This is a genomic window from Sinorhizobium alkalisoli (genome assembly GCF_008932245.1).
Classification (GTDB): Bacteria; Pseudomonadota; Alphaproteobacteria; order Rhizobiales; family Rhizobiaceae; genus Sinorhizobium; species Sinorhizobium alkalisoli.
The window spans coordinates 739,677-795,139 of record NZ_CP034910.1 but is presented as its reverse complement, the minus strand read 5'-3'; the positions used below and the strand labels follow the sequence as shown (position 1 = coordinate 795,139).

Annotated in this window: 56 protein-coding genes, 2 pseudogenes and 1 riboswitch (1 of these 59 only partly in view); of the genes and pseudogenes, 18 read left to right on the top strand and 40 right to left on the bottom strand. The window is 62.7% G+C overall.

Annotation, left to right across the window (positions count from 1 at the left end):
* Window positions 1-130 precede the first annotated feature (130 nt).
* On the top strand, window positions 131-1,345 hold the full coding sequence (locus EKH55_RS21370) for an NnrS family protein (RefSeq protein ID WP_151613038.1): 1,215 nt from the start codon (window positions 131-133) through the stop codon (window positions 1,343-1,345).
* A gap of 156 nt (window positions 1,346-1,501) precedes the next feature.
* Here the strand turns inward: EKH55_RS21370 and EKH55_RS21365 are convergent, their stop codons facing one another.
* From EKH55_RS21365 to EKH55_RS21350, 4 genes are all read right to left on the bottom strand, one after another.
* Entirely contained in the window at window positions 1,502-1,795 is a 294-nt protein-coding gene (locus EKH55_RS21365; protein WP_151613037.1) for a metal-sulfur cluster assembly factor, read from the bottom strand.
* The gene (locus EKH55_RS21360; protein WP_151613036.1) at window positions 1,795-2,331 is read right to left on the bottom strand and encodes a DUF2249 domain-containing protein; all 537 of its coding nucleotides are present in this window, start codon (window positions 2,329-2,331) and stop codon (window positions 1,795-1,797) included. Before EKH55_RS21360 ends, EKH55_RS21365 begins: the two co-directional genes overlap by 1 nt.
* Complete coding sequence (locus tag EKH55_RS21355) at window positions 2,328-3,692, bottom strand: hypothetical protein (RefSeq protein WP_151613035.1); 1,365 nt, start codon at window positions 3,690-3,692, stop codon at window positions 2,328-2,330. The genes EKH55_RS21360 and EKH55_RS21355 overlap by 4 nt, the downstream gene beginning before the upstream one ends.
* Before the next feature lie 88 nt (window positions 3,693-3,780).
* Window positions 3,781-4,056 carry a DUF2249 domain-containing protein gene (locus tag EKH55_RS21350; protein ID WP_151613034.1) on the bottom strand — a complete coding sequence of 92 codons (276 nt, stop codon included), beginning with the start codon at window positions 4,054-4,056 and terminating at the stop codon, window positions 3,781-3,783.
* Window positions 4,057-4,278: 222 nt separating this feature from the next.
* On the opposite strand from EKH55_RS21350, the gene hemN reads away from it, so the two are divergent.
* A complete protein-coding gene (gene hemN / locus EKH55_RS21345; protein WP_151613033.1) occupies window positions 4,279-5,631 on the top strand; it encodes an oxygen-independent coproporphyrinogen III oxidase in 1,353 nt (450 codons plus the stop codon).
* 267 nt (window positions 5,632-5,898) lie between these two features.
* Complete coding sequence (locus tag EKH55_RS21340) at window positions 5,899-6,255, top strand: SPW repeat protein (protein ID WP_069459360.1); 357 nt, start codon at window positions 5,899-5,901, stop codon at window positions 6,253-6,255.
* Window positions 6,256-6,450: 195 nt separating this feature from the next.
* Here the strand turns inward: EKH55_RS21340 and EKH55_RS21335 are convergent, their stop codons facing one another.
* From EKH55_RS21335 to EKH55_RS21310, 6 genes and pseudogenes are all read right to left on the bottom strand, one after another.
* Complete coding sequence (locus tag EKH55_RS21335; protein ID WP_151613032.1) at window positions 6,451-7,494, bottom strand: Gfo/Idh/MocA family protein; 1,044 nt, start codon at window positions 7,492-7,494, stop codon at window positions 6,451-6,453.
* Window positions 7,495-7,504: 10 nt separating this feature from the next.
* Window positions 7,505-8,290 (bottom strand): ThuA domain-containing protein, encoded by a 786-nt coding sequence (locus tag EKH55_RS21330; RefSeq protein WP_151613031.1) that lies wholly within the window; start codon window positions 8,288-8,290, stop codon window positions 7,505-7,507.
* A gap of 191 nt (window positions 8,291-8,481) precedes the next feature.
* Window positions 8,482-9,509 (bottom strand): annotated as a pseudogene (locus tag EKH55_RS21325) (ABC transporter ATP-binding protein).
* A gap of 101 nt (window positions 9,510-9,610) precedes the next feature.
* Window positions 9,611-10,441 (bottom strand): carbohydrate ABC transporter permease, encoded by an 831-nt coding sequence (locus EKH55_RS21320; protein WP_151613030.1) that lies wholly within the window; start codon window positions 10,439-10,441, stop codon window positions 9,611-9,613.
* Window positions 10,441-11,424 carry a carbohydrate ABC transporter permease gene (locus EKH55_RS21315; protein WP_151613029.1) on the bottom strand — a complete coding sequence of 328 codons (984 nt, stop codon included), beginning with the start codon at window positions 11,422-11,424 and terminating at the stop codon, window positions 10,441-10,443. The genes EKH55_RS21320 and EKH55_RS21315 overlap by 1 nt, the downstream gene beginning before the upstream one ends.
* A 228-nt stretch (window positions 11,425-11,652) precedes the next feature.
* Window positions 11,653-12,909 (bottom strand): ABC transporter substrate-binding protein, encoded by a 1,257-nt coding sequence (locus EKH55_RS21310; RefSeq protein WP_427915870.1) that lies wholly within the window; start codon window positions 12,907-12,909, stop codon window positions 11,653-11,655.
* Between the two features lie 356 nt (window positions 12,910-13,265).
* Here EKH55_RS21310 and EKH55_RS21305 point away from each other — a divergent pair, with 356 nt between their 5' ends.
* Both EKH55_RS21305 and EKH55_RS21300 read left to right on the top strand, forming a co-directional pair.
* On the top strand, window positions 13,266-14,294 hold the full coding sequence (locus EKH55_RS21305) for a substrate-binding domain-containing protein (RefSeq protein WP_151613027.1): 1,029 nt from the start codon (window positions 13,266-13,268) through the stop codon (window positions 14,292-14,294).
* Window positions 14,295-14,305: 11 nt separating this feature from the next.
* Window positions 14,306-15,520, top strand: a complete 1,215-nt coding sequence (locus EKH55_RS21300; RefSeq protein WP_151613026.1) for a TIGR03862 family flavoprotein — start codon at window positions 14,306-14,308, stop codon at window positions 15,518-15,520.
* Between the two features lie 52 nt (window positions 15,521-15,572).
* On the opposite strand, the gene EKH55_RS21295 is transcribed toward EKH55_RS21300, so the two are convergent.
* From EKH55_RS21295 to EKH55_RS30075, 6 genes are all read right to left on the bottom strand, one after another.
* Complete coding sequence (locus tag EKH55_RS21295; protein WP_151613025.1) at window positions 15,573-16,310, bottom strand: rhomboid family intramembrane serine protease; 738 nt, start codon at window positions 16,308-16,310, stop codon at window positions 15,573-15,575.
* A gap of 261 nt (window positions 16,311-16,571) precedes the next feature.
* Window positions 16,572-16,859: a hypothetical protein gene (locus EKH55_RS21290; protein ID WP_151613024.1), complete on the bottom strand. Its 288-nt coding sequence runs from the start codon at window positions 16,857-16,859 to the stop codon at window positions 16,572-16,574.
* Between the two features lie 63 nt (window positions 16,860-16,922).
* Window positions 16,923-17,963 (bottom strand): fatty acid desaturase, encoded by a 1,041-nt coding sequence (locus EKH55_RS21285; protein ID WP_151613023.1) that lies wholly within the window; start codon window positions 17,961-17,963, stop codon window positions 16,923-16,925.
* Window positions 17,964-18,048: 85 nt separating this feature from the next.
* Window positions 18,049-18,429, bottom strand: a complete 381-nt coding sequence (locus EKH55_RS21280) for a DUF6481 family protein (RefSeq protein ID WP_069459351.1) — start codon at window positions 18,427-18,429, stop codon at window positions 18,049-18,051.
* 335 nt (window positions 18,430-18,764) lie between these two features.
* A complete protein-coding gene (locus EKH55_RS21275) occupies window positions 18,765-18,974 on the bottom strand; it encodes a cold-shock protein (RefSeq protein WP_069457508.1) in 210 nt (69 codons plus the stop codon).
* Between the two features lie 312 nt (window positions 18,975-19,286).
* A complete protein-coding gene (locus EKH55_RS30075) occupies window positions 19,287-19,409 on the bottom strand; it encodes a hypothetical protein (RefSeq protein WP_097527302.1) in 123 nt (40 codons plus the stop codon).
* A 696-nt stretch (window positions 19,410-20,105) separates the two neighbouring features.
* On the opposite strand from EKH55_RS30075, the gene EKH55_RS21265 reads away from it, so the two are divergent.
* Complete coding sequence (locus tag EKH55_RS21265; protein ID WP_151613022.1) at window positions 20,106-20,354, top strand: hypothetical protein; 249 nt, start codon at window positions 20,106-20,108, stop codon at window positions 20,352-20,354.
* 45 nt (window positions 20,355-20,399) lie between these two features.
* Here the strand turns inward: EKH55_RS21265 and EKH55_RS21260 are convergent, their stop codons facing one another.
* From EKH55_RS21260 to EKH55_RS21245, 5 genes and pseudogenes are all read right to left on the bottom strand, one after another.
* Window positions 20,400-20,633, bottom strand: a complete 234-nt coding sequence (locus EKH55_RS21260) for a hypothetical protein (RefSeq protein ID WP_069459350.1) — start codon at window positions 20,631-20,633, stop codon at window positions 20,400-20,402.
* Between the two features lie 332 nt (window positions 20,634-20,965).
* Window positions 20,966-21,769, bottom strand: a complete 804-nt coding sequence (locus EKH55_RS21255; protein WP_151613021.1) for an ABC transporter ATP-binding protein — start codon at window positions 21,767-21,769, stop codon at window positions 20,966-20,968.
* Complete coding sequence (locus EKH55_RS21250) at window positions 21,766-22,785, bottom strand: FecCD family ABC transporter permease (RefSeq protein ID WP_192803859.1); 1,020 nt, start codon at window positions 22,783-22,785, stop codon at window positions 21,766-21,768. Before EKH55_RS21250 ends, EKH55_RS21255 begins: the two co-directional genes overlap by 4 nt.
* A 5-nt stretch (window positions 22,786-22,790) precedes the next feature.
* Window positions 22,791-23,741, bottom strand: a pseudogene (locus EKH55_RS29475) (ABC transporter substrate-binding protein); the annotation flags it as partial.
* A gap of 262 nt (window positions 23,742-24,003) precedes the next feature.
* Window positions 24,004-24,236, bottom strand: a riboswitch (cobalamin riboswitch).
* 47 nt (window positions 24,237-24,283) lie between these two features.
* Window positions 24,284-25,189 (bottom strand): LysR family transcriptional regulator, encoded by a 906-nt coding sequence (locus EKH55_RS21245; protein WP_069459347.1) that lies wholly within the window; start codon window positions 25,187-25,189, stop codon window positions 24,284-24,286.
* 230 nt (window positions 25,190-25,419) lie between these two features.
* Between EKH55_RS21245 and EKH55_RS21240 the strand changes: the two genes are divergently transcribed.
* From EKH55_RS21240 to EKH55_RS21230, 3 genes are read left to right on the top strand one after another with little or no spacing between them, the layout of a single operon-like run.
* Window positions 25,420-26,535: an acyl-CoA dehydrogenase gene (locus EKH55_RS21240; RefSeq protein ID WP_225191250.1), complete on the top strand. Its 1,116-nt coding sequence runs from the start codon at window positions 25,420-25,422 to the stop codon at window positions 26,533-26,535.
* Complete coding sequence (locus tag EKH55_RS21235; RefSeq protein WP_151613018.1) at window positions 26,535-27,704, top strand: CaiB/BaiF CoA transferase family protein; 1,170 nt, start codon at window positions 26,535-26,537, stop codon at window positions 27,702-27,704. The genes EKH55_RS21240 and EKH55_RS21235 overlap by 1 nt, the downstream gene beginning before the upstream one ends.
* A 1-nt stretch (window position 27,705) precedes the next feature.
* Window positions 27,706-28,581: a 3-hydroxybutyryl-CoA dehydrogenase gene (locus EKH55_RS21230; RefSeq protein WP_151613017.1), complete on the top strand. Its 876-nt coding sequence runs from the start codon at window positions 27,706-27,708 to the stop codon at window positions 28,579-28,581.
* A gap of 64 nt (window positions 28,582-28,645) precedes the next feature.
* Here the strand turns inward: EKH55_RS21230 and EKH55_RS21225 are convergent, their stop codons facing one another.
* On the bottom strand, window positions 28,646-29,311 hold the full coding sequence (locus EKH55_RS21225; protein WP_069459343.1) for a GntR family transcriptional regulator: 666 nt from the start codon (window positions 29,309-29,311) through the stop codon (window positions 28,646-28,648).
* A gap of 123 nt (window positions 29,312-29,434) precedes the next feature.
* On the opposite strand from EKH55_RS21225, the gene EKH55_RS21220 reads away from it, so the two are divergent.
* The 5 genes from EKH55_RS21220 to EKH55_RS21200 all read left to right on the top strand — a co-directional run bounded on the left by EKH55_RS21220 (window position 29,435) and on the right by EKH55_RS21200 (window position 35,366).
* Entirely contained in the window at window positions 29,435-30,439 is a 1,005-nt protein-coding gene (locus tag EKH55_RS21220; protein WP_069459342.1) for a TRAP transporter substrate-binding protein, read from the top strand.
* 67 nt (window positions 30,440-30,506) lie between these two features.
* Window positions 30,507-31,076, top strand: coding sequence for a TRAP transporter small permease subunit (locus EKH55_RS21215; protein ID WP_151613016.1), 570 nt, complete (start codon window positions 30,507-30,509; stop codon window positions 31,074-31,076).
* Window positions 31,073-32,389: a TRAP transporter large permease gene (locus tag EKH55_RS21210; protein WP_151613015.1), complete on the top strand. Its 1,317-nt coding sequence runs from the start codon at window positions 31,073-31,075 to the stop codon at window positions 32,387-32,389. Before EKH55_RS21215 ends, EKH55_RS21210 begins: the two co-directional genes overlap by 4 nt.
* Window positions 32,386-33,825 (top strand): malonyl-CoA decarboxylase, encoded by a 1,440-nt coding sequence (locus EKH55_RS21205; RefSeq protein WP_151613014.1) that lies wholly within the window; start codon window positions 32,386-32,388, stop codon window positions 33,823-33,825. Before EKH55_RS21210 ends, EKH55_RS21205 begins: the two co-directional genes overlap by 4 nt.
* A complete protein-coding gene (locus tag EKH55_RS21200) occupies window positions 33,822-35,366 on the top strand; it encodes a malonate--CoA ligase (protein ID WP_151613013.1) in 1,545 nt (514 codons plus the stop codon). Before EKH55_RS21205 ends, EKH55_RS21200 begins: the two co-directional genes overlap by 4 nt.
* A gap of 76 nt (window positions 35,367-35,442) precedes the next feature.
* Here EKH55_RS21200 and EKH55_RS21195 read toward each other — a convergent pair whose 3' ends face one another.
* From EKH55_RS21195 to EKH55_RS21125, 15 genes are all read right to left on the bottom strand, one after another.
* A complete protein-coding gene (locus EKH55_RS21195; protein ID WP_151613012.1) occupies window positions 35,443-36,744 on the bottom strand; it encodes a DUF445 domain-containing protein in 1,302 nt (433 codons plus the stop codon).
* A gap of 296 nt (window positions 36,745-37,040) precedes the next feature.
* Window positions 37,041-37,766, bottom strand: a complete 726-nt coding sequence (arsH, locus tag EKH55_RS21190) for an arsenical resistance protein ArsH (RefSeq protein ID WP_192803858.1) — start codon at window positions 37,764-37,766, stop codon at window positions 37,041-37,043.
* The gene (gene arsC, locus EKH55_RS21185; protein WP_207544031.1) at window positions 37,741-38,166 is read right to left on the bottom strand and encodes an arsenate reductase (glutaredoxin); all 426 of its coding nucleotides are present in this window, start codon (window positions 38,164-38,166) and stop codon (window positions 37,741-37,743) included. The genes arsH and arsC overlap by 26 nt, the downstream gene beginning before the upstream one ends.
* Window positions 38,167-38,168: 2 nt before the next feature.
* Complete coding sequence (locus EKH55_RS21180; protein ID WP_151613010.1) at window positions 38,169-38,867, bottom strand: aquaporin; 699 nt, start codon at window positions 38,865-38,867, stop codon at window positions 38,169-38,171.
* Between the two features lie 3 nt (window positions 38,868-38,870).
* Entirely contained in the window at window positions 38,871-39,380 is a 510-nt protein-coding gene (locus EKH55_RS21175; RefSeq protein ID WP_151613009.1) for an arsenate reductase ArsC, read from the bottom strand.
* 19 nt (window positions 39,381-39,399) lie between these two features.
* Window positions 39,400-39,756, bottom strand: a complete 357-nt coding sequence (locus tag EKH55_RS21170; protein ID WP_069459332.1) for an ArsR/SmtB family transcription factor — start codon at window positions 39,754-39,756, stop codon at window positions 39,400-39,402.
* A gap of 35 nt (window positions 39,757-39,791) precedes the next feature.
* Window positions 39,792-40,622, bottom strand: coding sequence for a 3-oxoadipate enol-lactonase (gene pcaD / locus EKH55_RS21165; protein ID WP_151613008.1), 831 nt, complete (start codon window positions 40,620-40,622; stop codon window positions 39,792-39,794).
* Window positions 40,623-40,745: 123 nt separating this feature from the next.
* The gene (locus EKH55_RS21160; protein WP_151613007.1) at window positions 40,746-42,080 is read right to left on the bottom strand and encodes an MFS transporter; all 1,335 of its coding nucleotides are present in this window, start codon (window positions 42,078-42,080) and stop codon (window positions 40,746-40,748) included.
* Window positions 42,081-42,114: 34 nt separating this feature from the next.
* Entirely contained in the window at window positions 42,115-42,903 is a 789-nt protein-coding gene (gene benD / locus EKH55_RS21155; protein ID WP_151613006.1) for a benzoate diol dehydrogenase BenD, read from the bottom strand.
* On the bottom strand, window positions 42,900-43,925 hold the full coding sequence (gene benC, locus EKH55_RS21150; RefSeq protein WP_151613005.1) for a benzoate 1,2-dioxygenase electron transfer component BenC: 1,026 nt from the start codon (window positions 43,923-43,925) through the stop codon (window positions 42,900-42,902). Before benC ends, benD begins: the two co-directional genes overlap by 4 nt.
* Before the next feature lie 42 nt (window positions 43,926-43,967).
* Window positions 43,968-44,456 carry a benzoate 1,2-dioxygenase small subunit gene (benB, locus tag EKH55_RS21145; RefSeq protein WP_069456721.1) on the bottom strand — a complete coding sequence of 163 codons (489 nt, stop codon included), beginning with the start codon at window positions 44,454-44,456 and terminating at the stop codon, window positions 43,968-43,970.
* Window positions 44,453-45,811: a Rieske 2Fe-2S domain-containing protein gene (locus EKH55_RS21140; protein ID WP_151613004.1), complete on the bottom strand. Its 1,359-nt coding sequence runs from the start codon at window positions 45,809-45,811 to the stop codon at window positions 44,453-44,455. Before EKH55_RS21140 ends, benB begins: the two co-directional genes overlap by 4 nt.
* 110 nt (window positions 45,812-45,921) lie before the next feature.
* Complete coding sequence (gene catA, locus EKH55_RS21135) at window positions 45,922-46,860, bottom strand: catechol 1,2-dioxygenase (RefSeq protein WP_151613003.1); 939 nt, start codon at window positions 46,858-46,860, stop codon at window positions 45,922-45,924.
* A gap of 74 nt (window positions 46,861-46,934) precedes the next feature.
* A complete protein-coding gene (gene catC / locus EKH55_RS21130; protein WP_069456723.1) occupies window positions 46,935-47,225 on the bottom strand; it encodes a muconolactone Delta-isomerase in 291 nt (96 codons plus the stop codon).
* Window positions 47,226-47,229: 4 nt separating this feature from the next.
* Window positions 47,230-48,381 carry a muconate/chloromuconate family cycloisomerase gene (locus EKH55_RS21125; protein ID WP_151613002.1) on the bottom strand — a complete coding sequence of 384 codons (1,152 nt, stop codon included), beginning with the start codon at window positions 48,379-48,381 and terminating at the stop codon, window positions 47,230-47,232.
* A gap of 95 nt (window positions 48,382-48,476) precedes the next feature.
* Here EKH55_RS21125 and EKH55_RS21120 point away from each other — a divergent pair, with 95 nt between their 5' ends.
* The 4 genes from EKH55_RS21120 to EKH55_RS21105 all read left to right on the top strand — a co-directional run bounded on the left by EKH55_RS21120 (window position 48,477) and on the right by EKH55_RS21105 (window position 53,156).
* Window positions 48,477-49,409, top strand: a complete 933-nt coding sequence (locus tag EKH55_RS21120; protein ID WP_151613001.1) for a LysR family transcriptional regulator — start codon at window positions 48,477-48,479, stop codon at window positions 49,407-49,409.
* Window positions 49,410-49,921: 512 nt separating this feature from the next.
* A complete protein-coding gene (locus tag EKH55_RS21115) occupies window positions 49,922-51,439 on the top strand; it encodes a DUF4153 domain-containing protein (protein WP_151613000.1) in 1,518 nt (505 codons plus the stop codon).
* 14 nt (window positions 51,440-51,453) lie between these two features.
* Window positions 51,454-52,143, top strand: coding sequence for a response regulator (locus EKH55_RS21110; protein ID WP_151612999.1), 690 nt, complete (start codon window positions 51,454-51,456; stop codon window positions 52,141-52,143).
* On the top strand, window positions 52,140-53,156 hold the full coding sequence (locus tag EKH55_RS21105; protein WP_151612998.1) for a sensor histidine kinase: 1,017 nt from the start codon (window positions 52,140-52,142) through the stop codon (window positions 53,154-53,156). The genes EKH55_RS21110 and EKH55_RS21105 overlap by 4 nt, the downstream gene beginning before the upstream one ends.
* Window positions 53,157-53,207: 51 nt before the next feature.
* Here the strand turns inward: EKH55_RS21105 and EKH55_RS21100 are convergent, their stop codons facing one another.
* The 3 genes from EKH55_RS21100 to dctP form a co-directional block, all read right to left on the bottom strand.
* The gene (locus tag EKH55_RS21100; protein ID WP_151612997.1) at window positions 53,208-54,515 is read right to left on the bottom strand and encodes a TRAP transporter large permease; all 1,308 of its coding nucleotides are present in this window, start codon (window positions 54,513-54,515) and stop codon (window positions 53,208-53,210) included.
* A complete protein-coding gene (locus tag EKH55_RS21095) occupies window positions 54,512-55,090 on the bottom strand; it encodes a TRAP transporter small permease (protein WP_151612996.1) in 579 nt (192 codons plus the stop codon). The genes EKH55_RS21100 and EKH55_RS21095 overlap by 4 nt, the downstream gene beginning before the upstream one ends.
* A 70-nt stretch (window positions 55,091-55,160) precedes the next feature.
* Window positions 55,161-55,463 carry the 3' portion of a TRAP transporter substrate-binding protein DctP gene (dctP, locus tag EKH55_RS21090; protein ID WP_192803856.1) on the bottom strand. Its footprint extends 702 nt past the window's final position, so 303 of the gene's 1,005 nt are visible here — the last part of the coding sequence; its start codon lies off the right edge, out of view; its stop codon occupies window positions 55,161-55,163.

Here is a 55,463-nt window from a genome sequence, read left to right as displayed (position 1 = left end):
ATTTTGGCGAGCGAGAGCGACCAGATGGACGGCCGCAGTCCGCACGATCTGGCCGCGTATTTGCCAATTATCAAAGAAGCGCCTCGGTATCTCCGCTACCCAGTTTCCGACCAAACATCGGAGTGCAATCATGACTGGATCGAAACTGGCCGAGCGCGCAGGTCATGTGCCGCGGGGCCTTGCCCGCACCGGGCCGGTGCTTTTTTCCTACGGGTTCCGGCCGTTCTTTCTCGGCGCGGCGCTTTGGGCCGTCATCGCCATGGCCCTGTGGATCGCGGCCCTCACCGGCCGTGCCGATCTCGCCGGCACCTATGGCGCCCCTGCCTGGCACGCGCATGAGATGCTGTTCGGCTTCGCCTCCGCCGTGCTTGCGGGCTTCCTGTTGACCGCGGTGCCGAACTGGACGGGCCGGCTGCCGGTTTCCGGGTGGCCGCTCGCCGGCCTGTTCGCGCTGTGGCTCGCCGGACGCGCCGCCCTCATTTCGCCGGACACCATCGGCCTGCCCGCCGCCGCAGCGATCGACAGTCTCTTCCTGCCGACTCTCCTCTTCATCTGCGCGCGCGAGGTGATCGCCGGGCGGAAGTGGAAGGACCTGAAAGTGCTCGGCGGTCTGCTGGCGTTGTCGCTCGCCAATGCCTGCTTCCACGTGGCGGTCATCGAGAGCGATTACGACCTTCATCGAGCGATGCGCCTCGGCATTTCCGCCTATGTGGCGCTCATCACGATCGTCGGAGGCCGCATCCTGCCGAGCTTCACCCGCAATTGGCTGAACCGACTCGGGCGCACCGACTTCCCGGTCCCCTACAACCGCTTCGATACTGTTGCCATCCTCTCGGGCATTGCCGCACTCTCCCTTTGGACGCTTGTTCCGGATCATGCCGTCACGGCCGCCGTCGGTTTAATCGCAGCAACGCTGCACACGATCCGGCTGGCGCGCTGGAAAGGCTGGTCCACCTGGCCCGAAATGCTACTCGTCGTGCTGCACATCGCCTACGCCTTCGTTGCCTTGGGCTTCGCCGCGATCGCGCTCGGCGCGGCCGGCCACGTCCAGGAACATTCCGTCATGCATGTGCTCACCGTCGGCGCCATCGCCTCCATGATGCTCGCAGTAATGACGCGCGCCAGCCGCGGGCATACGGGACGTCCGCTGACCGCCTCGCGGCTCACCGTCGCTTCCTTCGCGGCTATCGTACTCGCAGGATTGCTGCGCCCGCTTGCGGAGACGTTCCCGGAAACCGCCAGCACGCTCTATGCCGCCTCCGGAGGGCTCTGGATCGCCGCATTCGGGCTCTTCTGCCTCGAATATGGACCGATGCTCCTGCGCGAGCGTCGGGTGCTGCGCTAGCGAAGACTTGGCCGCTCTGCAATTCGTGGAAAAGGCCCCTCCCGACCGCAGGTCGGAGGGGCTTTGGTGCCCGTCTCGACCTTCCTGCGACGTGTGAGCGCCAGAGGCGGGTGGGGCAGGCTAAGCCATGCCACGTGTGGCGAGGGGTCTTCAAGGTCAGTCCGCCATCATCTCCGGCGTCCAGGCCGGTTCGTAGGTCAGCCGGACTTCTGCATATTCGACGCCCGGGACGTGCCAGACGCAGTTGCTCACGGCCTCCTTCAGATATTCGCTGGCGGGACAGCCTCTCGTGGTCGTCGTCATCGTCACATGGGCGATGCCGCCATCCTCGACGCGCACGTCATAGATCAGGCCGAGATCGATCATGCTGCGCCCGAGTTCGGGATCGATGATCATGCGCAGCGCCTCGCGGATCGCGCCGGCGAGCGCTTCGTTCGTTGCCACTTCCATCACGCCTTGACCTTACCGACGCGGACGAAGATGCGGAATGTCGTGCGTGTCTCGTCGAAATTGCCGGCCCACTGATGTCCGCGTTTTGCAAGTTCCGGATAGAGGAAAAGCGGTTCGCGTGACAGCAGCGCAAACAGCACCTCGCCCGCCTGCATGCTTTCGGCAGCCGAAAGGATGCGGACCATCGGCTCCGGCGGGTCGAGCTCGGTCAAATCGAGATTGACGGTCGGGTCCGGCCACACCTCAGGATCCTCGGCATCGGCGGAGAACGCGACCGGAGAGCCCGCCTCTTCCGGCGTGAACAGCACCTCCCAATCGCCACCACCGATCTCCCGCGCTGCATGGGCAAAGCCGCGGCCTGCCATCACCTTGAAGAGCGGCTGCGGACGGAAGGGCGCGAGCAAACGCAGTGCCTGCCCGGGCTTCAGCCCGCTCACCGCCTCCATGATTGCCTGGAACGGTTCGCCGCCGCTCCTGAGAATTGGCCGGACGTCGAGTTCCCTTGGTGCGGGGCTGTTTGCGGACGCAGGGTTCATGGCTCACTCCTGTGACGAAACGGGGGCAAAAAGAGATGCGGACGCGGCACGCCAACGGGAAAGCGCGAAGCGGCGGCGACGGCGGAGAGATTTCGGGCGCGCGCGAATTCCACGATCAGCGCGATGGTTGCGGCGAGCTGTGCCAGCGCCGCGATGCGAAACGACGGGTTGCTGCCCATGAACAGCGAAAACGTGGCCGCGCTCACGGCCGCATAATAGAGGTAGAACCAGAGGCGTGCGCGCCTTTCGCTGACGAGATCCTGCACGCGCGGAACCGGAACGCGGCCAAGCACGGGACCATAACATTCGAGCCAGGTCAGGAATGGCACGATCTTGTAGAGCTGCGCGAGGCCAAGCCCGCTGAGCCAGCCAAAGACGAAGAGATAGACGAGCGCGGCAGCCCCCTCCCCGGCGGCGGCCCGCATGGCAGGGAGCGCGAACATCGCAACGGAGGCGATGAGGGCTGCAAAGGCGGCATAGCTTGCTCGGATGTTGAGTTCCACGGCCTTGCGCCGGCGCTTGCGATAGAACCGCACCGCGTCTGCTCCGTAAAGAACGGTGAGACCGAGGGTAAGGAGCATCGCTAGCACGAGCAGGCCAGTCATGGCCGAAGGCTCGATGACGGCAAGCCCGACCGAGGCCGCAACCAGCCCCAGCGCGGCGGTGCCCGCCCACCAGGCGACCTTCGTGGTCGTCCGAACATTGTCGGGTGCGAGCATGAACATCGGCAGCAGACGGTAACTGACGCCGATGGCCGTGAAGCTGAGCCAACCACCGAGGCCGAGGGCGGCATGCAGCGGCACCCCGTGAACGACAAGGGCGGTGAGAAGATCGCTTTCGATCGCGCCCGAAAGCAGCACGGCAAAGCAAGCGCCAATCAATACCGTCGCCACCAGCGCAAGGAGGCCGGCCGCGACGAAGCGGGCCGGATGCGGCAGCGGGCGCGCGGCAAGAAGGGTGGCCGCGAGCATGCCGGCCACAAGTACGAAACCGGCGACGATCACCACGGCGCCCAGGGGCAGCAGATTCGGCGAAAGCGGCGGCCCGCCCGCAAGCGCCCCAAAACCGCCGAGGAGCAGGAGAAGCCCGGCAATGATGAGAAGCAGCGCCGGGGCCGCAAGCCGTCCTCCCCGCAGCGGCGCGGCCACCAGAACCGGCACGAATTGCAGGAGCGCTCCCACCATCAGGAGGCCAAGCCAGCCAATGGCAACAAGATGCACGAGCGCCAGTGTCTCGGGAGCACCCACCTCGGCGAAGGGATAGCCGTAGCCCGCCGCGAGCATGCATTCGCCGATCACAAGGAACAGGCAGGCGGCGGCGAAATAGGACATCGTCCATCGGGAAAGCGTGGCGCCCGGCATTTGTCTTATCCAAAAGTGAGCGGTTGCGACCTCTGCCTCCGGAAAGCGCGACGGAGTCCGGCGGCGAGGTCGCAGATGCGAGGGCGGATCAGTGATCCGACCCGCAGCAGCATTCGCAGCCCGCGCCGTCCTCGATCCTGGCGATTTCAACGCGCCAGACCTCCGGCCCCGCTTCCAGATAGTCCCAGCCGAACTGCCCGGGGAAATTCGTCTCCAGCTGGTAGTGAAGCGGGCGCGGATCGTGATCGCTGGTAATCAGCAGCGAACTTCCTGGCAGAAGTGCATCGAGCATGCCGAAGATGCGCGGATGCCGCTCCCGCGGCGGAACGGTGCGTACGTCGATGGAGGGCTTGGTCTCTGTCATGTCGTTCTCGTCTTGACCGCCCATCGTGACATTTCCGATGCGGCGGCGGCTCGACCGGACCGGAATACGCCCGACCCTAGCTCCTGCCCCCACCAACCACTTTGACCGCGAGCAAACAAAATCTACAGAACGCACCTTTCGTCCTTGCCTTGGCGCAAAGAGGCGCACGGGCATTCCCCTAGAATGCGGCACGTGTCATTCCGCCTGAATAAGGACATCTCCATGCAATCGACTCTCGTCGCGAAATATGGCGAGGCGCGCCTGCCCCGCTACACGAGCTACCCGACCGCACCGCGCTTTTCGCCAGCCGTCGGAGCGGACAGCTACGGCGACTGGCTTGCCGCCGCATCGGCGGAGAAGGCCGCCTCTCTCTACCTGCACATACCCTTCTGCCGCTCGATGTGCTGGTATTGCGGCTGCCACACCACAATCACCCAGCGCGACCAGCCAATCCTCGATTATCTCGACGTGTTGCGTCAGGAGATCCGGCTCGTTTCCGAAATGGCGAGCAAGACACTCACCATCGATCACGTCCATTTCGGCGGCGGTACCCCGACGATCATCAAGCCGGAGGAATTTGTCGACCTTATGGGGCTGTTGCGGCAACATTTCGCTCTTCCAGGCGGTGCCGAGGTCGCAGTCGAGATCGACCCGCGAACGCTTGAGCCGGAGATGGCGGCGGTGCTCGGCGAAGCCGGCGTCCGCCGTGCGAGCCTCGGCGTACAGAGCTTCGATCCCGTCGTGCAAAAGGCGATCAACCGCGTCCAGAGCGAGGAACAGACGATGGAAGCGGTCTCGCGGCTGCGGCGGGCCGGCGTCGAAAGCATCAATTTCGATCTGATCTACGGCCTGCCGCACCAGACGGTGGAATCCTGTATCGAGACGGCTCGCGCCGCGATCGGCATGCGACCCGAACGGTTCGCGGTCTTTGGTTACGCCCATGTGCCCGAGTTCAAGAAGCACCAGCGCCTGATCAACGAGAAAGCGCTTGCCGATGCGGAAGGCCGTCATGCCCAGGCCGAGGCGATCGCTACCACCCTTGCGGCCGCCGGCTACCGCCGCATCGGCCTCGATCATTTCGCCAGGCCCGACGACAGCTTGGCGCAGGCCCAGCAAGAGGGCCGGCTACGGCGCAATTTTCAAGGCTACACAACCGATGCGGCGGAAACCCTGATCGGCCTCGGCGCTTCCGCGATCGGGCGACTTCCGGAGGGCTATGTGCAGAACGAAATCCCGCCTGGCCTTTATGCCCAGAAGATCGCCGATGGTCAGCTCGCCACGACGAAAGGCTACCGGCTGACCGGGGAGGACCGTCTGCGCGGGAAGATCATAGAGCGGCTGATGTGCGACTTTCACGTGGACGTTCCCGCCGTCGCCGCCGAGCACGGGTTCGATCCCGGCATGCTCCTGGACGGCAATAGTCGGCTTGCAATGCTCGAGAGCGACGGAGTCCTGGAAAACAACGGGGGCGTGATCCGGCTTCGCGGGGATGGTCGCTTTCTCATCCGCACCGTTGCAGCCGCCTTCGACGCCTATCTTACGCCATCGGCGCGTGCGCACAGCAAGGCGGCCTGAAGGTCAGGCGCCCCTGAAAAGTGCATGTATGACACGACGCGCGACGCGGAAGCCACTCTGCCCACTCGGGAAAGGCTGATGATCCGTGCATCGGGCGAACAGCCATAAAGCTCCTCGGCAACGGATTTCTTGTATTTGCGGCGTTTTTTGGATAAAATCACCGGCAATTCAAAGCGTTACAGCGACTGCTCGATCTCGGTCGAGCGGAGTTGGGACGTTCATTCCAGCGAGTGGTGACGCTTTGGCCAACTTCATGTGGAGGTTGTCATGCCCAGCACTCTTATGGCAGGAAAAAGAGCCCAGGACTGGGCGAACCTGGTCCTGGCGGTGTGCCTGTTCGTTTCTCCTTGGGTCATCGGCTTCGCATCCGAGGCTGCTCCGACCTGGAACGCCTGGATCGTCGGCATCGTGCTCGGCGCCCTCGCGGTAGCAACCCTTTCGGCGTTCGCCGAATGGGAGGAATGGGCCAATATGGTGATCGGCCTGTGGTTGATCGTATCTCCCTGGCTCCTCGGCTTCATGGCGAACGTGAATGCGATGTGGACCCACGTCATTCTGGGTCTGCTCGTCGCCGCACTCGCAGCCTGGGCGGTCTGGGACTATCGCCATCACTCACACGCCTGAAGTAGCCCTGAAGCGCGAGACAGCGGATCCGATCCGGGCGCGCGCTTCAGGGTTTTGCGTCTCTGGTGTCCCAAGCTCGCTGGTCGATTTGGGGAGGATGGAGTGTATCCCCGCCGGGCAGCATCGAGCCTTTGAATCTGCGCATCGAGCTTTCCGAAAATCGGATACGATTTTCGAGCCGATGCGGGAGAGGCGCTATACGGCGAGTTCGCAGCGCCCCGCTTCGGTTTCCATTGCCATATCCAGAACCTTCTGCAGGTTTGCGGCATGGCGGAAGCCGGGCTCGACCATCTCCCCCTTCTCGACCGCGGCCACGAAGCGTTCGTAATTGGTGGCCACCGAACCGGCGTCGATATCCCGCCAAAGCGCCGTTTCCACGTCCTCGCCAAGGCAGGCCCGCAGGCTCGACCCCTGCGGCGTATGAATCACCTCCAGCGCGCCGTGGTCGCCGTGAAGCCTCAATCTCAGCTCGTTCAGATGGCCGGTCGCCCAGCGGCTGGCATGGATCACGCCCATGGCGCCATTCTCCAGTTCCACCGTCATGGCAAAGCTGTCATTGGCGTCGAGATCGTACTCGCCGATCCGGTTGTCCGGCGCCTTTTCGAAGGACTTCAATCGCGCGAACACCCGTTCCACAGAACTGCCAGTGCCATAGCCTGCAAAATCGAGAATGTGGATGCCGACATCACCCAGTACGCCATTCGAGCCATGCTTGGTCGACAGCCGCCACAGCCATGTGGACTCGCTCGCCCAATCGCCCCAGGCCTTCGATACGAGCCAGCTCTGCAGATAGGAGGCTTCCAGATGCCGAAGCCGGCCGATCTCGCCGGCGAGCACCAGTTCCCGCGCCTTCTGCAGCGGCGCGACATTGCGGTAGGTGAGGTTGACCATGGTGACGAGGCCGGAGCGTTCGGCGGCTTCGGCCATCTCCGCGGCCTTATCGTAATTCTCCGCCAGCGGCTTTTCGCAGAGCACGTGCTTGCCGGCGGCGATCAGCGCCAGCGTCGTCGGGTGGTGTGCCTTGTCCGGCGTGACGTTGGTCGCCGCGTCGAATTCGCCCCAGGCGATCGCCTCCTCGAGCGAGGTAAAGGCGTGCTCGATGCCATGCCGGGCGGCAAAGGCCCTGGCGCGCGCCGGATCGACATCGACGGCACCGACCATCTGGACGCCGTCTATCTTGGCAAAGGCATTGGCATGGCTGTTTCCCATGCCGCCGGTTCCGAGTATCAGGAGACGCATCGCAACCCCCTTAGCGGTAGCCCGCTTCGCCGGCGCGATGCAGCGTCGGCCCGCGTTCGACGATCGGCTCCGGCGCTTTTTCGACGGGCACGTTCGGCGCACCGTGGATCGCCTTATAGGTGCCTTGCGGGTTGTAGGCCCATTTCACTGCGTTGCGCAGTACCTTGTGCACCGTGGCATCGTGGTAGGTCGGGTAGGTCTCATGCCCGGGGCGGAAATAAAAGATGTTGCCCGCGCCGCGCCGCCAGGTGAGCCCGGAGCGGAAGACCTCGCCGCCGGCGAACCAGGAGATGAACACGGTCTCGAGTGGTTCCGGCACTGAAAACGCTTCCCCATACATCTCCTCGTACTCGATCACGAAGTTTTCGCCGAGACCTTCGGCGATCGGATGACGCGGATTGACCACCCAGACGCGCTCGCGTTCGCCCGCCTCACGCCATTTCAGCGCGCAGGGCGTGCCCATGAGACGCTTGAAAATCTTCGAGAAGTGGCCGGAGTGGAGCACGATCAGCCCCATGCCTTCCCAGACCCTCCGGGCGACCCGCTCCACGATCTCGTCGTCGACGTCTCCATGGGCGGCGTGGCCCCACCAAAGGAGCACGTCGGCCGCGGCGAGCCGATCTTCGCTCAGCCCGTGTTCCGGCTCCTGCAACGTCGCCGTCGTCGCCTCGATGGCGGCATCCGCATTCAGCGCTGCGGCAATCGTATTGTGCATGCCGTCGGGATAGATTTCCTGGACGGTAGCATTCTTTTGTTCGTGGACGTTCTCGCCCCACACGATGGCGTTGATAGACAAGGTCGTTCTCCTCGTGGCTCGGGCACCCGAAGGTGCCCTGTTTGACTTTGTCGACGCGGAACTGGGGCTGGCGTAGCACCCATTCCGGTCTAACGTTTGGCGGTTGGAAATGATCCTCAATACCTGGGTCCAAGCAGACTTGCGTGGCTTCGCCGACGCCTTGTCTTCGGCGCATTTACGAAACCTTGCTTTTAGGCGGCCCCCCGCATCTCCTTGCGTCCGATCGATCGACCGGCCGCGTCGAAGCGATGGATCTGGCCGGCGGCCGGCGAAATGCGCACAGTCTCTCCCGGTTTGTGGTTGGAAGTTCCCCCTTCCCGGACAATGAGCACTCGGCGGCGCCGATGTCGAGATAGATATAGCTGTCGGAGCCGAGCATCTCCGAGTGAACGACACTTCCCTGCCAGAGTCCGCCCTCCTGGTCGATCGCCAGGTGCTCGGCGCGGATCCCGACCATGTCCGCCTCAAAGGGCGTGGCGAAGGCCTCGGAAAGGAAGTTCATCTTCGGCGAGCCGATGAAGCCTGCGACGAAGGTGGAGTTGGGGTGCTCGTAGAGTTCGAGCGGCGTGCCGATCTGCTCCACCCGCCCGTCGCGCAGGACGCAGATCCGGTCGGCGAGCGTCATCGCTTCCACTTGGTCGTGGGTCACATAGACCATGGTCGTGTTGTGCATGCTGCGATGGAGCCTGGCGATCTCGATGCGGGTCGCCACGCGCAGTGCCGCGTCGAGATTGGAAAGCGGCTCGTCGAAAAGGAAGACCGTCGGATCGCGCACGATCGCACGGCCGATCGCCACGCGCTGGCGCTGGCCGCCGGAAAGCTGGCGCGGCAGGCGCTCGAGATAGGGCGTCAGCTGCAGCATTTCCGCCGCGGCCTCTACCCGTTTCCTGCATTGCTGCTTGTCCTTGCCGGCAAGCTGCATGCCGAATGCCATATTCTCGAAGACCGTCATGTGCGGATAAAGCGCATAGGACTGGAAGACCATGGCGATGCCGCGTTTCGACGGTACGAGATGGTTGACGACCCGCCCGTCGAAGGAGAGCGTGCCCGAGGTGATCTCCTCAAGCCCCGCAATCAGCCGCAAGAGCGTGGACTTGCCGCAGCCGGAAGGGCCGACGAAGACCATGAACTCGCCTGCTCTTATGTCCATGCTGACGCCCTTGATGACCTCGTAGGCGCCGAAGGACTTGCGGATATCACGCAGTTGAAGCTCTGCCATTTTGCTCTCCTTCGCGGATGCGCTCGCAGACGTGCGCACCGCTCTCCAGTTCGTTTCTCCGGATTTCTCAGCCGTCCCGCGATTGACCGGACGGAAAATGCTCAGCCTTTCACGCCGCCCGCCGTGAGTCCGGAAATGATCCGCCGCTGGAAGATCAGCACCAGGACGACGAGCGGCACCGTGACGATGACCGACGCCGCCATGATGTTGCCCCAGGGAATTTCGAAGTTGCTGCTGCCCGAAAGAAGCGCGATCGCGACCGGCACTGTGCGCTGGGTGTTCGACGAGGTGAATGTCAGCGCGAAGAGGAATTCGTTCCAGGCGGCGATGAAGGCAAGCAGACCGGTCGTCACCAGCGCCGGCCACATCAGCGGCATGAAGACGCGGGTGATGATGACCCAGGGCGATGCGCCGTCGACGATCGCCGCTTCCTCGATCTCCACCGGCAGGTCGCGCATGAAGGTGGTCAGCACCCAGACCGTGAAAGGCAGGGTGAAGATCATATAGGAAAAGATAAGCGCCAGAGGCGTGTTGAAAATGCCGACGCCGCGGATGAGCTCGAAAAGCCCGGCAAGCACGGCGATCTGCGGAAACATCGAGACCGACAGGATTGTCAACAGCAGTAGAGAGCGCCCGCGGAAACGAACGCGTCCGAGGGCGTAGGCCGCGGTCACCGCAAACAGGAGCGAAATGGCGACGACCGAAGTTGCGACCAGGAGCGAGTTTGCGAGGTTACGCAGGAAGCTGCCATGCGAGACGACGCTCGTGTAATTGGCAAGCGAAATCTCGCTTGGCCAATAGTCGATGCGGAACAGGGCAGTCCCGGATTTGAAACTGGTCAGGATCGCGTAATAGAAGGGGAAGACCGCGACCACAATGATGACGGCGACAAGCGCGTAGAAGGCGGCTCGCTTCGAAATTGTCGCGACCATCAGCGCTCTCCTTCGAAATTGACGCGGCCGAACCACATGTAAAGGACCGTGATTCCGGCGATGATCAGGAACAGCATGGTCGAAGCGGCGGCGCCGTAGGCGAACTTGTCGAAATCGAACAGGTTCTCGCGCGCCAGCACGGACATGGTCTTCGTCTGGGCGTTGTTCGGCGTCAGCACGTAGATCAGGTCGAAGATGCGCAGGGCATCGAGCATGCGGAAGATGACCGCAACCATCAGCGCGGGCCGGATGAGCGGCAGGGTCAGCCGCCAGAACACCTTGACCGGATGGATGCCGTCGATCTTAGCGGCCTCATAGATGTCTCCCGGCACCATCTGCAACCCGGCGAGGATGAGGAGCGCCATGAAGGGCGTCGTCTTCCAGACGTCGACGATCAGCACGGCGACCATCGCCGTATCGGGATTGGCGGTCCAGGCGACCTTCTGGCCGATCAGCCCGAGGCCGAGCAGGATATCGTTAAGGATGCCGAACTGGTCGTTGAGCATCCAGGCCCACATCTTTGCCGAAACGATCGTGGGGATCGCCCAGGGAACAAGGATGGCGGCGCGGACCAGGCCGCGACCCGGAAAATGCGCGTTCAGCACCAGAGCGACAACCAGCCCCAGGACCGTCTCCACGCTCACGGAAATCAGCGTGAATTTCAGCGTGTTCCACACAGCGTTCCACCAGGCGGGATCGGCGAGCAGACCCCGGTAAATGGTTCGGCCGCTCTTCAGCGTGATCCAGGTGAGATAATTGTCGAAGCCAATGAACTCGGCGCCTGCAAGGTTAGTCAGCGATGCGTTGGTGAGGCTGAAATAGACGGTCCTGACGAGCGGCCAGCCGGCGACAAGCGCCAGAACCAGAAGCGTGGGCGCCAGGAACACCCAGGCGGAGCGCACCCGCTGTGTCCGAAGGTCTGAATTGATGTGCGCGTTGCTCGCGAGGGCGGCCGGCGGATCCGCAACGGTCAGATCGGTCATGACGTTGTCCCCTTTGCCATCCGGCTTTTCGCCGAAGGTTTGACTACTGCATGTCTCCTTAAATCGACCTCGATTTTAAGGACAAAGACATGCAGCTTTGCGCGTCTGATAAGACGCGCGGCGCTGTAGAGGGATGGCGGCCGCGGTGGACCGCCATCCCGGGCGACGGCTGCAACATGTTCTTGTCCTCACGATCGGACGCCGATTTGAGGACACATGCAGGGGAGGCTACCAGCTATCGCCCTTGAGCTCGGTCAGTTCGATCTCCAGCAGTTCGAGATTCTCGGCTGCCGTTCCGTTGCCGGAGAGCGTGTTGTGCACCGCGCTCCAGAACTTCGAGGAGACCTCGTTATATTTCACCTTGGTGGCCGCAGAAGGCCGCGGCACGGCGCTCTCGAAGATCGGCTTCCAGTTCGGCATGAAGGGCTGCGCCGCGGCGACCTCCGGATCGTCATAAAGAGCGGCGATCGTCGGCAGTTGCGACAGCTGCACGGCGCGTTGCTTCTGCACTTCCTTGGAAGCGAGGAACCTCACCAGCTCGATCGCGGCCTGCTGCTCGTCGGAGTATTTCGACACCGCGAGATTCCAGCCGCCAAGCGTCGACGACGGCTCCTCTCCGGCGCCGGCGGTCGGAAGCGGCATGACGTCGAACCTGCCCTTGACGGCGCTGTCGTCTCCGTTGCCGAGCGCATAGGCATAGGGCCAGTTGCGCATGAACACGGCATTGCCGGTCTGCCAGACGCCGCGCGCTTCTTCTTCCTGGTAGGCGAGCACGCCTTGGGGCGCGATCGTGCCGATCCACGCCTTGGCCCCTTCGATCGCCGCGGCCGCGCGTTCGTTGTTGACGGAGATCGTGCCGTCCGGCTCGACGATCTGCCCACCACCGAACGACTTGATCCATTCGAGCGCGTTGCAGGTCAGCCCCTCATAGGCATTCGCCTGGAACACGAAGCCCCAGAGATCCGCCTGCCCGGCAGCACGCTCCTTCTCCTGAATTTCCATGGCGGTCGCCGCCAGCTCGCTCCAGGTCTTCGGGGGCGTCCTGCCGTATTTCTCGAGCAGGTCCTTGCGGTAGTAGAGTGCCGGCGCATCGGTGAAGATCGGCAGCGCGACGAGCTTGCCGTTGACGGTCTGCGATCGAATGATCGATTGGAAATGATCGCCGACGACATCCTTCGCCGAGTCCGTCAGGTCAATGAACTGGTCGGCGAGCTGCGGCGCCCAGATGACGTCCGTCTGGTAGACGTCAACATCCTTGTTCCCGGCGGCGAGCCACAGACGATACTGGCTGAATTGTTCGCTGCTCGAGGGCGGCATGGTGACGAGACTGACCTTGTGGCCCGTCCGCTTCTCGAACAGGTCGAGCTGCTCGCGCATGAAATTCACGTTCTTGCCGGTGGTGTTGGCCGCAAGCGACAGCTCGGCGGCAGCAGCCAGTTCGGCAGCGCCGAACGCGGCGCAAAAGGTCAGCGTCCTCAGAAGCATTGTCATGTTCGATGGCTCCTCCAAAACTCAAACCGCTCGATCACTCCTCGGAATTCGAAATCGGTTTGGCCGCAGAAAACTGTCAGAAGCCGTTGTGCGTGTCAATACAACAAACGATGCAGGAGGTGAGCTTCGCTCGCTACCACGCAAATACATATAGTTTTTAGTGGTTTAACACCTCAACGACACTGGTGGAGAATTCTAGACTTTGCCATCCAACCGGTGCGTTCACCGCACAAAATTTAAATCGCTTTGACTAGAACCACTTGACGTCGAATGGCGTACGGTCGGTTGTTCCGCGAAACAAAGACGTATATTCCTCACGGGAACAGGGGTCAGGGATCAGACAAGCTCGCATGAAGCTCAAGGAGTTCGCACACCAACTGGGTCTTTCGCCGACGACCGTGAGCCGCGCGCTCAGCGGCTATCCGGAGGTGAGCGAAAAGACCCGGCAACGGGTAGCGGAAGAGGCCGTGCGGCTCGGCTACCGTCCGAACATCAATGCCGTGCGGCTCGTGACCGGCCGGGCCGGCGCCATCGGCGCCGTCATGGGGCGAAAGGGCGAGTTCCAGTTTTCGGAATTCATGATTGGCATGGCCGAACGGCTGGACGGCGAGGACATCGACATCCTTGTGAGCCCGATGGCCGAGCAGGAGACGCGCGACGAGATTCAGATCTACAGCAGGCTCGTGACGAGCGGCCGTGTCGATGCCATCATCGTTCATTCGCCGAGGCCGGACGACGAGCGCATCCGCCTCCTTCACAAGCTCGGCATTCCATTCCTGGTCCACGGCAGGTCGGAGACCGAGGTGCCGCATGCGTGGCTCGACATCGATAATGAGGGAGCCATTCGCAGGGCGACGTCGCATCTCCTCGACCTCGGCCACCGGCGGATCGCGATGATCAATGGCGGCGCTGGCTACACCTTCTCGATCCATCGCGACAAGGGCTACCGCGACGCACTGGAAGAACGCGGAATTGCCTTCGACCCGCGCCTTGTCGTTCACGGCCATTTCACCGATGAACTCGGCTTCCGCTTTGCGCGGTCTTTGCTCGAGCAATTGCCACGCCCCACCGCTTTCGTCGCAGGCTCGATGATGACGGCGCTCGGGGTCTACCGGGCAGTGCGTTCGCGCGGGCTCGTCGTCGGCCGCGATACTTCCGTCATCGCCCATGACGACGTCTTTCCCTATCTGACCGCCGAGAACATGGTTCCGTCATTATCGGCGACCCGTTCCTCCATGCGTGCGGCCGGGGCGCGGGCGGCAGACCTCGTGCTGCAATTGCTTGGCGGACGGCCCGCGGCCGAGATTCAAGAGCTCTGGCCCGTCGAACTCATCCTGCGCGAATCCACCGGACCGGCTCCAGCGGAAGCAAGGTCTTGAGGGGACCCCTATTGGCACCGAAGGAAATCGCCGTCATCGGCGGGGGCCCTGCCGGACTGATGGCCGCCGAGGTCCTCTCGGCCAGGGGCCATGCCGTGACGATCTATGAGGCGATGCCGACCGCCGCCCGCAAGTTCCTGCTCGCCGGCAAATCGGGTCTCAACATCACCCATGCCGAAGAGTATCACCGCTTCATCGCCCGTTTCGGGTTCGCCGCCGATCGGCTGCGCCCGGCGCTCGACGCGTTCACGCCGGATGATCTGCGCGCCTGGGCGGCAGGGCTCGGAACGGAAACATTCGTCGGCTCGTCGGGCCGCGTCTTTCCGAAGGCCATGAAGGCCTCGCCGCTGCTGCGGGCCTGGCTCAGACGCCTGGAAGCGCAAGGCGCTCGGCTCCTCACCCGCCACCGCTGGTCGGGCTTTGTTGACGACGGCTACGGCTTTGAGACGCCGGAGGGGCGGAAAATCGTTCGCCCCGCTGCGGCACTCATCGCACTCGGCGGCGCAAGCTGGCCGAGGCTCGGCTCCGACGCCGCCTGGGTGCCTTGGCTCGGCGCCAAAGGCGTCACCGTCAGGGACTTCCGCCCCGCCAATTGCGGCTTCGATGTCGCCTGGAGCGAGGGCTTTCGCAATCGCTTCGCCGGCGAGCCGCTGAAATCGGTGGTCGCCTCCTCCGAAGCGGGCGTCTTTCCCGGTGAGTTCGTGGTGAGCCGTCACGGCATCGAGGGGAGCCTCGTCTATGCGCATGCGGCAGCGCTGCGCGATCGGCTGGAGCGCGAGGGCAAGGCGGAGCTCATCGTCGACCTTGCGCCCGGACGATCATTCGCGCGCCTTGTCCGCGACCTTGCCCGCCAGGACGGCAAGGCTAGTTTCTCCAACCGCCTGCGCAAGGGCGCCGGGCTCAGCGGCGCCAAGGCGGCACTGCTGCGCGAGATCGCGCCGCAAGCGGCAAAGGCCCGGCCCGAAAGCCTTGCGGCCGAGATCAAGGCACTCGCAATCCCCCTCGAGCGGCCGCGTCCGATCGCCGAGGCGATTTCTGTTGCGGGCGGCATACACCTAGATGCCGTCGACGATCATTTCATGCTGAAGGCGCTGCCCGGCCTATTCGCCGCCGGCGAAATGCTCGATTGGGAAGCGCCGACCGGTGGTTATCTGCTGACCGCCTGCCTGGCCACGGGCTGCGCCGCGGCGCAGGGCATAGAAGCCTGGCTCGCCGCTACTCTTTGACTCCACGCGTTGCCTGCCAACATCTGGTTCGATTTTCGGGAGAGGAGTCTGCTCAGCGCCGCGGGATTCTCGGCACCGACCCGGTCCATTGCCGCGTTTCGATGTCGCGGCCGAGCCCCAGCGCGTGGGCCGCTTTCGCAAAGATGAATCCCAATACAAACCCGCCGATATGGGCCCACCAGGCGACGCCTGCGCCCATCGAACTGGCGAACAGGTCCTGGGTCCCCTGGAGAATCTGGATCGCAAACCAGAATGCCGCGAAGAACAGCGCCGATACCGGAACAAAAAGCGGCAGGAAGAGCACCGGCACGAGCAGGATGACCTTTGCGCGCGGGTAGGTCACCGCGTAGGCGGCAATGATCGCCGCGATTGCCCCGGATGCGCCGAGCGCCGGCACCGGCGAGTTCCAGTTGGCAAGGAGATGCGCCGCGCTCGCCGCCACCGCGCCTGCGAGATAGAGGAGAATGAATCCCGGGCGCCCGCAACGCGCCTCGATTGCCGGGCCGAAGATCCAGAGGCTCCACATGTTCAAGATGATGTGAAGCCAGCCGCCATGGAGAAAGGTGTTGGTGAGCAGCGGCCAGTAATCGTACGGATCCAGACCCGCGGCCATGGCGAGTTGCGGGTCCGAATAGCGAAGGGGGATGAGTGCAAAGTGGGTCAGGACCCAATAGAGGCCCGGTTCCGGGAGAGCGATCATCCAGAGAAATATCAGGAAGTTCAACCCGATGATCGCGTAGACGACGGCGGGACGGCGGGCGCGCGGAGCGGTATCGTAAATCGGGATCATGAGACGGCTGGCCCTGCAATCCGGTCTCCGTCTAGTTAGGCCCGTGCACCAGCGATTCAAGTTGCGCTGATATCCGGACCGCAGGACCGGCACGGGCCGCCGTGGATGCGCGAGTTTTATCCGAGGCGAGGTTCTTGGACTCGAACTGGTGGCTTTGCGGATGGGGCCGAGCTTTCGGAACCCAAGAGCAGGCGGATCAAAATCGGCGCGAAATTGGAGCGATTGGTTGCCGGAGCTCTGTCCGGCGAAGGGCCTGCCGGACTACTTGATCTTCAGAAGCAGGATCTTGCCGGCCATGGTGATGCCATGAGCCGACTCCTCGGGCGGAACATCCGTATTCAGCGCTTTCACAAGGCTGTGCTTGCGCAGGTCGTTGAGGGTTGCGGTAGTCAGGAACTTGACCTTCTGCGGCCGCTCCTTGAACCGGTCGTGTTTTGCATAGGTGACCTGGGCATTCAGGTGCGTCCACCTCTTCCCGCCCTGGGGATAGACATCACCATCCCTGACGAGCTTCAGGCCGCGGATCTGGGTTGGCGTTAATTCAATCATGTCTTCGTCTTTCATCGATCTTCGGCAAGAGAGCGGTACAGCGATCCCGGAGAGGAACGCCGGTCAAGGGCAATCACCCGCACCAGCGGCGTCACGGAATGAAACCAGCCGCCGGCGTTGGTCGTCCCAAAGCACGAGCCTCACGCATTTGAGGCTATCCCAAAGGGTGATACGACCGATGTCGGCGAGTTGCGGATGGTCGCGCAGCACTTCCGGCAGGCGGTAGTAGGGTATCCGGCTGGACAGATGATGAACGTGATGGATGCCGATATTGCCGGTGAGCCACCGCAGCACCGGCGGAAGGTCGTAATGCGAAGCACCATGCAGCGCCGCCTGGGGAAATCGCCAGTTCTGGCCTTCCGACCAGTGGGTCTCTTCGAATTGGTGCTGGACATAGAAGAGCCAAACGCCGGCTGAACCGGCGATCAGCACGACCGGAAGATGGATCACGAGAAGACTCTGCAAACCGACGGTCCACACCATCAGGGCGGCCAGCGTGGCGATTGCTCCATTCGTCGCCATCGTCGAAATCCAAGGCAGAGCACCCGAGTTCATCATTCCGAACGGCAGGCGCTGCTTGAATAGGAAGAGCCAGGCCGGGCCGATTCCGAACATGACAAGCGGGTGCCGGTACAAGCGGTAGCCGAGACGCTTTGTCGGCGAAAGAGCACGGTATTCGGCAATCGTCAGCGTGGTGATATCACCGACCCCACGTTCGTCGAGATTGCCCGCACTCGCATGATGGGCGGCGTGGGCACGCCTCCAATAGTCATAGGGGGTCAGCGTCAGGACCCCAAGCAGGCGGCCGGTCCAGTCATCGAGTTCGCGACGGGCGAAGAACGAGCCGTGGCCGCAATCGTGCTGGATCATGAACAGCCTGAGCAGGAAGGCGCTGGCAGGAAAGACCGCGATGAGCCCGGGCCAGAAGCTGTTGACTAGCGAAAAGCAGGCAGCGGCCCAGAAGATGGTGAAAGGGGTCAGAGTAATGAAAAGTTCGAAGGCGCTACGCCCGAGGCGGGGCTGTCGGTATTTCGCCAGTGTCTTCAGCCACTCTCGAGCATTGTCTTCAACGAGTGAGGCGGCTGGATAGGCGTGTGCGTTCATGATAACCGGTCCGTTTTTCGCTCGCCCCACTGTCATCTGTCAGGGCAATACCGGCGCCCGTGTTGTGGGCGCAGGTGTTGAGGTGTCAGGCTCGACGGGCCTTGCGGGCCGCATAGCGGCGGTCGCGTTCGGCCTTGCGGGCTGCCTCGTCCGCGACGACCCGCGCGACCCGATCGGCAATTTCTACCTCGCGGGCTTCGGCTTGTGCCCTTTCCTCGGCCTCGGCTGCCGCCGCCAGTTGAGCGGCTTCTGCCAAAATCCGCGCATTCTCGGCTAGCTTCAGCGTTTCGCGCTCGGCGCGCCGGGCTTCCCTGGCACGGCTAACCGCCTCACGAGCCGCCCGCTTTTCCTGCATTTCAGGGTCGGTCGCCTTTGGAGCGGATGCGAACTTTTGCAGAAGCTGGCGCTTTGCATCTGCCGCGGCATTCCGCCGTTCGGCAAAGCCGTTGTCGCTCGGGTGTCTCAATCGTTATTCCTTTGACTTCCATCCTAAAGAGTTAGAGCGGGATGCGGGTGAAAAACCGCGAAAACTTTTCCTCATCCCGCTCTACTGCAAGTCTCCTCTAATCGAGCTCGATTTGAGGACAAAGACATGCAGCACTTCAAAGTGCTACAACGCCTTGCGCGTCTAATAAGACGCGCAAGGCGCTGTAGTCACGAAGGTCGCCTTTCAAGCAGCCAGAGGATTGCCTCACGCCAGCTATCGACGCCTTGTACGGAAAAAGGCCAGACATGCGCCTGGCCTTTTCAAACGTCTTGCCGCCATGCCAGTACATCCGTGGTCATTAGCGGCGAAAAGCGTCAGGCAGCGCGGAGCTGGCCTGCGGACATCTTGCCCGACTTGTTGTCGCGCTCGAGCTCGAAGCCGAGTTTCTGACCTTCGACGATCGAATTCAGGCCCGCGCGTTCAACAGCAGAGATGTGAACGAACACATCGGCACTGCCGTCGTCAGGTTGAATGAAGCCGAAGCCCTTGGTGGAATTGAACCATTTAACTGTGCCAGTGGTCATAACGAACCCTTTCTTAGCAACATTGATCACCGCTGGGCGGCGCACAGCGGGGTTTCGACTTTTGAGAGAGGGAAGTTCGTCAAGAGACGCGCAAGGCGCGGCAAAAACAAATATCGGCAAACAAAGTATCGATGTCCTCCCATAGACGAGAGCGGCGGCCACGTCAACTTTTTGTTTTCGGAATGGCAAAATGCAATGTTAGGCTGCAGAACGTGAGCGAGTCGCCTCCCTTCCCCGCGAACTGGCAGCGTTCAGAGCTTAGGGTCAGGACCATCACCAGACGGGGCACGGACACGACCCATGCTCAGATGTCTACAGGATGCGTCCGAACAGGACCGAATAGACAATCACAGCAATCGCCAGCGTAAAGGCAAGCGATACGAAGAGGCGTGTGAAATCGTAGGTGTAGAAGCGGGCGGGGATGAGGTTTTTCATAGCGATTTTCCCAGTTTTCGTTTGCTCTAGATGCCCAGAGCGCGGCTTCCGCTGCGCTTCACGAAGTGAGCGACGGCAACCTCGTTCTGACCTGGCCGAGGACCTGCGGTCGGACCCGATGTGGACGATGATGGTTGCCACAAGCTCGGCGCACTTCGCAAATTCCTGCGGCTGACCGATCGCGCTGCGTCTTGTCCACTCTGCGATTTGGCCGAGTGTCATGAGTTCATTCCCTCTAATCGGGTCGATTAGGGGGATCTTTGCAGGCCCCTGCTCCGACCAGGAGCCAATGCCAATCCGGATTTTTTAAAGTGCGCCATAAAAGACGTAAAGTAAACAACGAATTCCGCTTGTTTATCCTAATTGCAACTGGTGCTCGCCGCACACTTACTGAGAATAACAATGCTCGATTTGTTTCACTTTTATCTTTGCTGGACCCAGGAATAAATCTTTTCAAAGACCAGATTTTCACCGACTTTCATAGTAAAGCCACAGTCGACGCATATGGCGTTATGCTCTTTTTATGCTGGTCTCAGCTTAGCAAGAGGAAATGGACCAAACTCGCTGATCTCGCTTCCCGAACATCCAAGCGCGAGGCCACCGTTGCGGGCTTGGCCCAAGCCGACTGAACGGGGCCTGGCTTCCGTTGACTGAGGAGCGCCGTGGCGCAGGCGACCGGCGCGAAGAGAGCCGCAGATGAGAAGCAAACACGAAGAACACGCGCTCATCATCAGCGCATGGGAATCCGCGGGGGGCCCGCCGAACAGATCCGAACGACGCGATCAATATGGCCGCCGTTTCGATGGAGACGGAACCTATACGATCTATTATCTCCTAACCGGGGATACAGCAGAGATCGGCCCTTGGAAGATGGAAGGGCTCAGCCCCAAGAATGCGGTGCGGGCGCTGCGTATTCTTAACACGCCCGGGGATGCACCTGGATAGGCTGACATTCGGTGTCGTCCCGGCGGTAGCCGCGCAGCTTGGAAATCAGATGACCAATTGTACGATATGCGCGAACGGCGTCATTGCCCATTTCCCGCTGGCGTCTTTCGTCGTTCTGTAGATGATGAAGTCACTGCCCACCGTGAACGTTCCATGCATCGTGATCTCGTTACCGGTTGAGAGTACTGCTCTAAGCTCACTTGCATGGCGCTTCTCGATCTGGTCGCTGATCAGCTCGGCCAAGGTCAGGTGAAGCCTGTCAGGTTTGGAGTTATTCATTTTTCGCCCGCCCTACGGCCCCATTTTATCGGCGCTCGCCGATATAGCGGGAGCATTCCCACCCGGTGGAACGCCCAGCGACGGGCTCGCACCATGTCGAACCCTGCCCTCTTTTGCTTATGTTCGCAAGGCGCCGGCATGTGAGGCGCTTGCCCGGAAGATTGCGGCGGCGCGAGCCGAAATCGGCACAAAGTTTGTCCCGCGCCATAACGACTGGCAGCGGCCGCGGGAGCACGACACTACCGCACTTGCCGTCGGTCGAAAAGAAACCACCGCCGCATAGCCGGTGTCGAGTTTGCCACGATGGTCGCAATCACGCGTCTGGGCAAGGATCATGAGATCCTCTTGAGCTTCGGTCTTTCGGCGGCCGGCGAACCGGGCGCGCAGTAGCGGATGTAACAGCGCCCCTCGCCCTCATGCTGGACATCGACCACCACCCCGAAGACGGAACAGATCCGCTCTGCGCTGAGGACCTCGGATGGGCGGCCCAGCGCAACGATGCGGCCGCCGCTCATCAAGGCAATTCGGTCGCAGAACATCGCTGCGTGGTTGAGATCGTGAAGCGCCGCCACGGCTGTCAGTTGCTGCTGGCGGACGAGATGCAGCAGGCCGATCTGGTGGCCGACATCGAGGTGGTTCGTCGGCTCGTCCAGAAGCAGGATTTCCGGCTGCTGCGCGAGGGCACGGGCGATGTGCAGGCGCTGGCGTTCTCCCCCCGAGAGCGTGTGCCACTGCCGCGCCGCCAATGGCTCCATGTCGACGTTGCGGATCGCCGCGCCGACGATCTCGTCATCCTCCGCCGACCATGGTGCGAGCGGCCCGAGATGTGGGGTGCGGCCGAGCTCCACGGCTTGGCGCGCCGATATGCGCTCGCTCGTCTCGGCCTGCTGTTCGACGAGGGCTATGCACCTGGCGACCTCACGGCGTCCGAGCCCGTCTATCGGCCGGCCGTCCAGCAGCACCCGACCCGACTTCGGTCGCCGGAGACCCGCAAGAAGCGACATCAGGCTCGTCTTTCCGGAACCGTTTGGTCCAACGATGCCGAGAAATTCTCCCGGGACGACGTCGAGCGAGACGTTCTCGAGAATGGAAATTCCGCCCGTGGACCATGAGACGTTGCATGCCGAAAGCATCATCGAACCGCTCCCCGCTGGCCAAGGATAATCGCGAAGGCAGGCGCTCCGACAAGCGCCGTCACCACGCCGATCGGCAGCACCTGGCCCGGAATGATCACGCGGGAAACCACGTCGGCGGCGACCATGAAGATTGCCCCGGTCAAAGCGGATGCCGGCAACAGCAGCCCGTGCCGGACGCCCACCAGCATCCGTGCCGCATGCGGGATGACGAGCCCGACGAAGCCGATCGAGCCGACAATGCTGACCATGGCCGCCGTCATCATGGCCGATGCGCCGATCAGCACGACACAGACGCGGCGCACGGGTATGCCGAGCGAGGCGGCGGACTCGGAGCCGAAGGTGAAGGCATCGAGCGCACGCGCATGCCAGAGACAGGCAAGAAGGCCAACCACAGCGGCAGGCAGAGCAAGCCAGACATCCGGCCAACGGACGCCAGACAGATTGCCGAGCAGCCAGAACATGATCGCGCGCGACTGCTCCGCATTGGCCGCCTTGGTGACGATGAACGAGGTGAGCGCGTTGAAGAGTTGCGAGCCGGCGACACCGGCGAGTATGGTGGCACCATGCCCCCTGCCCGCGCGCATTGCGAGCAGGCTGACGAGCCCGAATGCGAGAAGTGCGCCGAGGAAGGCCCCCAGCGGCAGCGTCAACAGACCGGCACCGAAACCCAGGATGGCAACGGCGACCGCGCCCGTCGATGCTCCCGCCGAGATCCCGAGAATATACGGATCGGCGAGCGGGTTGCGCAGAAGCGACTGCAGCACGACGCCGGAAAGTGCCAGCGCCGAGCCGCAGCACGCCGCCACCACGGCGCGGCTCAAACGGTAGTTCCAGACGATGCCCTCGTTGATCGGATCGAGCGGATAGCCCGCCTGCCATAGCCGATTGGCGATCGTCCGGGCGACGACATCCATCGGGATCGCCGTCTCGCCGATCGCCGCACCCAGCCAGAGCGCCGAGAACAGCAGGACAAGCGCCAGCACTGTGGCGCCTGTCCTCGATAGGGAGCCCACCATCCTATTCACTGGGTCAGGCCGGCTTTTTCGATAGCCTCGGCCAGGGCCTCGATCCCTTCGATGGTCCGGATCGTTGGGTTCATCGCCTGGGCGTCCATTTCGACGACGCGGCCCTCCTTGACGGCCGGCATGAGACTGGTCACCGGGTCGGACTTGAGGAACTGGTACTTGACGGCGATGTCGTCTGCGGGGAAACGGCGACGCTCCATCTTGCCCGCGACGATGATCGTCGGCTCGGACCTGGCGATGGCTTCCCAGCCGACGGTCGGCCATTCCTCCTCGCTGTCGATGACATTGCGGATGCCGAGCGCCCGCATGATGTAACCGGGAGCACCGTTCTTGCCGGCGACATAGGGGTCGATGTCGAGCTCCGCGCTCGAGAACCAGAACACGGCCGAGAGCTTGCCGTTCGCCGACACGATCTTCTGCTTGGCAGCATCCTCGCGGGCCTTCAGCTCTGCAACCAGCGCCTCGCCGCGTTCCTGGACGTTGAAGATCTGCGCCAGTTCAGCGATCTCCTGATAGATCAGGTCCATGGTGAAGACCGCGTGGCGAACGCCATCGCCTCCACCCGTATTGTCCTTGCCGACGCAATCGGCCGGCGAGGTGTAAACCGGAATGCCGAGTTCCTCGAACTGCTCCGGTTTGGCAACGATGCCCTCGGACCCGACGTGCCACTGGAACTGCGCGGTGACGATGTCGGGCTTCTTGGCAACGACGCTCTCGAAACTCGGATCGTTGTCCGCAAGACGCTCGACCTTGGCATTGGCCTCCTCGTAACCCTCGATGACCGGGCCGAGCCAGACGGCGGTGCCGACCATCCGGTGCTGCAGGCCAAGCAGATACATGATCTCCGTGCTGCTCTGGCCGATCGAGACGGCGCGTTCGGGCGCCTTATCGAAGGTAATCGGGCGGCCGCAATTGGTGATAGTCAGCGGATAGGTGGTTTCGGCGGCCTGAGCCTCGAAGGCGAAAGTCGACATCAGCGTAGCGACGGCAATAAGGCTGCCGCGACTGTTAGGAATGATGGTCACGGATCGATCTCCCCGATTGTAGAATACCGGCCGCACGGCGCGGACGGCGGGAACTGTCGCGCCGCCTCAGTCAGCGGTTTCGAGCGAGCGGCTCGAACGGGAAGGAACGAATTCAGGAAGGCGCAGCCAGGCGCGAAAATGTGTCATGGCATATCCTGTTCCGGGCATCCCCGCCCGTGGACATTGGAGCGAACGCATGACGGCAGGTCTCCTGGCTTACGGATATCTGTCGTCCATCTGCCTTCCCGTGCCGGTTGGCACAGTGGCACGGCGCTCGAGGCGCCACGAGGATGGACGGCAATCCGCTCACAGTTGCGGGGGCAGCCACGGTTTTGGTCCCTGTTGGGTCGTCCGCACCGTGTTCCCTATTAATCCCCTTCGCTTCACCGTCGGGGAACCGTCGAGAGACTCCATAGATAGTTGAGCCCGACTGGTCAAGGGTAGGCCCTGCCGCGCGTCCGCGGTCAGGAAGCCGACGTTGCTTGCGGCTTCAATTCCGCGGCAAGCCAGGCGCGGAAGGATTCGAGTGGCGGGTAACTGGCCCGCGATTGCGGCCAGACCAGCCAATAGGATCCCGAGCCTGGCACCCCCCTCTTCAAGAGCGGAACGAGGCGTTTCTCCGCTATCTCGGCGTCTGCCAGATAATCCGGAAGAAGCGCCACGCCGAGGCCGGAGATCGCAGCCTGCGTCATGGTCGCGAACTGGTCGAAGAGCATTCCGGTAACGCTTGTTGGTTCCGCGCCATGGGCGGCAAACCAGATTCGCCAGGCGTTCGGCCTCGTCTCCAGTTGAAGCAGCGGCAGCCCGGCCATCCCATCAACGTCGGCAACGGGATGGTCCTTGAGCAGCGCTGGCGAGATGCAGGCCGTCAGTCGCTCCTCGAACAGCTTCATGTGGCCGGCGTCGCGCCAATCGTCAGCCCCGAAATGGATGGCGGCATCGAAGCCTTCGACGGCAAAGTTGAAGCGCTTGAGACGCGTTGCCAGATTGATCGTGATGCCGGGATGTTTGACCAGGAACCTGCCAAGCCGCGGCGCCAGCCATCGCGTGCCGAAGGCCGGCAGGATCGCGAGCGACAGCGTGCCGCCACCCGGATTTGCGGCTAGTTCCATGCTGCCGCGCTGGATGAGATCGAGCGCGCGGGTCACGTCCCGGCCATAGGCGTGAGCGGCTTGCGTCGGGATCAGCTTCTGCCTGTGCCGCTCAAAAAGCTGGCGGCCGAGCTGCTGCTCCAGATTCTGGACGAGACGGCTCACCGTGCTCTGCGTCAGATCGAGCTCGCGCGCCGCCGCCGCTGTCGAGCCGGTCTTCAGGACGGCCTCGAAGGCGGCCAAAAGGCTTATCGAGGGGAGGAACCGGCGCGGGCGCATCTCACTTATGCATTCCATGAATGATGTTACACGCAAATACGGCTTTTTCCGCACGGCAACAAGCGGTACTTACATGGGAAAATCGGCTTGCCGTTCGAGATCCTCGGGGCGTAAAAGATATCGGGAGAGAATCCGTGACCACAAACCCATCCGTGCATTCATCACAAGGCAGCGCTTTCGCCTGGGACGATCCCCTTCTCCTCGACGACCAGCTTGCCGAGGACGAGCGCATGATCCGTGATGCGGCCAGGACCTTCGCGGAAGCAGAACTCCTGCCGCGCGTCGGGGAGGCCTATCTCGAGGAGAAGACCGATCCGGGCCTCTTCCGGCTGATGGGCCAGGCGGGGCTTCTCGGTGTGACGCTGCCGGATAAATATGGCGCGGCCGGCGCCAATTATGTTTCCTACGGTCTCGTGGCGCGCGAAGTGGAGCGCATCGATTCGGGCTACCGCTCGATGATGAGCGTGCAGTCGTCGCTGGTGATCTATCCCATCTACGCCTATGGCTCCGAAGAGCAGCGCGACAAATACCTGCCCGGTCTCGTTTCGGGCGAGCTGATCGGCTGCTTCGGGCTCACCGAGCCGGACGCCGGATCCGATCCGGGTTCGATGAAGTCGCGCGCCGAGAAGATCGAGGGCGGCTATCGTCTGCGGGGCTCGAAGATGTGGATCTCCAACGCACCGATCGCCGACGTGTTCGTCGTCTGGGCGAAGTCGGAAGCGCATGGCGGTCAGATCCGCGGCTTCATCCTCGACAAGGGCATGAAGGGCCTGTCGGCGCCGAAGATCGGCGGCAAGCTGTCGCTGCGCGCTTCTGTCACCGGCGAGATCGTCATGGATGGCGTCGAAGTCGGCGAGGACGCGCTGTTGCCGAATGTCTCTGGGCTCAAGGGACCATTCGGCTGCCTCAACCGTGCCCGCTACGGCATCTCCTGGGGCGTGCTCGGGGCTGCCGAGGATTGCTGGTTCCGCTCGCGCCAATACGGTCTCGATCGCATCCAGTTCGGCAAGCCGCTCGCCGGCACGCAGCTCTTCCAGAAAAAGCTCGCCGACATGCAGACGGAGATCACGCTCGGCCTGCAGGCCTCGCTCCGCGTCGGGCGGCTGATGGATGACGGCAGGTTCGCGCCGGAGATGATCTCTCTCGTCAAGCGCAACAATTGCGGCAAGGCGCTCGACATTGCGAGACAGGCCCGCGACATGCATGGCGGCAACGGCATTCAGATCGAGTATCACGTCATGCGCCACGCGCAGAACCTCGAGACGGTCAACACTTACGAGGGCACGCACGATGTCCATGCGCTGATCCTCGGCCGCGCCCAGACCGGCATTCAGGCGTTCTTCTGATGGCCGCGCCGAACAGCGCTCCGCTCGCCGGCTTGAAGGTCGTCGAGCTTGCCCGCATCCTCGCCGGGCCGTGGATCGGGCAGACGCTCGCCGACCTCGGCGCGGAAGTCATCAAGGTCGAGAGCCCGCAAGGCGACGACACCCGCACATGGGGGCCTCCTTTTATCGAACAGCCGGACGGCAAGGGCGGCACCGAAAAGGTGGCCGCCTATTTCCACGCGGCAAATCGCGGCAAGACATCGGTCACCTGCGATTTCGGCGACCCCGATGACCTCGCCCGCGTCAAATCCTTGGTCTCGGAAGCGGATGTGGTGATCGAGAACTTCAAGGTCGGAGGATTAAAGAAATTCGGCCTCGACTTTGAAAGCCTCGCCGCGATCAACCCGCGCATCGTCTACGCCTCCGTGACCGGTTTTGGCCAGGCGGGCCCACGGGCGCAACAGCCGGGCTACGATTTCTTGATCCAGGGCATGTGCGGCATCATGGACCTGACCGGCGAACCCGACGGCGAACCGCAGAAAGTGGGCGTCGCCTGGATCGACGTCTTTACCGGCCTCTACGGGGTCATCGGCATCCAGGCCGCATTGGCCGAACGGGAACGTTCCGGCCTCGGCCAGCACGTCGATCTGGCACTGCTCGATGTCGGCGTTGCGGTGCTCGCCAACCAAGCGATGAACTATCTTGCAGGCGGCAAGGTTCCGCGCCGCATGGGCAACGCGCACCCCAACATCGTGCCATACCAGGTGTTTCCGGCCTCCGACGGGCATCTGATCATCGCCTGCGGCAACGACCGGCAGTTCGCGACCCTTTGCAGCATGCTCGGTCTCGAAGGCGTCTCGGACGACCCGGCCTATGCTACCAATCCGGCGAGGGTGGCGAACCGGGAAGCGCTCAGTTCGCTGCTTGCGGAAAAGACTAGGCTGCGGCCAAAGGCTGAGCTGATTGCGGCATTGGAGAAAGCGGGCGTACCGGGGGGCCCGATCAATACGGTGGCGGAAGCGATCGACGAGCCGCAAATCCAGGCACGGGAGTTGCGCATCGATCCCGAGGGCTTGCCCGGATTACGCACGCCCATCATTCTGTCACGCAGCACCTTGGCGCTCGATAAAGCCGCGCCGGTTCTGGGGGCTGGACGGTGGCAATTCTCGAAAAAAGCCGAGGAAGAATAAAATGACGATCGAGACGGTTGGCGTCGTCGGCGCCGGGCAAATGGGCAACGGCATCGCCCATGTGCTTGCCGTTGCAGGATACGACGTCACGCTGATGGACGTCGATGCGCAAAGGCTGGAGGCGGGCCTCGCCAGGATCGGCGCGAACCTGGGTCGGCAGGTGGCGCGCGGAAAGACGTCGGAGGAGGCAAAGCGCCTTGCCCTCGGGCGCATTCGAACGACAGTGGCGCTTCAGGATCTCGGGGCGAGCGACCTCATCATCGAGGCGGCGACGGAGCGGGAATCGGTCAAGCAGAAGATCTTCGATGAGCTCGCGCCGAGCCTGAAGCCGAAGACGATCCTCACCACCAACACTTCGTCGTTATCGATCACCCGCCTCGCGGGGCGGACGAGCCGGCCGGAACAATTCATGGGACTGCATTTCATGAATCCGGTTCCGGTCATGCAACTCGTCGAGCTGATCCGGGGAATCGCGACGAGCAGGGAAACCTTCGAGGCGGTGCAGGCGCTGGTGCAGCGGCTCGGCAAGAGTGCGGTGGTGGCGGAGGATTATCCGGCCTTCATCGTCAACCGCATTCTGATCCCGATGATCAACGAGGCGATCTACACGCTCCATGAGGGGGTCGGTTCGGTCGTCGATATCGACCAGAGCATGAAGCTTGGTGCCAACCATCCGATGGGCCCGCTCGAACTTGCCGATTTCATCGGCCTCGACACCTGCCTCGCCATCATGAGCGTGCTGCATAGCGGACTGGCCGATACCAAGTACCGGCCGTGCCCGCTGCTGGTCAAATATGTCGAAGCCGGCTGGCTTGGACTGAAGGTCGGCAGAGGTTTCTACGACTATCGCGGCGAAGTGCCGGTCCCGAGCCGCTGAGGAAGCGCCTGAGCAACAGCAGGCGATGTCGCCATGCTCGGTCGTGGCGTGGCGACGTCGCCTCCTATCCAAGCCGGCGTTCACGGCTCGAAAGATTGGCGATCAGATCGCCGAATCGGTCGCCTTGGACCGCCACGTGGCCGCGCAGGCGCTCCCGCGCCCCATCCGCATCGCCGGCAAGAATGGCCTCGACTATCTCTCCGTGCTCCTTGAAGGACACCTTCATCCGGTTGCGGACCCTAAGTTGCAGGCGGCGGTAGGGACGAAGGCGGCGATGCAGAGCCGTGCATTGATCCTCCAGGAAGCCGCTATGGCTTGCCGCGTAGATCGCGCGGTGGAAGATCTCGTTTTCATAGTAGTAGCGGTCCGTGTCCTCGCTGGCGACCGCCTCCTTGCACTTGTCGTGGGCAGCCATAAGTGCTGACCGGTCCTCCTCAGTATGGCGCCGGGCGGCAAGAGCGCCCGCCATGCCCTCCAGTTCGGCCATGACCTCGAACATCTCGAAGACGCGCTGCGGCGCCGGATCGACCACAACGGCTCCGCGCCGCGGCCGGATCTCGACGAGCCCGGTCGCGCTCAACTGCATCAAGGCCTCGCGAATCGGCGTTCGCGATACCCCGAAGCGCTTCGCCAGTTGCGTTTCGTCCAGGCGTTCACCCGGTTCGAACTCGCCGGTGACAATGCCGTTTTCAATGTCGTCGCGCAGCTTGTGGAAAATATTATCGGTCATTCCATTTCGGCCCTGATATGCAGTTTGTCGCTTCTTGTATACAAAAATCTTGACACGGTACGCAAGATAGAGACACTCTTATACCAGACCGGCGGGAGGGCCGGAATATCAGGGAGGAAGAAAATGAGCAGTTTTCGACGGAAGCTGGGAGCTTGCGCTGTCGCAGCCCTCGGCAGCTTGATCGTCTCGACGGCGTCCGCCCAGACCATCTTGAAGGCTTCGCATCAGTTCCCGGGCGGCAAGGGCGACATTCGCGACGAGATGGTGCAGTTGATCGCCCGCGAAGTCAGCGCGGCGAATGTCGGCCTTGAGATCCAGGTTTTCCCCGGTGCCTCGCTCTATAAGCCGAACGACCAGTGGAACGCGGTTACCCGGGGCCTGCTCGACATGACGTCGTTTCCGCTCGACTATGCGTCGGGTCGCCATCCGGAATTCTCCGCAACGCTGATGCCTGGGCTCGTCGGCAATTTCGACCGTGCCATGCGGCTCAACGATTCCGAATTCATGCAGGACATCAAGAAGGTCATCGAGGATGCCGGCGCTATCGTGATCGCCGACGCCTGGCTGTCCGGCGCCTTCGCTTCCAAGAGGGATTGCATCACCTCGCCCGACACGATCAAGGGCCAGGTGATCCGCGCCGCCGGGCCCGCCTTCGAGGAGATGCTAGTGGAAGCGGGCGCTTCGATTTCGTCGATGCCGTCGTCGGAGATCTACACGGGCATGCAGACCGGCGTGCTCGACGCGGCCAATACCTCGTCGGCGAGCTTCGTTTCCTACCGCCTGTTCGAACAGGCCAAGTGCCTGACCGCGCCGGGCGAAAACGCCCTGTGGTTCATGTACGAGCCGGTGCTGGTGTCGAAGCGCGTCTTTGAGGGCCTGACGGAAGAACAGCAAAAGGCGATCCTGGCCGCGGGCGAAAAGGCGGAGGCCTATTTCAATGAGGAGGTCCGCAAGGGCGACCAGGTCATGGTCGACACCTACAAGAAGGCCGGTGTGGAAGTGGTCGAGATGACGAAGGAGGACTACAACGCCTGGCTCGAAGTCGCAAAAGAGTCGTCCTACAAGAACTTTGCCGCCAACGTCCCCGGCGGGGACAAGCTGATCGAAAAGGCGCTGGCCGTCGAGTGAGGCGAACGAAAAGATCGGCGCGCGTCGACGCGCCGTGCCGTCTGTCCCGCAACCTGAGGATAAATGCATGCTCAAGGCCTATATCGAGGCTGTCGGCAATGCTTCGCGCGGGCTCGCGATCGTTGCGACCGCCCTGATCATCGCGTCGATGCTCGTCGTCTGCCAGATGATCCTGATGCGCTATGTGTTTCGCCAACCGACGATCTGGCAAACGGACTTCGTCGTGTTTTCAGCAACCGCAGCCATGTTTCTCGGCGCACCCTATGTTTTGCTCAAGGGCGGCCATGTCGGGGTGGATGTCGTCGAAGTCATGGTCGGCGACCGCACGCGATCGGTTCTACGCGTGATCGCGAGCCTTCTCGGCCTCCTCTTCTGCACAATCATGCTCATCGCGACGTGGATTCAGTTTCACGACGCATGGGCAGGCAACTGGAAACATTCCAGCGTATGGGCGCCGCCGCTTTGGGTGCCACTCGCCGCACTTCCTGTCAGCTTTGCCATGCTGTGTCTGCAGTATGTCGCACAGGTCCTGACGCTGCTGACTGCGTCGGCGGGGCCGGCAACCATCAGCGATGGCGGCGTCGAATCGGGTTCGACGCCAAGCGCCAATCCTCATTCCCGGGAGATCATCCAATGAGCCCGACCGTTTCCGGACTGATGATCGTTGCCTGTCTCTTCGCCCTGCTGGCGACCGGCATGCCCATCGCATTCGCCCTGGGGCTTTCCGCCTTTGCGGCCCTCTATTTGCAGAGCGGCGCCGCCATCTTCTACGTCCTGGGGGATACGATGTTCTCCGGTATCGCCAATCTGGCCTATGTGTCCATCCCGATGTTCGTCCTGATGGGCGCGGCGGTCGCCTCATCCCCGGCGGGATCGGACCTCTACACCTCGTTGGACCGGTGGCTGAACCGCATCCCGGGCGGCCTCATCCTGTCCAATATCGGCGCCTGTGCCATCTTCTCCGGCATGACCGGTTCCTCGCCGGCGACCTGCGCGGCGATCGGCAAGATGGGCATTCCGGAGATGCTGCGACGGGGCTATCCGACCTCGGTCGCAAGCGGCTCGATCGCGGCCGGCGGCACGCTCGGCATTCTCATTCCCCCATCCGTGACGTTGATCGTCTACGGCATTGCGACCGAGACCTCCATCGGACGGCTGTTCATGGCCGGCATCCTTCCCGGCATCCTGCTGACGTCCCTGTTCATGGCTTGGGCGATCATCGATTGCAAACGCAAGGGCTATGAATTCGATGCGCGTTTCATCCGCTACTCGATCAGGGACCGGCTGGCGGGCCTTCCGCGCATCCTGCCCTTCCTGCTGATCATCGCCGGTACGCTGTACGTGCTTTACGGAGGGATCGCCACGCCGTCCGAGGCGGCCGGCGCCGGTGCCTTCCTCACGCTGCTCGTGGTGATCATCGCCTACCGGCTGTTCCGCTTTCGGCCCGTCGCCGGCATTCTTGGATCGGCGATGAAGGAAAGCGTCATGATCATGATGATCATGGCAGCCGCCGAGCTCTTCGCCTTCGCGCTGTCCTCGCTGTTCATCACCCAGACCGTCGCAACGGCAATCGCCGACATGGAAGTCAACCGATGGCTGTTGATGTTGATCATCAACGTCTTTCTCTTGATCTGCGGCATGTTCCTGCCGCCCGTCGCCGTAATCGTGATGACCGCGCCGATGCTCTTTCCGATCGTCACCCAGGCGGGATTTGACCCCTACTGGTTTGCGATCGTCCTGACGATCAACATGGAAGTCGGCTTGATCACGCCGCCGATCGGGCTCAACCTTTTCGTCATCAACGCCATCGCGCCGCAGATCCCGACGAAGGAGATTCTCTGGGGTTCCCTGCCCTACGTGCTGGTGATGTTCCTGGCGATCATCATCCTCTGCCTCTTTCCGGGAATTGCGACGTGGCTGCCGAACCAGATGTTGGGGGCAATCCAATGAGCAGGACGTCTTTCTTCAGCGACATGTTGCAGACCATCACCGACCGCGGCCGCCGTTTCCTGTCGTTAGGACCTGCACGCGAAGGCGAAGCCGATGCCGTGGACAAGATGGAAGCGCTCTGCGAAACGCTGTTGTCGAGCCGGGGTGAAGCGTCGGGCATGGCGCTTGCGAAGAACATTCTCGACCGCTGGCAAAGCTTCGATCCGCAGCAGCGGCGTGACTTCATGATGGTGCTGCTCTCGCGCTTCGGGCCCGATAGCGAGCGGCTGGAGCAGGCGATCGACGCCTATCGCGCCGAACCCAATCCAAGGGCCCTACTGGAATTGAGCGTGGCGGCCGAGCCTCGCCGGCAGGAACTGATCCGCAGGCTCAATCTGGCGCCAAACGGCATCGCCACGCTCGTGCGAATGCGGGAAGATCTCATCAAGCTCAAGGCCGAGAACCCCGACCTTACGGCCGTCGACGCGGACTTCGCCCACCTTTTCGGATCGTGGTTCAACCGCGGCTTCCTCGTATTGCGGCCGATCAACTGGTCGACGCCGGCCAATATTCTCGAAAAGATCATTCGCTACGAGGCCGTCCACCATATCGGCGGCTGGGACGAGCTGCGCCTGCGCCTTGCGCCGGAAGACCGGCGCTGTTTCGCGTTCTTCCATCCGCAACTCGTCGACGATCCGCTGATTTTCGTGGAAGTGGCGCTGACGCGGGAGATGCCTTCGAATATTGCGGGCCTGTTGACGGAAGACCGCGCGCCGATCCGCGCTGCAGATGCGACGATGGCGGTCTTCTATTCGATCTCGAACTGCCAAGAGGGCCTGAGGGGCATTTCCTTCGGCAACTTCCTCATCAAACAGGTGGTCGAGGATCTGCGCCGCGAGTTTCCTCGGCTCGACAGCTTCGCGACCTTGTCGCCGGTGCCAGGCTTTGCCGAATGGCTGTCTCGCGAGCGGCGTGCCGAAGTCTCCGATGCCCTTTCCGCCGCGGACCGCAGCAAGCTTGCGGCGCTCGATGAGCCGGAATGGGCCGACCAGCCGGAATTGCTGGCGAGCATCCAGCCGACCATGACGGCCGCTGCCGCCTGGTATTTCCTGAGGGCCCGCGACCGCAACGGCAAAGTCGTGGACCCCGTCGCGCGCTTCCATCTCGGCAATGGCGCACGGCTCGAGCGGATCAATTTCCTCGCAGATCGCTCCGCTCGTGCCATGCGCCAGGCGCACGGACTGATGGTCAACTATCTCTACAAACTCGACGACATAGAGACGAACCACGAGACTTTTGCCACCCGCGGCCAGGTCGTCGCCGCACCGGCCATCCGGCGGCTGGTGCCCGCCCACAAGGGCCCCCGCAGTCTGGTTCCCGTTCCGGGCGTCCTTCCTCCGGACGTCCAATCAGGCGGTGCCCCAAAGAAGAGAGGCAGCAAGGAGTTCACCTCATGAGCAATCATCTGTTCGATGCCATCCGCCGGGCCGCGCGCCCCCGCGCCGGCTTCATCCTGGAAGCCGGTGGCCGCTCCTGGACTTATAGCGACATGCTGGATCATTCGGGCCGCATCGCATCGGCGCTCGATGCCCTCGGCGTACGGCCGGGCGACCGGGTGGCCGTGCAGGTGGAGAAGAGCCCCGCCGCGCTGATGCTCTATCTCGCCTGCCTGCGCATAGGAGCCGTCTATCTTCCGCTTAATACGGCCTATACGCTGGCCGAGCTCGACTATTTCATCGGAGATGCCGAGCCACGGCTCGTCGTCTGCGCCCCGTCGGCCGAGGAGGGAGTTACCAGGCTCGCCGCAACCCACGGGGCCCATATCGAATCGCTGGACGAGAAAGGCGGCGGTTCGCTGACCGAGCTCGCACGCGGCGAGTCGCCCGACTTCCCGGATGCCCATCGCGGGCCCGACGATCTTGCCGCGATCCTCTATACGTCGGGAACGACGGGGCGCTCGAAAGGCGCCATGCTGACCCATGACAATCTCCTGTCAAACGCCTCCACGCTGCGAGACTACTGGCGCTTTACCGCCGACGACAGGCTGATCCACGCCTTGCCGATTTTCCACACGCACGGCCTCTTCGTCGCGTCGAACGTGATCCTTCTTGCCGGTGCATCGATGTATTTTCTGCCGAAGTTCGACGCCGACGAGGTGCTGCGGCTGATGCCTCAGGCGACGGCGATGATGGGGGTTCCGACCTTCTACGTCCGCCTCGTCCAGCATCTGGGGCTGACGCGGGAGGTGACGGCTGGAATGCGGCTGTTCGTTTCGGGCTCGGCTCCGCTGCTCGCCGAGACCCACAGGACGTTTGAAGAAATGACCGGGCACGCCATTCTCGAGCGTTACGGGATGACGGAAACCAACATGAATACGTCGAACCCCTATGATGGGGATCGCATCGCCGGAACGGTCGGCTTTCCGCTGCCCGGCATCTCGCTTCGTGTGACCGATCCGGAGAGCGGCAAGCCGCTTCCAAAAGGCGAGACCGGCATGATCGAGGTGAAGGGACCGAATGTTTTCAAGGGGTATTGGCGCATGCCCGAGAAAACGCAGGCCGAGTTCCGTGCCGACGGTTTCTTCATCACGGGCGATCTCGGCAGGATCGACGAGCGCGGCTACGTCCACATCGTCGGCCGCGGCAAGGATCTCGTGATTTCCGGCGGCTATAATATCTATCCCAAAGAGGTCGAAACGGAGATCGACCGGATGCCGGGAGTGGTCGAAAGCGCCGTCATCGGCGTGCCGCATCCAGATTTCGGCGAAGGCGTCACGGCCGTCGTCGTCAGGAAGCCGGATGCAGCAATCGACGAGCGTACCGTTCTCGACGGGCTGAAGGACCGCCTGGCACGCTACAAGCAGCCGAAGCGGGTGATCTTCGTGGAAGACCTACCACGCAACACGATGGGCAAGGTCCAGAAGAACGTGCTCCGCGACAGGTATGCCGATCTTTATGTCCACACAGGGAACGAGACGAGCGTGCAAGCGCGGGTGTGAGGCTTCGCCCGCTACGTGACGTTAGTTTGGCGATTGGTGGCGCAAGCAGCCCGGCTCCGGTACTCACAGGTTGCGATCAACCGAAGGATCGGGAAACCAGGAAGATCAGGCAGCCCGCAAAGGCGCCGACGATCGTGCCGTTCATGCGGATGTACTGGAGATCGCTGCCGACGACCAACTCCAGGCGGTCCACGAGCGTGGGCGTATCCCAGCTTCTGACCACTTCCGACACGAACGCGCCGATCTCGTGCCGCCACGAAACGACATAGGCAGCAAGCTTCTCCAGAAACGAGTCGATATGGGCCAACATGGCCTGGTCGCTCGCCAATGCCCGGCCGACGAGCAGACACAATTTCTCGACAGCCAGACGCACCTTCGAGTTCGGCCGAGCCAGGTCGTCCAGCATCATGCGTGCGGTCCCATTCCATACGGCTGCGACCCAGGCCTGAACCTCCGGGTGTTCCAGGACGCGGTTCTTGATGGCGTTTACCTGCTCGCGCTGGGCCGGTGATGTGTTCAGGTCATCGATGAGACGGTAGAGCGCCTCGCGGAACTTCAGCCGGACTTCGCTCTCCGGCTCACGCAATTTGTTGAGGAGGTCGCCTACGCCCGAGACGATCGCCTCCGCGATCCTTCGATCGATGGTCCGGGGAATCCACCAGCGACTGCGCTCGCGGACCAATTGGAAGATCTGCTCGCGGTTTTCCTCCAGCCATTGGGCGGCAACGCCGAGGGCGCGCTCAAACAGAACGTCCGTCTCCCCGCTCGCCGTCAAGATATCAATGGCACGGCCGAGAATCGGCGCGACGTCGGCTTGCCGTACCTGTCTGCCGAGGCTCCGGCGGGCGAAGTCCTGCAGGTCCTTGTTGTCGAGCGTGCGAATGACATAAGGAAGCGCCGAAGCAACGGCTTCGGCGAGCACCGGCGCCGTCGCCGGAGCCGCAAGCCATGCCGAAAACCGCTGGGCCACATGGGCGCTCCGCAATTTTCGCAGCATCACCTCCTCGGTCAGGAAGTGCCGTTCCAGGAAGCGACCCAGGGATTGACCGATGCGCTCCTTGTTGGTTGTCACAATAGCCGTATGCGGGATCGGTAGGCCAAGCGGGTGACGGAAGAGCGCGGTCACTGCGAACCAGTCAGCGAGCCCGCCGACGATTCCCGCTTCCGCGGCGGCGCGCAAGAGCTGGATCGCGAAGCCGGGATCGGGAACCAAGTGGGTTCCAAGAAAAACCGCCGCCATGGCGATCAAGAGGGATGTCGCCAGCAGGCGATTGCGCTTCAGGCGGCGGCGCTGACGATCCTCGGCGGAATTCGGAACAGGCGCTGAAGGCTGGGACGGGACGGGAGCATCAAACGCGCGGGAACGGTCCGGTGACATGGCTCAACCTCCTCGCATCGGCCGGGTTCGGTCCTTGCCTGCAGCAGGAGCCGCTCCTGCTCATGACGGCCGCCGTCAACAGGCACGGCCGGACCATTATGATCACGGACCGTCGACAAGACACCCCTTGCGAGACGTATGACTACTGCATGTCTCCTTGAAGCGACCTCGATTCAAGGACAAGGACATGCAGCAATTCAAAGTGCTACAGCGCCGCGCGTCCTATAGGACGCGCGGCGCTGTAGTGGAGATGGCCGGGAGGCGGCGCCAGATGGGTTATTGGACGGGTCCGGGGTTCAGACAGACTTCAGTCTGACCCGCTGTTCCAGCTTCTCGGCGTCTTCCTTGCGTTCGCTGTATCGGTCGACGAGGTAGTGCGAAACGTCGCGGGTCAGCAGCGTGAACTTCACGAGCTCCTCGCAGACATCGACGACCCGATCATAGTAGGAAGACGGCTTCATGCGTCCATTCGCGTCGAATTCCTGGTAGGCCTTGGCGACCGAGGACTGGTTGGGGATGGTGATCATGCGCATCCAGCGTCCGAGCAGGCGCAGCGTGTTCACCGCATTGAAGGACTGCGAGCCGCCCGACACCTGCATGACGGCGAGGGTTTTCCCCTGGGTCGGCCGGATCGACCCGATCGCAAGCGGTATCCAGTCGATCTGCGCCTTCATGATGCCGGTGATTGCCCCATGGCGCTCCGGACTCACCCAGACCTGGCCTTCCGACCATTCGGAGAGTTCCCGGAGCTCCTGGACCTTTGGGTGGCTTGCCGGCGCGTCGTCCGGAAGCGGCAGACCCGACGGGTCGAAAAAGCGCACTTCCGCCCCGAAATACTCCAGCAACCGCCCGGCCTCCTCCGCCAGAAGCCGCGAATAGGACACCTGGCGAAGCGAGCCGTAAAGGATCAGGATGCGCGGCGGATGCGTCGAGAAAGGCGGCCGCAGCGCCTCGGCGGCGGGCTTGCGCAGATGCCGCGGATCGGCGGCGGAAAGTTCAGGCAAGGCGTCGCCCCTCCCCATCGAGAACCGCTTCGCCATCCTCCTTGACGAACGGCCCTTTGAAGGCATCCGCTGGCAGGATATCGAGAACCGCTTCCGACGGCCGCGCCAGCCGGGTACCCAAGCGGGTGACGACGAACGGCCGATTGATGAGGATCGGATGCTCGATCATTGCCGTCAGGAGCTGATCGTCGGAAAGCGACGGATCGCCGAGCCCGAGTTCCGCATAGGGTGTCCCCTTCTCGCGGATCGCCTCACGGACCGAAAGGCCGGCGTCGCGGATCATGCCGGCAAGCTCCTCGCGGTCGGGCGGGGTCTTCAGATATTCGATCACCTTCGGTTCGATGCCGGCGTGGCGGATCAGCGCCAATGTATTGCGGGACGTGCCGCAAGCAGGATTGTGGTAGATGGTGACGTCCATGGTCATTCGGCTCCCTTGACCGCAATTGGTGAAATCGAGGCGTTCCGCCCGGCGAGCATCCAACCGGCAACGGCGGCTGCCAGCAGCGCCCCCAGCACTTCGGCCATGACGAAGCCGGGCAAATCCCCGGGGCGAATGCCCGAAAAGGTGTTCGTGAATGCCCGGGCGATCGCGACCGCGGGGTTCGCAAAGGATGTCGAGGCGGTAAACCAGTAGGCCGCTGTGATATAGAGGCCGACCAGCCACGGAATGGCATCGCCGCGGAAGCGCAATCCCGCCAGGATCGTGAAGACCAGGCCGAAAGTCGCTACCGTCTCGGCAAGCCATTGGCCGGCGCCGGTGCGAACCGTTTGCGACGCCTGAAAGATGTCCAACTCGAACATGGCATGGGCGACAAACATTCCTGCAAGGCCGCCCGCGACTTGGGACAGGATGTAGAGCGCCGCGGCGGGCGGCTCGATCTCCCGCCTGGCGGAGAACACGATCGTCACCGCAGGATTGAAATGCGCACCGGATACCGGGCCGAGAATGCTGATCAGGACGATGAGGATAGCACCCGTCGGTATGGTGTTGCCGAGCAGGGACACCGCCACGTCATCGGAAAGGCGATCGGCCATGACGCCGGAGCCGACGACGGTGGCGACCAGGATGGCCGTCCCAAGAAACTCCGCCGCGATCCGGCGCCTCAGATCGAACGCCATGTGTCAGCCCGCCTTCGGAACATTGCGCCCGATCTCATCAAGTCGCCTCTGCAAGGCAAGCCTGTCCAGGCTGGTCATCGGCAGGCTGATGAATATCGAGAGGCGGTTGCTCAGCATTCGGTGGGTCTCGGCAAAGGCGAAATGCCGCTCAGTCTCGCTGCCTTCCGCCGCGGCCGGATCGGGCACGCCCCAGTGCGCGGTCATCGGCTGGCCCGGCCAGGCGGGACAGGCCTCTCCGGCCGCGTCATCGCAGACTGTGAAGACAAAATCCATCTGCGGCGCGTCGGGCGCGGCGAACTCGTCCCAGGACTTCGAGCGTGCGGACGACGTGTCGTAGTTCAGCCCCTTGAGAAGCTGCAAGGTGAATGGATGCACTTCACCTTTTGGATAGGACCCGGCCGAATAGGCGCGGAACCGACCCCTGCCGAGCCGGTTCAGTATGGCTTCGGCGATGATCGAGCGTGCCGAATTGCCCGTGCACAGAAAGAGGACGTTATAGGCTTTGCCGCTCATGAGCGCTCTCCCGGTCGGTTCAACTTACCTGCGTCTCCGTCGGAGCGCAGCATGGGGACAAATCTGAAATCAATGGCGCACAGAGACTCGCGTTGCCGCCGCAGCAGTCTTGCAGCAGGTAGAGCATAACGGAGCGAAAGCGATCGAGATCGGCGCGATAGATAATGGAACGGCTTTGACGCTCGCCCCGGACCAGCGCGGCCTGGGCCAGCGTCGCGAGATGCGCCGACATGGTGTTCTGCGGCACATCGACCAGCCTGGCCAGCTCGCCGGCGGCAATGCCGTCGGGTTCCCGCTCGACGAGCAGCCTGAACGTCCTCAAGCGGGTGGGCTGGGCAAGGGCGGCAAGAGCGGTGATTGTCTGAGTTTCATCCATATATCTAGAATATTGGATATATCTTACGAGTCAAGTCAATCACTGCATCTGGCACGATTCGATGGGGAAGAAGCTTCCGCACCGAGAAACTCCAAAAGCGCGCCGTTGAAAGCCTGTGCCGACTCGACGTTTACGATATGGCGGCCCGGCAGCGACAGATGCCGGCCCTGCTGCACGCGCGCGGCGATATCTGCCAGGTCGGATGGCGGGCACACCGGATCGTTATCGCCGGAAACGGCGAGAAGAGGGTTGGCGATCCGTTCGATATCATCACGCAAGTCGCCCCCGGCCAGAGCCGCACAGCATCCGATATAGCCATCGATCGACGTCGCGACAAAGCTGTCGAGCACGTTTTCGACAGTGCCGGGTTCGAGGGCGCCGAACCCCGGCGTGAACCAGCGTTCGACGGTGGCGGCGGTCAGTGCCGCAAGTCCGCTCTCCCGCACGGTCTCCATTCGCGCGATCCAGCTTTCGGCGGTACCGATCTTGGCGGACGTCGCGCAGACGGCGATTTTGCCAAGGCGATGTCCGGCATGAATGCCCAGCCACTGCCCTGTGAGGCCGCCGATGGACAGGCCGCAGAAATGCACGCGCTCTATTTCAAGCGCATCGAGCAGCGCGAGCGCATCCTTGCCGAGATCCGACAGAGCGTATGGCGGTGGTGGAGCCGAGGACAGACCATGGCCGCGGCGATCATATCGCAGCGTGCGGAAATGCGGCCCAAGTCCAGCCACCTGCGCGTCCCACATGTGTAGGTCTGCGCCGAGCGAATTGCAGAACATAAGCCATGGCTTGCTCTGGCACCCGTCCGCATCGCCGTCGATACGGTAGTGGAGGCGATAACTGGGAAGATCGAGGAAGGGCATGTTTCAAGGACTCAGGAAATCGACTCTCGGCAGATGGGGTGATCGGCGGCGCCGGGTTCGACCCGGCGCTGCTTTTGAATATGGAAGACCGGCCGACCGACTCATGCGATCGGCCGTGCTTGCTCATGCGGCGGCAAGCTGCACGGTGCCGACCCGGCGCGCGTTGCTGACCGCGAATACCAGCATCGCCAGAGCCGAGGCCGCTGCAGGGATGGAGAAGATCAGGAAGTTCTGCTGGAGCGGAAAGTCCATCGCCAGCAGCATGCCGCCCAGGGTGGGGCCGACGATTGCGCCGATGCGGCCGACGCCCGATGCCCAGCCCAGTCCTGTGGAGCGGACGGAGAGGTTATAGAGCTGCGCAACGCTGGCATAGAGCAGGATCTGCGTGCCGATGGTGGTCGCGCCGGCAACGAATACGATCAGGAAAAGCAGCCCTGCGGGTAGATTGAAGCCGATCAGTGCAATCGATGCGGCAGCCGCCATGAAGAAGCCGACGACCACCTTCGGCAAGCCGAACCGGTCGCCCAGCCAGCCGCCCGCAATCGCGCCGACCATGCCACCGAAATTGAGCGAAAAGAGGCTCAAGAGGCTCGCCTTTTCGGCATAGCCGGCTTCCTGCAGCACTTTCGGCAGCCAGGACGACAGGAGATAGACGAGCAGCAGGCAGCAGAAGAAGGCGACCCACAGCATGAGGGTACGCAGCGTGCGCTGGTGGCGGAACAGTTCAGCAACCGACGCCGAGGCGCCCTTGGCTCCGGGAAAGACCAGTCTGTCATCGTCACCAAGGCATGCCGAGGGATCGATCTTGCCATAGATCCGCTTCGCCTTTTCCTGCTGACCCTGGCGGATGAGGAAGCCGAGCGATTCCGGCAATTTCCACAGAACGACTGGAAGCAGAGCCAGCGGCAGGGCGGCCACAAAGAACATCGGCTTCCAGCCGTATTGCGGGATGAGGCCGATGCCGAGACCCGCTGCAACCATGCCGCCGACCGAATAGCCCGAGAACATCAGGGCGACCATTGTGCCGCGAAGGCGCTTGGGTGCGTACTCGTTCATCAGCGCCACGGCGTTCGGCATCAAACCGCCGCAGCCGAGACCGGCCACGAAGCGAAAGATCTTGAATTGATCCGGTGAGTTGGCGAAGCCGGTGAGAAGGGTAGAAACGGTAAACAACATAAAGCTGATCGCGATGCCCTTCTTTCGTCCGATCTTGTCCGCGAGAGGTCCGAAAACAAGCGCGCCGAACATCATGCCGAACAGAGCCCATGCCTGCAGCGCGCCGGCCTGCGGCTTGCTCAGCCCCCATTCCGCGATCAGCGTCGGCAGAACGGTACCCGCAACGAATACATCATAGCCGTCGACGATCAACAGCGAGGCGCAGAGCCCCACCACCAGCCATTGGAATCCGCCGAATGGATTGTTGTCGATTGCTTCATTCACATCGATAGTGCGCATCATCGCTCCTCCCCGAGTTGCTAAGCATGTTGAAACTTCAGCCGGTATCGCCCCCGGCTACGGGCAGAACGCTGCCGGTGATGTAGGACGCCTCGTCGGAGGCCAGGAACAGGATCGGCGCCACCTGTTCCTCGATGGTCCCGTATCGCTTCATGAAGCTGGATTGTTTCACCTGGTGGACGACATTGCCCATCCAGGCCTCCTCCTCCGCCGTGTCGCCGGCGGCATTTCGCGGGATCCGGCGCGGAGGCGCTTCCGTGCCGCCCGGTGCGGTGGCAACCACACGGATGTTGCGCTCCGCCAGTTCCATCGCAAGCGCCTGGGTAACGGCGTTCACGCCGCCCTTGGCCGCCGAATAGGGTACGCGATGGATGCCGCGCGTGGCGTTCGACGACACGTTGACGATGGTGCCTCCGCCGCGCGCGAAGAGATGCGGCAAGACCGCATGGCAGCAGTAGAGCGTCGGCATCAGCGAACGGTGGATCTCCGCGTCGATGTGCTGCGGCTCGAATTCCGCGTAAGGACGCATGCGGATCGCACCGCCGACATTGTTGATCAGGATGTCGATCCCGCCGAACCTCTCGACGGCAAAGCGCATCGCCGCCGCGGCCCCATCATAGGTTTCGAGGTCGGCGTTGAAGGAGGCGGTTTCGGCGTCCCTGGCCTCGGCCGCAACCGCCCCGGTGAAATCGGCACGGTCTATGAACAGCACCTTACCGCCCTCCTCCGCGGCACGGATCGCCACCGCGCGGCCGATTCCCTGCGCCGCACCGGTCACCACCAGCACCCTGCCGGCAAAGCGGCCTTTGAAGCGCACCGCGCTCATGCGGCCTCCTTCACGACCGCATTGGGCGTGAACTTCTCGTAGTGGAAGCTGTTGGGCTTCACGCCGTTGTCGTCGAAATGCCTGCGCACGGCATCGACCATCGGCGGTGGGCCGCAGAGATAGACGTCGACCTCGCCGCCATTGAGCATCTCGGCCGGCATGTGCTGGGTAACCCAGCCCTTTTGCGGATGGCTGGAAGCCTCGTCGGCGACCACAGTCGTGAAGCTGAAGTTTGGCAGGCGCGCCGCATAGGCTTGGATTTCGTCGACCAGAACCAGATCGAGATCGCGCGTCACGCCATAAATCAGGTGGATTTTCTGCTCCGACCCCGTGCGCGCCAGAACCTCAAGCATCGACAGGAACGGCGCAAGGCCCGTGCCTCCGGCGAGGAACAGAAGCGGCCTCTGGACATCGCGAAGATAGAAGCTCCCCAGCGGCCCCGTCAGTTCGAGTTTCGTGCCAACCTCGGCGCGCTCCAGCCAGCCGCTCATCAGGCCGCCGGGTATTTTCTTGATGAGGAAGCCGATCCGCTGCTCGCCCGGCGCCGAGCTGAACGAATAGGATCGGCTTTGGCCACTGCCCGGCACGGCGATGTTGACGTACTGACCGGGCAGGAAGGCGGGCGCGGCGGCTTCGACCTCCAGCTCCAGGACGACCGCCGCATCCTTGTGCGGCGTCACCCCTGCGACCGTAGCGGCGAATTTCTGCTGCCCGGTCTTGCAGGCCACCGATGTCGTCGGCACGGCGATGACGCAGTCGGAGGCCGGCTTCATTTGGCAGGTCAGTACAAGGCCGCTTTCGGCCTCGTCGGCGGTCAGCGCATCGTCGATGAAGTCGTCGCCGAGGTCGTAGCTGCCGCTCTCGGCGCGGCATTTGCAGGTGCCGCACACGCCGTCGGAACAGTCCATCGGCAAGTTGATCTTGCTGCGGAAGGCGGCATCGAGAACCTTCTCGCCGTCCTTGCATTCGATGAAGCGGGTCACCCCATCCTCGAAGTTCAATGCGATCTTGTAGCAGGCCATGGAACCCTCCTCATCGCTCCCTAAGCCGGCCGGCGACGCCCCTCAGATGTGGTAGACGTCGATGACCTGGCGGATGTAGTCGTTCTTCAGCACGATCTTCTTGTTCGAGATCAGCAGGCCGTCGCCGCTCTTGCGCAGCGTGACGAACATGGTGCCGAAGAACTGGTCGGTGACCTTGTAGCGATGGCTCAACGTGTGGAAGTTGTAGCGAACGTCGACCTCATCGCCGCGATCCTCCAGCACCTCGACATTGGTCACGCTATGGCTGGTGCGCGGTTCCGGTGTGGAAGCGCCGGAACGCTCGGTCTTGATGCGGAACACCCGGTCTTCGAGACCGTCGCTGTTCGCGTAGTAGATCAGCGATATCTGCGACTGCGGATCTTCGGTCAGCTGGTCGTCGTCGTCCCAGGCCGGCATCCAGTAGGTCACGTCCGGCGCATAGCAGGTGAGCCATTCGTCCCACTCGCGATCGTCCAGAAGACGCGCTTCCCGGTAGAGGAACGCGCAGATGGCCTCGTGCGAAATACTCATGCGACGGCTCCATTCTTCTCGGCGACGAGCGCCTCGCGCATCGTCTTGGCCCAGTATTCGTGCTGGCGGACGAACAGGCCCTCGTCCTCGCTGCGCTCGCCGGACAGGAGCGGCGCGATGCCCATGCGCCTTGCGTTTTCGTCAGGACCGTCGATCCAGAGCGGTGCGCCCCGCGAAAGGTCGTTCCAGAGCGCGGCAGTGCCGGCATAACCCGCCTGGCAGGCACGGAATTCTTCCAGGTCGTCGGCCGTGCCCATGCCAGATACGTTGAAGAAGTCCTCGTACTGGCGGATGCGCAGCGCGCGGTCTTCGGCACCTTCACCCTTCGGCGCGAAGCAGAAGATGCTGATCTCGGTCTTGTCGACGCTGATCGGCCGCGTCACGCGGATCTGCGTCGAGAACTGGTCCATCAGGAATACATTCGGATAGATGCAGAGATTGCGGGTCTGGTTGACGATGAAATCCGCCTTGTCCTCGCCGACACGGGCCTTGATCTCGTCGCGGCGGCGGTAGACTGGGCGAACCTCCGGATTCATCGTGTTGGTCCACAGGAGGATGTGGCCGTTGTCGAAACCGTAGACGCCCGCGACCGAGCGGCTCCAGCTATTGGCGTCGACCGCCTTTGTGCCCTCCTCCTTGCGCCGGCCCATCGTCGCGGCGTAGTTCCAGTGCACGGAACTGACATGGTAGCCGTCGCAACCGTTCTCCATCTGCAGCTTCCAGTTGCCGTCGTAGATGTAGGACGAATTGCCGCGCAGCACCTCCAGCCCGTTTGGCGCCTGGTCGACGATCTGGTCGATGATGACCTTCGTCTCGCCGAGGAAATCCTCGAGCGGCGCCACGTCCTCCTTCAGGCTGCCGAAAAGGAAGCCGCGATAGCTTTCGAAACGCGGAACGCGCTTCAGGTCATGCGACCCGTCTTTCGCAAACTGGGGTGGATACTGCGTCGTCTTCTCGTCCTTGACCTTGAGCAGCTTGCCGGTGTTGGAGAAGGTCCAGCCGTGGAAGGGGCAGGTGAAGCTGCCCTTGTTGCCGTGCTTGCGCCGGCACAGCATCGCGCCGCGATGGGCGCAGGCATTGATGACCGCGTTGAGGTCGCCGTTCTTGTCGCAGGTCACGACCACCGGCTGGCGGCCGATATAGGTCGTGTAGTAGTCGTTGTTCCCCGGAATCTGGCTTTCATGGGCCAGATAGACCCAGTTGCTTTCGAAGATGTGCTTCATCTCCAGTTCGAACAGGGCTTCATTGGTGAATATGTCGCGGCGGCAACGGAAGATGCCGGCCTCCTTGTCGTCCTGCACGGCGGTGGCGAGCAGCTGATCGAGATCCCGGGCTTTGTCGGTGATCGCAGACATGATCTTCCTCCCGCAAAGATCGCGCTGTCGGCGGCGCAGCCTTTGCAACAAAGTCGTTGATGACGGTGGTTCAGAGGGCTGGCGGCCCAGCGGACCGCCGGCCTCGCCGCTTAAGCGGCCGCGCGCTTGCGCAGTTCGTTGATCTGGTTGTCGACGCCGTTCACCAGGGCTGTAAGGTGAATGTCGAACTTGATCTCCGCAAAGCGACCGCTCAAGCCGTTGGCTTTGATGCTGGCCTCGTCGGTCCGCTCGACGACGGCCGGAACCAGACCGTCGCGCGTCGCATAGGCGAAGTCGTCATTGACCAGCGGGTCGCCTTCGATATTGATCTGGGTCGTCAGTTTGCGGTGGTCGTCCGCGCTGATGAAGAAGTGAATATGCGCCGGACGCTGGCCGTGGCGCCCGAGCGCGGAAAGCAGCTGCTCGGTCGGGCTTCCCGGCGGCACGCCGTAGCCGTGCGGCACGATGCTCTGGAACTTGTAACAGCCGTTCTCGTCGGTGATGATCGTGCGGCGCATGTTGAACGGCGCCTGCTTGCCCGTTGGGTCGAAGTGCGAATAGAAGCCGCGCGTATCACAGTGCCAGACTTCGACTTTGGCACCCGGCAGCGGTTTACCGTCCGCGCCGTTTACAGTGCCGTGCATGATGAGCGTGTGCCCGTTTTCGTCGGCACCGTCGTCAAGACGGGCAAAGCCGTGCGAGACCGGCGCGCCCGCCACGTAGAGCGGACCTTCGATGGTGCGCGGGGTCGGATTGTCGATGCCGAGTGCCGCATCGATCGCGTCGAGACGCTCGTCGAGGAAATGGTCGAGGCCGAGGCCGGGGGAGATTAGGCCCGCCTGGCCGGCGGCGCCGAGATCATTGAGCCAGGCAATGCCGGCCCAGTATTCGTCGGGGGTGATGTCGAGATCGTCGATCGCTTTGAAAAGGTCTGAGACGATGCGGTGGACGATCTGTTTGACGCGGGGGTTGCCGTCCGCCTTCTCCAAACCGCTGAGGGCCTTCAGAAAGTCCTGAATGTCCGGCCTGTCGAAAATTTTCACGTTCATCTTAATTCCTCCTCGGATTGCTTTTGTGAACTGACGCGGTTCCCGTCCTCCCGGGATCACCGCTGATTAAGGTCCTAGATGTTGTCCTCGCGGATCGATGAAGGGTGCCGACAGAGCGGCACCACCTTGACGTCCATGAAGGGAAAGAGCGGCAACGTGGACAGAATCTCGTGCAACTCGCCCGGCCCGCTCACATCGAAAATGCTCACATTCGCGTAGCGGCCGGCCACGCGCCACAGGTGGCGCCATTTGCCGGAGCGCTGCAGGTCCTGCGCCCGCTCGCGTTCCGTGGCCTTGAGCTCCGCAGCGACGTCCGAGGACAGATCGTGCGGCAGACTGACGGTCATCTCGACATGAAACAACATGATCTCACCCCACCACGCGCAGGGTCGAAGCGTGCTTGCCGTCCCTGCGGAAACGATTGACGGCTTCCTCCGAAAGAGCCACGCCGAGCCCCGGTCCCTTTGGCAATTGCAGCTCGAAGCTCTCGAAGCGAAGCGGCTCCTCCAGGATCTCCTCGGTCAAAAGCAGGGGGCCGAAGAACTCGGTGCCCCATTCCAGTTCCTTGACGCCTGCCATCAACTGGGAGGCGGCAATCGTGCCGATCGGTCCCTCCAGCATGGTGCCGCCATAGATGCCGACGCCCGCGGCTTCCGCGATGGCGATCACCCGGGCGGCGGCAAACAACCCGCCCGCCTGTTCGATCTTGACCGAGAACACGTCGGCGGCGCGCGCAGTTGCCGCCTCGAGCGCGCTTTCAGGTCCGACCAGGACCTCGTCGGCCATGATGGCGATCGGGGAAGTGCGGCGCAGCCGGGCGAGCGCCGTGATCCCCTGCACCGGCTGCTCCACGAGCACGCAGCCAACATCGGCCAGAGCCGCGATCGCATTGCGCGCCTCCCGCTCCCGCCACGCCATGTTCACGTCGACCCGGATGGAGGCCAAGTCCGGCAATGCCTTGCGGATGGCGCCCACATGCCGGATATCCTCTTCGATCGATTTGACGCCGATCTTCAGCTTGAAGTCCTTGTGGCGCCGCAGGTCGAGCATGGCTTGTGCCTCATCGATGTCCTTGGCAGTGTCGCCGGAGGCGAGCGTCCAGGCGATCGGGAGGCTTTCGCGCCGCCGGCCCCCAAGCAGTTCCGATATCGGCAGACCAAGACGGCGCGCATGGCAATCGAGGAGCGCCGCCTCGACCGCGCATTTGGCGAAGTGATTGCCCTTTACCGCCTTGAGCACGAGGTCCATGGCTGCCTGGATGCGCGTCGCGTCACGGCCGATCAGCAACGGCGCGATGTACTCGTCGATCGTCAATTTCATGCCTTCCGGACTTTCCGGCCCGTAGGCGAGACCGCCGATCGTTGTCCCCTCCCCCAGTCCCTCGAAGCCGTCGGAGCAACGGACGCGGACGATCGTCATGCTTTGCCGGTTCATGGTCACCATCGACAGCCGGTGCGGTCGGATGGTGGGCAGATCGAGTATAATCGTTTCGATCGCGCTGATGCGGCTTTCCATAGACACTGGGCTTTCCTCCCTTGATTGCAAGGAAATTAGCGTCCACTTTAAAATCCGTCCAAAACTATATAAGTTGGAATTGATACCTGAAAGGTATAGTAATGGAGCTGAGGCAGCTGCGCTATTTTCTTGCCGTCGCGCGCGAGCGGAACTTCTCGCGCGCCGCGGAAATCCTGCACATCGCGCAGCCGCCCCTCAGCCGGCAGATACAACAATTGGAAGACGAACTCGGCGTCCTGCTTATCGACCGATCGAGCCGTCCGCTCGACCTGACGGAGGCTGGCCGCTTTTTCTACGAGCAGTCCGGCCAGATCATGGCCCGGATCGAACACATCCGCGAGCAGACGCGCAAGATCGGCTTGTCGAAACGGGAGCGTTACGTCATCGGCTGCGTCGGCTCGACGCTTTATGGTGGCATACCGGACCTCGTCCGCCGCATGCTCAGGCGCTGGCCGGATCTCGACATAGAAATCCGGGAGATGATGTCGACCGAGCAGGTCACCGCTCTCAAGGAGAGGCGGATAGATCTCGGCTTCGGCCGGGTTCGCTTCAACGACAGGGAGGTCGAGAGACTCACTCTGCGCGAGGAGCGACTGGTCGTCGCAATCCCAAAAGGACATCCGAAATCGCTCTCCGCCGACCCGATCGCGCTTTCCGAACTGGAGGGCGAACCGCTGATCGTCTATCCGTCGGCGCCGCGGCCGAGCTTTGCCGACGAGATCCTCAACATGTTGACCGAGCAAGGCGTTTCTCCCGGCAGCGTGGAAGAGGTCCGCGAAATTCAGACGGCATTGGGTATCGTCGCGGCCGGGATGAGCTTGTGCGTCATTCCCGCGGCGTCGCAGCGGCAAAGGCCGGACGACGTGTGCTATCGCACTATCAAGGACGAGAACGCCACGTCGCCGATCATCATGAGCTTCCGGCGCGACGATCCGAAAGGCAGGATCGAAGAGATCAAGCAGCTTATTCGCGAGATGTACGCCGACAACCCGCCTTGGCTGCAACTCTCCAACGTGCAACTCGACGGTACGTGAGGCTTCGATTGCCGGGAGACCAGCCATGGCGGAGCGTCGACAGAGCAGTGGCGCGGGAGTGACGGCAAAAATGACCGATAACGCCCGCTGATGAGCCGATGCGCTGGACTCCAAGCATCGGTCTTTCCGGAAGTCGGGCCCGGTTCTCGGGCGGATGCGCCGGCTTCCTCCTACGGGCGGCGTTCGTCCGGATCCGAAGGCAGGTTGAATTGGAGCACTGCCCCCGAAGGCTTGTTCGCAACAGCCCGACATGAGAGCCGCGGTTGTCGGCGCTCCCGAACAACGCCCCGCGTGGTCTGCGCTCCTGAATAACTCCCAAGAGCCTGCACGGAATCTGCAAATCCCGGCGACATCCTGTCGCCATGACCCACTTCGAACTCTCTTCCTCTCCCTCCCACCAGGTTCCAGACCGCCTCCATGAAGATGGATGGTGGCTGACGTTGGAAACGAGTTGCAGACGCGTGCCTCCGGCTACGAGCGCGGACAGATGTTCACCAAGGAGAAAACTGCCGATGACAATGACCGATAGCGCCGCGGTTCAGCAGCAGGCCGGCCGAAGGAACGGCAATATGCTCGTCCTGCTGACCCTCGTGGCGTCTGCCGATACCCTGTTCTTCCAACAACCGCTCGGCATCAACATGTTTCTGTTCGCCATCGCCGTGACGGCCGGAGTCCTGCTTTCAGCCCCGAAGCCACTTGCGTTACGACCGGCCGTCACCCTTGCGGCGGTTGCATTCGTGGCGTCCGCCCCGCTCCTGGAATCCCCCTCGATACCAGGAGGCTTTTTCGCGGCTTTCGGGCTTGCGCTCGCGGCCCTCGCCCGATCGAGGCTCATGCCGCAGCGCCTTACCGCGCTTCCTTCTGTGCTCTTGCGGTTTGCACTTGCGGCTCCCATGCGGCTCGCCAGAGACTGGAGCAAATCGCGGGCCGATCGTGTCTCGCGCCAGGCTGCCAAGGTCCTCCCGAAACTCGTTGCCTGGCTCATTCCGGGACTGTTCACATTGGTATTTCTCACCCTCTTGTCATTTGCCAATCCTCTGATCGAGCAAGTCCTGTCGAATATAGACTTCGCCGCAATCCTTCATTTCCTCAATCCTTTGCGTCTCGCCTTCTGGCTAGCGACCGCGGCTGCCGTCTGGCCGCTCCTGCGGCCCCGGCTCAAGCGGCGCCGCAGAATGGCGCAAAGCGAAACCGGCGAAGCTTTCGGCGGCAATCTGTTCGGGCAAGCTGCCGTTTTCCGTTCGCTGCTGATCTTCAACGCTTTGTTCGCGGTCCAGACGTCGCTTGACCTTGTCTACCTTTGGGGCGGAGCGGAGCTGCCGGACGGAATGACGCATGCGGAATATGCCCATCGCGGCGCCTATCCCCTCGTCCTGACGGCCCTGCTTGCCGGTGCATTCGTCCTCGTCGTCATGCGCAGCAAGGGGCCGGGCGAGAAAAGCCCGGTGATCCGCGGACTCGTCCATGCGTGGATCGGCCAGAACATCCTGCTTTGCGTCTCTTCGATCCTGAGACTCGATCGTTATGTTGAAGCCTACTCTTTGACGGAGTTGCGGGTGGCGGCGGGCATCTGGATGGGCCTCGTTGCGGTTGGCCTCGCGCTCATCCTACTGCGTATCCTGCTGCGCCGGTCCAACGAATGGCTGATCGCCATGAATCTGACAGCTCTGGCTGCGACGCTCTACGTCTGCGCTTTCACGGACTTCCCCGCGTTGATCGCACGCTTCAACGTGGAGTATAGCCGCGCACTTGCCGGGGAGGGCATGCCTCTGGACCTAGATTACGTCTACTCGCTCGGCCCTGCCGCCGTTCCAGCGCTCGACACCTACATTGCGGCGCTCCCGCAAGCTGCCGACGAAAAGACTGGCGCACTTTCTGTGAGGACCCGCCTTGAAGCTGACGCTCTTGCATCCGCAAACAACTGGCGAAGCTGGAGCTTCCGTGCCCATCGGCTTCGGCGCTACCTTTCCGGGCATAAAAACATTGCATGGGCGGCGCAGCGCGCTAAGAACGATCCGCAAGACTTTTGACAGGACCCAAACCCGTGTCACGCATCCTGGTCGTTGATGACGAGCCCCATATTCGCGACGTGATTTGCTTTGCGGTCGAGCGTGCCGGCATGAACCCGGTCATGGCAAGGAACGGAACCGAAGCGATGATGGCGTTCCATCGGGGAAACATCGATCTCGCTATTCTCGACATCGGCATGCCGGAAATCGACGGCTTGGAAGTCTGCCGCCGTATCCGCGCGGTGTCGGCCTTGCCGATTCTGTTTCTCTCCGCGCGCGACGATGAAATCGACAAGGTCATCGGACTGGAGATCGGCGGCGACGATTATGTCACCAAGCCCTTCAGCCCGCGAGAACTGGTGGCGCGCGTGAAGGCCATCCTGAAGCGGGCGGGCGGAGCCGAGCAGCAATCGTCCTTGAGCCGAGGGCCCGTGCGGCTCGACCGTGATGGCAGATCTGTCGCCTATGGCGGTGTCGAGATCGGCCTGACCGCAGTCGAGTTTTCCATTCTCGCGGCCATGCTTGTCCGGCCAGCCACGGTGTTCTCCAGGGAGCAACTGATGGCGGCCGCTTATGGCGCCGGCATTCATGTCGCCGACCGCACCATCGACAGCCATATCCGGAACATCCGGGCGAAGTTCGTCAAGGCCGGATGCACAAGCATCGTTGCAACGGTCCATGGCGTCGGTTTCAAGCTTGCCGTAGAACCGGGGTCCGATGCATGACGCGGGCCCCCAGGATCAGGCGGAAATGGCGACCGACGCTGGCTTTGGTCGTCTATTCGGTCCTGCTTGCGGTAATGGCGCTGCCTGGCACGATCCTCATATGGTTTCGTGCCGTCGAGAATGACACCGACACCCTTGCCGCAACGGAGGCCGGCGCTTTGGTCATCGCCCTGGTGTTCACCCTGGGTGTCGCCTACGTGCTGACGCGCAGCGTCACTGGGCCGATCGAAGCCTTGATCGGCCGAACTGAAGAAATCGCACGCGGTGGACGTGCGGCGCTGAAGCCGCTGGAGCGATACGGCACTCGTGAGATCGCCACTCTGTCGCAAAGCTTTCTCGATTTGGCCAGCGAACTGGTCGACCGCTCCGACTATGTGCGTTCCTTCGCCGCCCATGTGTGCCACGAATTGAAATCGCCGCTAACGGCGATCAGGGGCGCCGCCGAGCTTCTGATCGATGATGACACGGAAGCGCCCATGTCAAGAGCGCAAAGCCGCCGCTTCCTCGAGAATATCCTTGCCGATGCCGAAAGGCTCGATCGCTTGCTTGCCCGGCTGCGGGAGCTCGCACAGGCCGAGCTTCCGGCGATGAAGGGCCAGACGACAGTCGCCGAGGTCGCGACCGAACTCAGTCGGCGGTTCCAAGGACTTGAGGTCACAAGTTCTGGCGATGTCGAGACCCCCATTGCCCTGCCTCGTGAAGCCCTGGCGATCGCGATCGCCAACATCGCGGAAAATGCCGACCAGCACGGGGCTTCCAGGCTCAGGCTCGCTGCCTCATCCGGAGAGCGCACCCTCGCCCTGTTCGTCGTCGATGATGGCGCGGGGATTGCAGAAGGCAATCGCGACCTCATATTTCAGCCGTTCTTCTCGACTCGCCGTGAGAGTGGCGGTACCGGCATGGGCCTCGCGATCACACAAGCCATGCTCGCCTCTCATGGCGGCGCGATCAGGCTCGTGGATACCGGTGGTCGAGGCGCCGGGTTCGAGCTTGTCTTGCCCATCGCCGCCTGATCGGGGCAGCGCTCGCGCCTCTATCAAGGTGTCGGACATGGCCCCGACGCCTCATGGGGCCCCCAGAACGAGCCGCGGCAGGGCAAGCGACAGCTCGGGCACGAAGGTCGTCAACAGCACCACGGGAAGATAGGCAAGAAAGACGAAAACCAGGGTGGGCTTCAGCATCGGGCCAAGCGGCGTCTTGCCGATCAGCGCAGCAAAATACAGGATCGGCGCCGTCGGCGGCGTGATCAGTCCCATGCCGAGATTGGTTGCGATGATTGCCGCAAACTGGACTGGGTCGACCCCGGCCTGCTGCATGACCGGCATGAGCAGGGGCGAGGCCAGCAGGATGCCGCTGACGTCCTCCATGAACATGCCGATGACCATCAGGAAGAGATTGGCGAGCAGCAGCAGCACGATCGGGTTGTCGCTGACACTCATGAAGCCGTCGAGAATCTGCTGGGGCACATTTTCAAGCGTCCAGACGCGGGCGAGCATGGCCGCGAAGAAGATGAGGACGAGAAGGACGCCAGTCGTCTGTCCGGCCCGCCAGAAGACCTCAGCGAGATCCCGCCAGCCTATGTCCTTGTAGAGATAGATCGAAACCGGGATGGCGTAGACCACGGCAACGGCGGCGGCCTCCGTCGGCGTGGTCACGCCGCCATAGATGAAACCGAGGATGATCAAGGGCATGGCAAGCCCCAAGGCCGCCTTCTTCGTGCACAGCGCCACCTCGCGCGCGACCGCCCGTGCCGGAAGAGGCGGCGGAACGGAGATCGGCATGTTTCGCGTCAGCGCGAAATTCCAGAAGGCGAGCAGGCCGCACAGCAGAAGGCCCGGCACGACGGGCGCCAGGAAGCAGGCGAGGATCGAGGTTCCCGTCACCCAGCCGAACAGGATCATCGAGGCGCTCGGCGGAATGAGCAACGCCAGCACTGCCGAGGCGGAGACAAGCGCTGTCGCATAGCCGCGACTGTATCCTCGCTCTTCCATGCGCGGGATCATGATCGTGCCGATCGCCGCCACGGCGGACGAGGCCATGCCTGAAATGGCGCCGAATACGGCCGTGGCCATGATAACGACGATGCCGAGGCCGCCGCGCAGGCGCCCGAAGACGGAATCGGCGAGAATGACCAGCCGGGTCGCGATGCCGCCCTGGCTCATGATGCCTCCAGCCAGGATGTAGAGCGGAATGGCGATAATCACGAGCGACGACATCTTCGAATAACCCGCACCAATGAGGAAGGTCGCCGCCCCGAGGTCGCCGAACAGCATCAGCACGAGCACGGCACCGGCAAAGCAGAGCGGGACGGGAACGCCGATGACGAGAAGCACGGTCAAGAGCAGGGCATCGAGGACGATCAGACTGTTCATTTCCGGCTGCCCTTGAACATGCGGGTAGAATTTTCAAGCAACTCGACGGCGAAATAGAGCGTCATCAGCGACAGGCAGACCGGCATGATGCCGTGCACCCAACCCATGTGGATGCCGACTTCGAGGGACATGGTGCCGCGCTTCAGCGTAAAGGCGAGATATTGCCAGGCCCACAGGCTCATCCAGCCGCTAAGGACAACGGTGGTGGCGCTGGCGACAAGTGCAATCGCATGCCTGACACGCCCTTCGGGCACGAGGAGCTCGATGAGGCTTGCCGAGATGTGGCCGCGCTCCCAGGCGCCATGCGCAGCGCCGATGAAATACATGTACACCGCGACGAAGCTCGCAAGCTCCTCGATGCCGAAGATCGAGATGCCGAGCACATAGCGCGTGAAGACCTGCACCGCGATCAAAGCGGTCACGACGGCGCCGCAAGCAAGCAGCAGGAAGCGCTGAAGTTTCAGCTTGGCGTTCCACAGCCTCAAGCCGAGGCCGGACAGAAATGCAGGTGTGTTCACGCCGCTGTGGATGCTGCCGGGCACGGCAACGGCGACGCTGGCCTCGTCTTCCTTCATCAGCCTGCCTCTCCCGTAGGACCCCGTGAAGATATGGGCCCGCCGCGCGTGGGCGGGCCCTGTGCATATATCACATGCCGAGCGAGGCCTTGAGCTGGTCGAGCGTTTCCTGGCCGAGTTCGTCGGCAATCTGCGGCCATACGTCCGCGCGGGCGACTCCGGCGAGCTTTTCCAAGGTCGCGTCGTCGAAGGTCACGACGTCGATACCGGCGGCCCGCATTGATTCGAGTGCCTTGGCGTCCGCCGCCTTCACCTGCTCGAACCGTTCGGCGCTGACCTCCTGCGCGGCCTCAAGGAGAATTTTCTGGTCAGCCTCGGGCAGCGCTGCATAGCGGTCCGAATTGACGATGAACCAGTCACCCTCGAAATGGTC

Coding starts and splice junctions, on each gene's coding strand:
- EKH55_RS21370 (WP_151613038.1), top strand. CDS start 131: ATGACTGGATCGAAACTGGCCGAGCGCGCAGGTCATGTGCCGCGGGGC.
- EKH55_RS21365 (WP_151613037.1), bottom strand. CDS start 1,795: ATGGAAGTGGCAACGAACGAAGCGCTCGCCGGCGCGATCCGCGAGGCG.
- EKH55_RS21360 (WP_151613036.1), bottom strand. CDS start 2,331: ATGAACCCTGCGTCCGCAAACAGCCCCGCACCAAGGGAACTCGACGTC.
- EKH55_RS21355 (WP_151613035.1), bottom strand. CDS start 3,692: ATGCCGGGCGCCACGCTTTCCCGATGGACGATGTCCTATTTCGCCGCC.
- EKH55_RS21350 (WP_151613034.1), bottom strand. CDS start 4,056: ATGACAGAGACCAAGCCCTCCATCGACGTACGCACCGTTCCGCCGCGG.
- hemN (WP_151613033.1), top strand. CDS start 4,279: ATGCAATCGACTCTCGTCGCGAAATATGGCGAGGCGCGCCTGCCCCGC.
- EKH55_RS21340 (WP_069459360.1), top strand. CDS start 5,899: ATGCCCAGCACTCTTATGGCAGGAAAAAGAGCCCAGGACTGGGCGAAC.
- EKH55_RS21335 (WP_151613032.1), bottom strand. CDS start 7,494: ATGCGTCTCCTGATACTCGGAACCGGCGGCATGGGAAACAGCCATGCC.
- EKH55_RS21320 (WP_151613030.1), bottom strand. CDS start 10,441: ATGGTCGCGACAATTTCGAAGCGAGCCGCCTTCTACGCGCTTGTCGCC.
- EKH55_RS21315 (WP_151613029.1), bottom strand. CDS start 11,424: ATGACCGATCTGACCGTTGCGGATCCGCCGGCCGCCCTCGCGAGCAAC.
- EKH55_RS21310 (WP_427915870.1), bottom strand. CDS start 12,909: ATGCTTCTGAGGACGCTGACCTTTTGCGCCGCGTTCGGCGCTGCCGAA.
- EKH55_RS21305 (WP_151613027.1), top strand. CDS start 13,266: ATGAAGCTCAAGGAGTTCGCACACCAACTGGGTCTTTCGCCGACGACC.
- EKH55_RS21295 (WP_151613025.1), bottom strand. CDS start 16,310: ATGATCCCGATTTACGATACCGCTCCGCGCGCCCGCCGTCCCGCCGTC.
- EKH55_RS21290 (WP_151613024.1), bottom strand. CDS start 16,859: ATGATTGAATTAACGCCAACCCAGATCCGCGGCCTGAAGCTCGTCAGG.
- EKH55_RS21285 (WP_151613023.1), bottom strand. CDS start 17,963: ATGAACGCACACGCCTATCCAGCCGCCTCACTCGTTGAAGACAATGCT.
- EKH55_RS21275 (WP_069457508.1), bottom strand. CDS start 18,974: ATGACCACTGGCACAGTTAAATGGTTCAATTCCACCAAGGGCTTCGGC.
- EKH55_RS30075 (WP_097527302.1), bottom strand. CDS start 19,409: ATGAAAAACCTCATCCCCGCCCGCTTCTACACCTACGATTTCACACGC.
- EKH55_RS21265 (WP_151613022.1), top strand. CDS start 20,106: ATGAGAAGCAAACACGAAGAACACGCGCTCATCATCAGCGCATGGGAA.
- EKH55_RS21260 (WP_069459350.1), bottom strand. CDS start 20,633: ATGAATAACTCCAAACCTGACAGGCTTCACCTGACCTTGGCCGAGCTG.
- EKH55_RS21255 (WP_151613021.1), bottom strand. CDS start 21,769: ATGATGCTTTCGGCATGCAACGTCTCATGGTCCACGGGCGGAATTTCC.
- EKH55_RS21250 (WP_192803859.1), bottom strand. CDS start 22,785: ATGGTGGGCTCCCTATCGAGGACAGGCGCCACAGTGCTGGCGCTTGTC.
- EKH55_RS21245 (WP_069459347.1), bottom strand. CDS start 25,189: ATGCGCCCGCGCCGGTTCCTCCCCTCGATAAGCCTTTTGGCCGCCTTC.
- EKH55_RS21240 (WP_225191250.1), top strand. CDS start 25,420: ATGATCCGTGATGCGGCCAGGACCTTCGCGGAAGCAGAACTCCTGCCG.
- EKH55_RS21235 (WP_151613018.1), top strand. CDS start 26,535: ATGGCCGCGCCGAACAGCGCTCCGCTCGCCGGCTTGAAGGTCGTCGAG.
- EKH55_RS21230 (WP_151613017.1), top strand. CDS start 27,706: ATGACGATCGAGACGGTTGGCGTCGTCGGCGCCGGGCAAATGGGCAAC.
- EKH55_RS21225 (WP_069459343.1), bottom strand. CDS start 29,311: ATGACCGATAATATTTTCCACAAGCTGCGCGACGACATTGAAAACGGC.
- EKH55_RS21220 (WP_069459342.1), top strand. CDS start 29,435: ATGAGCAGTTTTCGACGGAAGCTGGGAGCTTGCGCTGTCGCAGCCCTC.
- EKH55_RS21215 (WP_151613016.1), top strand. CDS start 30,507: ATGCTCAAGGCCTATATCGAGGCTGTCGGCAATGCTTCGCGCGGGCTC.
- EKH55_RS21210 (WP_151613015.1), top strand. CDS start 31,073: ATGAGCCCGACCGTTTCCGGACTGATGATCGTTGCCTGTCTCTTCGCC.
- EKH55_RS21205 (WP_151613014.1), top strand. CDS start 32,386: ATGAGCAGGACGTCTTTCTTCAGCGACATGTTGCAGACCATCACCGAC.
- EKH55_RS21200 (WP_151613013.1), top strand. CDS start 33,822: ATGAGCAATCATCTGTTCGATGCCATCCGCCGGGCCGCGCGCCCCCGC.
- EKH55_RS21195 (WP_151613012.1), bottom strand. CDS start 36,744: ATGTCACCGGACCGTTCCCGCGCGTTTGATGCTCCCGTCCCGTCCCAG.
- arsH (WP_192803858.1), bottom strand. CDS start 37,766: ATGGGGAGGGGCGACGCCTTGCCTGAACTTTCCGCCGCCGATCCGCGG.
- arsC (WP_207544031.1), bottom strand. CDS start 38,166: ATGGACGTCACCATCTACCACAATCCTGCTTGCGGCACGTCCCGCAAT.
- EKH55_RS21180 (WP_151613010.1), bottom strand. CDS start 38,867: ATGGCGTTCGATCTGAGGCGCCGGATCGCGGCGGAGTTTCTTGGGACG.
- EKH55_RS21175 (WP_151613009.1), bottom strand. CDS start 39,380: ATGAGCGGCAAAGCCTATAACGTCCTCTTTCTGTGCACGGGCAATTCG.
- EKH55_RS21170 (WP_069459332.1), bottom strand. CDS start 39,756: ATGGATGAAACTCAGACAATCACCGCTCTTGCCGCCCTTGCCCAGCCC.
- pcaD (WP_151613008.1), bottom strand. CDS start 40,622: ATGCCCTTCCTCGATCTTCCCAGTTATCGCCTCCACTACCGTATCGAC.
- EKH55_RS21160 (WP_151613007.1), bottom strand. CDS start 42,080: ATGATGCGCACTATCGATGTGAATGAAGCAATCGACAACAATCCATTC.
- benD (WP_151613006.1), bottom strand. CDS start 42,903: ATGAGCGCGGTGCGCTTCAAAGGCCGCTTTGCCGGCAGGGTGCTGGTG.
- benC (WP_151613005.1), bottom strand. CDS start 43,925: ATGGCCTGCTACAAGATCGCATTGAACTTCGAGGATGGGGTGACCCGC.
- benB (WP_069456721.1), bottom strand. CDS start 44,456: ATGAGTATTTCGCACGAGGCCATCTGCGCGTTCCTCTACCGGGAAGCG.
- EKH55_RS21140 (WP_151613004.1), bottom strand. CDS start 45,811: ATGTCTGCGATCACCGACAAAGCCCGGGATCTCGATCAGCTGCTCGCC.
- catA (WP_151613003.1), bottom strand. CDS start 46,860: ATGAACGTGAAAATTTTCGACAGGCCGGACATTCAGGACTTTCTGAAG.
- catC (WP_069456723.1), bottom strand. CDS start 47,225: ATGTTGTTTCATGTCGAGATGACCGTCAGTCTGCCGCACGATCTGTCC.
- EKH55_RS21120 (WP_151613001.1), top strand. CDS start 48,477: ATGGAGCTGAGGCAGCTGCGCTATTTTCTTGCCGTCGCGCGCGAGCGG.
- EKH55_RS21115 (WP_151613000.1), top strand. CDS start 49,922: ATGACAATGACCGATAGCGCCGCGGTTCAGCAGCAGGCCGGCCGAAGG.
- EKH55_RS21105 (WP_151612998.1), top strand. CDS start 52,140: ATGACGCGGGCCCCCAGGATCAGGCGGAAATGGCGACCGACGCTGGCT.
- EKH55_RS21100 (WP_151612997.1), bottom strand. CDS start 54,515: ATGAACAGTCTGATCGTCCTCGATGCCCTGCTCTTGACCGTGCTTCTC.
- EKH55_RS21095 (WP_151612996.1), bottom strand. CDS start 55,090: ATGAAGGAAGACGAGGCCAGCGTCGCCGTTGCCGTGCCCGGCAGCATC.